Origin of the sequence: Tatumella saanichensis, from assembly GCF_000439375.1 — a bacterium.
Lineage (GTDB): Bacteria > Pseudomonadota > Gammaproteobacteria > Enterobacterales > Enterobacteriaceae > Tatumella > Tatumella saanichensis.
In genome coordinates, this window is record NZ_ATMI01000001.1 from 1 (window position 1) to 57,671 (window position 57,671).

Here is a 57,671-nt window from a genome sequence, read left to right on the forward strand (position 1 = left end):
GAACAGCGGCAAATGTCACCACGGCAGGCAACGCCTGGGGTGTAAAAAAATCAAACGTCCATGCTGTGGGCTCATTGCTCTGTGTGGCGGTGGCAGGTAAAGAGTGTCCCTGACAGGCTGTCAGTACCAGTAACGGCAGCAGCCAGATTACGCGGATTATTTCCATAATATATTCCCATCCATATTAGAAACCGTAGGTTGCCAGTGCTTATCCGGCTGGTCTGTGATGTACCTCTGAGGTTTTCTCGGGAATCAGAAGGTCAGGGGACTTTTAGCAAGCAATAGGATTTACCAGTTCCCATAGGGGTACTTTTTACCTTTAATAAAATCCTTAATGAACGGATCGTATCCATCTGGAATGCTGTAGTTAAATTTAATCCGCGAAGGGAATTTGTTGCAGACCGAGAGTTTATCTCCTGATGTTGTGGTGATTCTGAGCGGGGTAACCGGCAGATTTTCTCTGGCATCGGTGTTCTGCAACCAGATACGGACTTTACCTTCTGGTGCCAGGCCAAATAGCAGGGTGTCATACCAGGCCGTTTCACCTCTGAAGTTTTTGCCGGTCGGTGTCGACATCTGTGTCTGCAGCTCAGCGGAAAAAACAATCATAGTCTGATAGGTTTTTCTGTCGATAATAGAGTCCCAACAGAACAGCATTTGCGCCGGGGCGTGTCGCGCTTTATTAAACTGTATTCCTCCGTTAGCTGTTCTGTTATTCCAAGTACCAATGACATTGGGGTTGTTTCTAGTACTGTCCAGAGTGCGATAGGTATAAACGACTTTCTTGCTGTCAATAATCAGTGCCCTAGTGACGATTGCTGGCAACCCTTTAGGGGTAAAAAATGCAAAACCGATCTCCCCATAGGGCATAGTCCCGGTTTGCTCAGGGGTCTGTAGCTCTCCGGCACGGCAGCCGCTGAGGGTAATAAGTAATAGCAGTAAAATAGGGTTTTTAAGCATCATCCATTCCGTTAAATGTTGCCGTGTGTGGTTTACCAATTTCCGTAGGGGTACTTTTTCCCTTTAATAAAATCTTTTATATCTTGGTCATACCCGTAAGAAAAATCACTCTGTGTGATGCCTTTACAGAGCGAGAGCTTATCCCCTGATGTTGTAGTGATGCTGAGCGGGGTAACCGGCAGATTTTCTCTGGCAGTGCTGTTCTGCAGCCAGATACGGACTTTACCTTCTGGTGCCAAACCAAACAGTAATGTTTTATACCAAGAGGTATTGCCTCTCCGGTCTTTGCCGGTTGGTGTCGACATCTGTGTCTGCAGCTCAGCGGAAAAAACAATCACAGTCTGATAGGTTTTTCTGTCGATAATAGAATCCCAACAGAACAGCATTTGCGCTGGGGCATGTCGAATTTTATTACGCTGAACCATTCTTCTTGCCCTCAAGCTCCAGTTCTTTACAGTTCCTGAGTTTTCCTGAGTACTATCCAATGTCCGATAGGTGTAGACCACTTTTTTACTGTCAATAATCAGTGCCCTGGTGACGATTGCCGGTAACCCTTTGGGGGTGAAAAAAGCAAAACCCGCTTCCCCATAGGGCATAGTTCCGGTTTGCTCAGGGGTCTGCGGCTCTCCGGCATGGCAGCCGCTAAGGGTTATCAGTAACAGCAGTAAAGCAGGGGTTTTTAGCATCATCCATTCCTTTAAATGCTGCCGTGTGTGGTTTACCAATTTCCGTAGGGGTACTTTTTCCCTTTAATAAAATCTTTGATGAACGGATCGTATCCATCAGGAATGCTGTAGTTAAATTTAATCCGTGAAGGGAATTTGTTGCAGACCGAGAGTTTATCCCCTGATGTCGTGGTGATACTGCGCGGGGTAACCGGCAGGTTATCGCTGGCAGTGCTGTTCTGCAGCCAGATACGGACTTTACCTTCTGGTGCCAGACCAAATAGCAGGGTGTCATACCAGGCCGTTTCTCCTCTGAAGTTTTTGCCGGTTGGTGTCGACATCTGTGTCTGCAGCTCAGGGGAAAAAATAATCACAGTCTGATAGGTTTTTCTGTCGATAATAGAGTCCCAACAGAACAGCATTTGCGCCGGGGCATGTCGCGCTTTATTAAACTGTATTCCTCCGTTTCCTGTTCTTTTACTCCAAGTTTCAACGGCATCGGAATCGCTTGCTGTGCTGTCCAGAGTGCGATAGTCATAGATCACTTTCTTGCTGTCGAGCATAAATGCTCTAGTGACGATTGCCGGTAACCCCTTAGGGGTGAAAAAGGTAAAGCCGATCTCCCCATAGGGCATAGTTCCGGTTTGCTCCGGGGTCTGCGGCTCTCCGGCATGGCAGCCGCTAAGGGTTATCAGTAACAGCAGTAAAGCAGGGGTTTTTAGCATCATCCATTCCGTTAAATGTTGCAGTGCGTGATTTACCAATTTCCGTAGGGGTACTTTTTCCCTTTAATAAAATCTTTTATATCTTGGTCATACCCGTAAGAAAAATCACTCTGTGTGATGCCTTTACAGACCGAAAGTTGATCTCCTGATGTCGTGGTGATACTGAGCGGGGTAACCGGCAGGTTATCGCTGGCAGTGCTGTTCTGCAGCCAGATACGGACTTTACCTTCTGGCGCCAGACCAAATAGCAGGGTGTCATACCAGGCCGTTTCTCCTCTGAAGTTTTTGCCGGTTGGTGTCGACATCTGTGTCTGCAGTTCAGGGGAAAAAATAATCACAGTCTGATAGGTTTTTCTGTCGATAATAGAGTCCCAACAGAACAGCATTTGCGCCGGGGCATGTCGCGCTTTATTAAACTGTATTCCTCCGTTTCCTGTTCTTTTACTCCAAGTTTCAACGGCATCGGAATCGCTTGCTGTGCTGTCCAGAGTGCGATAGTCATAGATCACTTTCTTGCTGTCGAGCATAAATGCTCTGGTGACGATTGCCGGTAACCCCTTAGGGGTGAAAAAGGTAAAGCCGATCTCCCCATAGGGCATAGTTCCGGTTTGCTCCGGGGTCTCCGGCTCTCCGGCATGGCAGCCGCTGAGGGTAATAAGTAATAGCAGTAACATAGGCGGGAGCAATTTCATGATTTACGTCCGTGTATACTGTAAACAGTTCGTTGCCAGCGCTCATCTGGGCGGTTGATAAACCCGATCAGTGCTGAAGCTGACACTGCTCCGTAAATCTGGCCCTTACTGTCCAGTTTGATAGCATTCCAGTGAGCGGAACAATGAATATATTTTCCGGCAATGATATCCAGCTCCTGCTGGGTGAAACTCTGCGGAACCCGGCCACTGCGGATAGCACTTCCCATCGCCAGTGCCTTTTCACACAGAGGAAGCAGTTCCTTTGGGAGGCGTAATGTATCGGCTGTTTCACGAATTGGATCAAATATCACCCCAGCCTCCTTTGCTGCTTCCAGCATCAGTCGCAGTACCACCAGTGACCAGCCATTACTGATGATTCGGTTGCGCAGCGTTAGTGCCGCATAGCTCCTTTTCTGCATCTGCCCATATTTGTCCGTGGATAACCGGCTATCAGACCAGGCCTCTACACTAATATTACTGGTTCGTAGCAGGGGAGCCAGGGTCGGGTATTGTTGTAGTAGTGGCAGCTGAGCCATTGTCTGCCGATAGACTTGGGTCTGTTCATCCGGCTGACTCAGAAGAACCGTTTCAGTGGTCGGTCGGGTCAGAAACAGATCTTCACGGGTAACGGGGAGATAGCCTCCACCAATATCAGAGTGTGCGCCGGGTATCATCAGCTCCGGCCATACCGGTTGCACGCTGTACAGCGGAAAATTAAAACGGCACTCATTTGCGGCGGTGATATGAAATACCTGCCGGGCGATGCCGCGGGGCAGGCAAAGTTTTACATCACCGCTATCCGCACTGTGGGGATTAAGGCCGTTTGACGGGGTACCGATAGCCGCTACGGTATCGAAAAGTCCAACAAAGCGGATGCTGCCTGAAGGGGGGCCATTAAACAGAGTGCCTTCCATTCCTTGGTGGATAGCTCTGATAAGCGCAGGGTCCTGATCACTGATACGGTTTGCAAAGTGCCGAGCCGCTGCAGCCCCGCGGCTAAAACCGAAAATATCGAATTTCAATTCTTTGATAATAATGATATTTTCGACTAGGTAGTCTTTAATACGTTGTATATTTAGTCTCAAAGAATCACCCAGTTTGATAATCGCATTATCCGTTTTTGCAATGACCCCTGTATCTGAAATACCAAAACCCTGACCAATAATATCATCAGGTTTACCTGCCTCAGTACCAATACCGTCAATATAGAGGGCTGTTTGTATATCAGAGGTACTTACAGATAAATCACGGAAATACAGCATACTCAACCAGTGAATATTGGTGTAATAGTTGGTATAGCTGGTTGCAGAGGTCCCTGAAACCCCCATTTTATCGCGGGTACATTTTTCCAAAATAGACTCAGCCGCCTGAGTGCTCAGATCATAATAACCTGTCGTACAGGCTTTCAGCATATTCTGCGTATTGATGGCATTATTCCCAGTACCGTCAAAAAATACGCCGATGGTTAGCGTGATCTCACGCGTATGTTTCTTGCGTGCCGCCTGTGCGTACTGGAGAGGAGTCTCTGTCGAAGGGCTGTTCTGCACGGCGGCGTTAGGGGTGTCAGCGTCAGGCAGAGACTGATGGTGAGTGGCGGTCTTCTGCTCATAACTGTCAAATCTAGAGGGAATAAACCGTGCTTGGCAGGGGCAACTACTGACACTGTCCAAGCTACCTGCCAGCATTCGACCGTTGTCCCACATATCCACAATACCGCCACAGATGACATAAGTCCCGGGATGTTTCCCGCAGGATACCAGATCCCCTTGGCGTGCCCCCGCAACACCGAGCCAACTAAATGACTGATCACCTGTCAGTATCTTCCCGCCACAGGTGGTTTGATCTCCAACACATAGAAAATAGCCGATAGCCATACACTGTCCTTAGTGAGTTGCAATCTCCATCAAACACCGTTATTCACTTTTTTTCCGTGACCAGATCGAAATATCCTCTGAATTTATGGATTTTCTCGTAAACAATAACCTCGCATAACCATGAGTCCTACGCGGTATATCAGTTAGGGAGGAGGCAAGGTATTGGTGCTCACCGAGCATACTTAGGAGCTGCCTCCACCCGGTGGGGAGAACGGGTAGCGCCAATTATTCAAATTCTCTGACAAAGATCATCATGGTTATCCGAGTGTAATCTGGGCGGAAAAGCGTATCGTAGAGCGCATATCCTATTAGTACAGTCGATTCCGGAGTGAACTTATGACGGCCTCACGTATGCCGGTGGTGTTTTTGGGGCATGGCAGCCCGATGAACGTATTAGAAGAAAATACCTATACGCAGTGCTGGCGGGAACTGGGCAAGCGTCTGCCGCGCCCTAAAGCCATCTTGGCTGTCTCCGCTCACTGGTATACCCGAGGCACGGCAGTGACTGCCATGGCCGAACCACGGACTATCCACGATTTCGGTGGCTTTCCACAGGCGCTGTTTGATACCCAGTATAATGCACCCGGCGAGCCACAACTGGCTGCGCAGATTGCGGAGCTGCTGGCGCCGGTACCAGTAGTCCTCGACCAGCAATGGGGATTGGATCACGGCTCATGGGGCGTACTGATTAAGATGTACCCTGAGGCCGATATTCCGGTGGTACAGTTGAGCATCGATGGCACTCAACCAGTAGAGTATCACTTTGCGTTAGGACAAAAACTGGCTGCGCTGCGTGAGCAGGGTGTCATGATTGTCGCCAGTGGTAACGTGGTCCATAACCTGCGTAAAGTGCGTTGGGGTGGGGGTGAGGCTTATCCGTGGGCAGAGTCATTTAACGATTTTGTCCGTGACAACCTCGATTGGCAGGGTGAACCGTCACAGCATCCGCTGATTAACTTTATGCAGCATGAAGGGGCGGAGCTGTCTAATCCATCGGTGGAACACTTCCTGCCACTGCTGTATGTGCTGGGTGCCGTATTGCCAGGGGATAAAATCTCGGTGCCGGTGGACGGTATTGAGATGGGCTCACTGAGTATGTTATCGGTGGTCGCCGAGTAAGCCTGGGTTCAGGGGATCGCGAAGATCCCCATAACCGTTATGGAGTGAAGAAGTGCGGATAGAAACGCGAAAGATCCTGAGTGATCAACTGCTTGTCTTCCCGTAAACCGATCCCTGCCGGGGCATCATCGATAAGCCAACTGCCAATCACCGTATAATTGCCGTCAAACTGCGGCAGCGGGTGAAACTGTTGGATGATGGTGCCTTCCTCGCCATAAGGGCCGGCAGCATGAGCAATTTCTTGGTGATTATCGATGATGCGGACATTGGCGCCTTCCCGCGAAAACAGTGGTTTAATCACATAACGCGCCGGTAGTGGAGGCTGATCTTCACTGAACCAGGCGGGTAACAGGTTAGGATGTCCGGGAAACATCTCCCATAACAGCGGCAGGATCGCTTTATTCGAGACAATACTCTTCCATGCTGGTTCCAGCCAGCGCACACCGGCATCGGCTAATTTCATGGAAAACGATTCCCGCAGCATAAATTCCCACGGATAGAGCTTAAACAGGTTGCTGATCACCTGATCTTGCAGGTCGGTAAACTGACCTTTCTCGCCAAGACCGATCTCATCGATAAATAGGAAATCGTTGCTAACCCCGGCTTCTTGGGCGCAATCCTGCAGATACTGTACGGTGGCACGGTCTTCTTCACTGTCACGGCAACAACTGAGGTGCAGAAAATGGAGACCGTGTTGTTGTTGCAGGATTTTAAAGCGATTAATCAGCTTTTCCTGCAGGCTGTTAAACTGATCGCTGTTTGCCGGCAGATGACCTGCGGCAAGCTGATCCTCCAGCCAAATCCATTGAAAGAACGCCGCCTCATACAAGGAAGTCGGGGTATCGGCATTGTTCTCCAGTAATTTGGCATCGCCGCTGCCTCCCCACGCCAGATCCAGACGTGAGTACAGCGACGGCTGTCGGCTTTTCCAAGAATCGGCGACCACATCACGGACATGGGTCGGGATGCGAAATTTCTCCAGCAGTGCTTCGCTGGCGACCACTTTGTCTACCGCCTGCAGGCACATCTGGTGCAGTTCCGCGGTCACATCCTCCAGATACTCAATCTGCTGGGCACTGAAGCGGTAACAGGCTTCCTCACTCCAGTAGGGCTCGCCATACAGGGTATGGAAGTGGAACCCATACTCTTCCGCTTTGCGGCGCCAGTCAGGGCGCTCGCTGATAGGGAGACGTTGCATACTCTGCCTCAGCCTCCGAAGCTTCTGCCAGCGGAGGGACCGCGGCTCAGGTTACTGCGCGGAGCGCTGTTCTGCCGCGCGACAGAGTCACCGAACCCACCGCGGGTGATGGTGCGGGTCGTGGCCGGTTTTGGGGCCAGTGCCGTTTTGGGTACGGTCATGCTGCGGCCAGCCGTTGCCGGACCATAGCTGCGCCCGCTGGCATCGACAAACTGTCCGCGGGCCGGGCTGGCCGGGTTACGGGGGGTAAACAGCGGTTGTGACATGCCGCTCATCATCCGTCCCATCATATAACCGGCCATCAGTGGCATCCATGGACTGCTCTGTTGTGGCTGGACACCGGCCGAGGCGGGCACTTGCTGACACTGGTTTTCACCGAATTCGGCAACACAATCTTCACGGCTGGCGTATTTGGGTGCGGTGCGCGCCGCTTCATTGAGAGCGCTGTTATAGGCATTATGACACTGAGCAGACTGGCCGGGATTCGCCTGGCTACACTGGTCAGCATTCATATACATTGAGACTTTTTCATCTTTCTGCTCGCAACCGCTGACCAAAAAAGCGGCGGAAACCGCGATAGCGAGAGGCGTAACATGGCGCAGGCTGATCCCTTTACGGAAGGCCGCATGATGAATGTTTTTTGTTCTTTTCATTATTGATTCCTGATCCCAGAGCTAAGGAGTCAGGATAAGGGAGCAGCGGTTAAAACAGAAGCAACCAGAGGGCAGCGAAGGGGATCTTTACGTTGTTATACGTTTAGCGGGGACAGAGACGGCCCCCGCTACGGATAATTACTGACTGAATGGATTACCACTGTGGCGCGGTGTCGCAGTATGACGGACCGCCGCAGGTGTTGCACTTGCCCGTGAAGCCTGCATTGGCGCAGAACCATCGGCCTCAGCATCCTGTTGTGGATTTTCAGGGGCAACGGTATCCGGTGCGGTGGGGACATCTTTACCCAACTGTGCATTCAGTGAGGCCAGATCTTGCTCATTAAGGGTGCCCAGTGCATATTTGATATTCAACTGGTTAATCAGATAGCTGTAACGGGCATCCGACAATTGCTGCTTGGCATTATACAGTGTGGTGGTGGCATCCAGCACATCGACAATGGTACGAGTACCGACCTGATAACCGGCTTCCATCGCATCCAAAGAACTCTGTGCAGAGACGACAGCCTGTTTATAGGCGTTAATACTACTGATAGAAGCATTCACGTTATTATACGAGGAGCGAACCGTCTGAACTGCTGAACGGTGGGCGCTTTCCAGTTTTTCGCTGGCGCTGACAAAGCTGTATTCCGCCTGTTTCACTTGGGAGGAGACTGCGCCGCCACTGTACAGTGGGATAGACAGGCTCAGACCCACTTGGGTGGTGCCGGCAATAGAATCTTGAGTGGTGGAGGTAGTATGCGACCGGTAACCGTCATACTTACTGTTAGACATCCCGGTAGAGGCGGTCAGTCCCAAGGTTGGCATATGGCCAGACTCTGCATATTTGATCTGCTGACGGGCCAAATCCTGGGATAAACGCGCTGACAGTAAGGTCAGGTTATGGTTATCTGCCTGTTTAAGTAAGGCTGAAACGGTTTCCGGTTTTTCAGTACTGAAACGGTTGATATTTAAGGATGCCAGTGCGTAGTAGTCGTTACCGGTGATCTGACGCAGCGCTTCCATTTTATTATCAAGATTATTGCGGGCAGTCACTTCGTTGGCCAACACACTGTCATACTGTGCGCGGGCATTCTGTACGTCGGTAATCGCAACCAAGCCGACATTAAAGCGCTGGGTGGTCTGGTCCAACTCGCGATAAATTGACTGCTTCTGCGCTTCGGTATAAGACAGGGTATCAATGGCACTCAGCACATTAAAATAGGCGGTGGCAGTGTTCAGGATTAAATCCTGCTGGGCTACCTGATAGGTGACGTCCTGAATACCTGCGGTTTTTTCCTGTAAGGTCAGGGCGCGCCATTTCGACATATCAAAAATCGTCTGGGTCAATTGCAGTGAGGCACTCCCGATATTAGAACGAATGCCACTGTTATCACGGTAGCCACTATTGAAATCGTAATCACCGCCCAAACCTAACTGGGGTAATAACGGGCTGCGGGACTCATTAATTTTTTCAAAGGCGGCATCGCGATCAGCGGCAGCACTGCGCAGGTCTGGGTTAGAATTACGGGCTTGCTGATAGACCTGCAACAGGTCTTCTGCCTGACTAAGCTGTGTAAAGCTGGCAAGACTCATGCCAATGATGACGGGGAGCAATTTTTTCATTTGCATTCCTTGTTTTGCAGCGAAATTGCATAAATGGTGCTATCGGGTGCCAAAAAATAATCAGCGATTCTATCAGAGTCAGAGGGCATGTTAAGTTGGCTTAACGTGCCATCCGCGGGGGGCTGCGTAAAATAAAAGCCAAACATCGCCTGCAACGGGGTGTAATACTCTCAGTCAGTGACACCGGACGCGGAACCCATTAAACGTTTTCAGGAGTTGCACAATGCCAGAGAATCAACAATCGCCTGCTACTTTCCAGCGTAGAGATGTAGAAATTATTACAAGGGAAAGATTGTATAAAGGTTTTTTTTCATTAATTAAGTACCGCTTTCGCCATCGCCTGTTCTCCGGTGCCTTGAGTAAAGTCATTGAGCGCGAAGTGTTTGAGCGCGGCCACGCGGCGGCGGTGCTGCCGTATGATGCCCAGCGCGATGAGGTGGTGCTGGTGGAACAGATACGTATCCCTGCCTATGATTCAAGTCAAACCCCATGGCTACTGGAGATAGTGGCGGGTATGATAGGGGCAGGTGAAACCGGCGAACAGGTCGCCCGCCGGGAAGCGATGGAAGAGGCGGGACTAACCCTTGGACGGATCAAACCGGTTATCGACTATTTGTCGAGCCCCGGCGGGAGTAGTGAGCGAATTGCGGTCATGGTGGGCGAAACGGATGCCACTCAGGCAAAAGGCTGTCACGGTCTGGACGAAGAGAATGAGGATATTCTGGTGCGGGTGGTAAGCAGGGAACAGGCTTACCAATGGGTTGAACAGGGGATGATTGATAACGCAGCCACTGTGATTGCCCTGCAATGGCTTGAACTGCATCACAGAAGACTGACAGAAGAATGGAAGGCCACATGACACAACGCTACACTCCTGATTTCCCTGAAATGATGCGTCTCAATGAGACCAACTATGCGCAGTTGCGCCGTTTACTGCCCCGCGACGAGCGGGAAGGGGAAATGACCAGTTATCAGATTAACGGTGCTCGCTATCGTCTGACGATAGAGGAATCTACCCGCTACACCACCCGGGTCAATATCAGCCAAGTGGCACCGGCAGTCAGTTATTGGAGTCTACCGGCCATGTCGGTGCGGTTGTATCATGATGCGCGGGTCGCAGAAGTGTGTTCAACACAGCAGATCTTTCGCTTCAAAGGGCGTTATGATTACCCGAATAAAAAGTTACATCAGCGTGACGAGAAACATCAAATCAACCAGTTTCTGGCCGAATGGCTACGCTACTGCTTGTTACAGGGCACGATGGCCGAAGCAGTGTGTTAATTTCCGACCCACGGTGCGCTTACTAAGGATGTCACTTGGACAGTGTATTACAACCCCAGATCGCTGACCCTTCACAGATACGTGTGTTGCAACTCACGGATACTCATCTGTTTCAGGGCCAGCATGAAACCCTGCTGGGGGTTAATACCTGGGCGGGTTTCCAGGCAGTACTTGATGCGATACTTGCCAGTGGTCCGCATTTTGACTTGGTGATCGCCACCGGTGATCTTGCCCAAGACCACAGTCCACAAGCTTACCGACACTTTGCTGAGGGGATTGCCCGTCTACCGGCCCCTTGTGTCTGGCTACCGGGCAACCACGATTTTCAGCCTGCGATGTACGCGACCTTGGCAGAGGCCGGTATTAGCCAAGCCCGACAGGTGCTGTTGGGCGATCACTGGCAAATGCTGCTGCTCGACAGCCAAGTATACGGGGTGCCCCATGGCATGCTCAGTGATTTTCAGCTGGAGTGGCTGGAAAAGACCTTAGCGGTGACACCGGAGCGTGACAGCGTTATTTTGCTGCATCATCATCCTCTGTCCTCTGGTTGTCGCTGGCTGGATCAGCACAGCTTACGCAACTCCCATCAGTTGGATGCGATACTCAGTGACTATCCCCGAGCCCGTACTCTGGTTTGCGGGCATATTCATCAGGAAATGGATGCCTTATGGCAGGGGCGACGGGTGTTGGCGACGCCCTCGACCTGTGTACAGTTCAAACCCCATTGCAGCGGTTTCACTATTGATACCGTCGCCCCCGGTTGGCGGACGTTAACCCTAGCAACGGGAGGGAGGCTAGAGACGCAGGTCGACCGCCTCGACACCCAAGATTTTGCACCCGATTTGGAATCTGAAGGATATTAGTCCGATGTCTGTTTTGCTTTACCTGCATGGTTTTAATAGCTCGCCGCAGTCGGTGAAAGCCACCCTGTTGCAGAAGTGGATGCAACAGCACCATCCGCAGGTCAGGATGATCATTCCGCAATTACCGGATTACCCTGACCAAGCCGCGATGATGCTGGAGGAGCTGGTGATGCAGTATGCCGGTCAGCCGCTGGGCATTGTCGGTTCTTCCCTCGGCGGTTACTATGCCACTTGGCTCTCCCAATGTTTTATGTTGCCAGCAGTGGTGATCAACCCGGCGGTACGGCCATTTGAACTGTTAGAGCACTATCTGGGGCCGAATCGTAACCCGTACACCGGCCAAGAATATGTGTTAGAGTCTCGCCATATTGATGACCTGAAAGTGATGCAGGTCGCACCGCTGGAAGCGCCGGACCTGCTGTGGCTGCTGCTTCAGACCGGTGATGAAGTGCTCGATTACCGGCAAGCGCTGGACTACTACGCCCTTTGTCGACAGAGCGTTGAAGTCGGCGGCGATCACGCCTTCCGTGATGTGCAACGCTACTTTACACCGTTAACAGAGTTTCTGGGCTTAACCTGCGACTGAACCGGCGTGCCCGTCGGATAACCCCATTCAGAAAAACGAAAGAGAACGATGACTCAATCAAGTTATAACGCGGATTCTATTGAAGTATTGACCGGGCTTGAACCTGTCCGCCGACGCCCGGGTATGTATACCGATACCGCGCGTCCCAACCATCTGGGTCAGGAAGTGATCGATAACAGTATCGATGAAGCGCTGGCGGGACATGCAAAACGCGTGGAAGTGGTCCTCCACGCCGATCAGTCATTAGAAGTGATCGATGATGGCCGTGGTATGCCGGTGGATATCCACCCAGAAGAAGGGGTACCGGCCATTGAACTGATTTTCTGCCGCTTACACGCCGGGGGGAAATTTTCCAATAAAAACTACCAATTCTCCGGCGGTCTACATGGCGTCGGGATTTCGGTGGTCAATGCCTTATCGACCCGGGTGGAAGTGACCGTGCGCCGTCAGGGCGAAGTGTACGAAATGGCCTTTGAAAACGGTGAAAAGGTCGAAGATTTACGGGTCACCGGCACAGTAGGCCGCCGTAACAGCGGCAGCCGGGTACGCTTTTGGCCGGATGCCTCGTTCTTTGACAGCCCACGCTTCTCCGTGTCGCGTCTGACACATCTATTGAAAGCCAAAGCGGTGCTCTGTCCGGGCGTCGAGATTATTTTCCGTGATATTGCCGCTAAAACTGAGCAGCGCTGGCATTACGAAGATGGCCTTACTGACTACTTAAAAGAGTCAGTGAATGGTCTGGTGACGCTGCCGGAAAACCCGTTTGTCGGCACCTTTGCCGGCGAGACCGAAGCTGTTGACTGGGCGCTATTGTGGCTGCCGGAAGGGGGGGAGTTACTCACCGAAAGTTACGTCAACTTGATCCCAACCATGCAGGGAGGTACCCACGTTAATGGCCTGCGTCAGGGGCTGCTGGATGCTATCCGTAACTTCTGTGAATACCGCAATATTCTGCCGCGCGGCGTTAAGCTGTCAGCCGAGGATATCTGGGATCGCTGTGCCTATGTCTTGTCGGTAAAAATGCAGGATCCGCAGTTTGCTGGTCAGACCAAAGAGCGTCTCTCTTCCCGTCAGTCCGCCGCGTTTGTCTCAGCGATTGTCAAAGATGCCTTTAGTCTGTGGTTGAACCAGAACGTCCAACTGGCTGAACAACTGGCAGAAATGGCGATTGCCAGCGCACAGCGTCGTCTACGGGCAGCCAAAAAAGTGGTGCGTAAAAAGATCACCAGCGGTCCGGCACTGCCTGGCAAACTGGTAGACTGCACCGCTCAGGATCTGAATAAAACCGAACTGTTCTTGGTAGAAGGGGACTCGGCAGGCGGCTCTGCCAAACAGGCCCGTGACCGTGAGTTCCAGGCGATCATGCCGCTGAAAGGTAAGATCTTGAACACCTGGGAGGTGTCATCTGACGAAGTTTTGGCTTCCCAGGAAGTGCATGACATTTCTGTCGCTATGGGCATCGACCCAGACAGCGATGACCTTAGTATGCTGCGTTACGGCAAAATCTGCATCTTGGCGGATGCGGATTCTGATGGTCTGCACATTGCCACCTTGCTGTGCGCGCTATTCGTTCGTCATTTCCCGGCGCTGGTGCGGGGCGGGCATGTCTATGTGGCGATGCCTCCGTTGTACCGAATCGATCTTGGCAAAGAGGTCTATTATGCCCTCGATGAAGACGAAAAAGCAGGGGTGCTGGAGCAACTGAAACGGAAAAAAGGGAAAGTTAACGTTCAGCGCTTCAAAGGGTTAGGTGAGATGAACCCGATGCAGTTACGGGAAACCACCCTTGATCCGAATACCCGTCGTTTGGTGCAGTTGGCCATCGATGAGCAGGATAACGAAGAGACCCTGAAAATCATGGATATGTTACTGGCGAAGAAACGCTCTGAAGACCGCCGTAACTGGTTACAGGAACGGGGTGATAAAGTGGATATCGAGGTATAATTCGGCGTTCACCGGTTGTCTGCGCCCGGCCTTGTGCCGGGCGTTGTTATTTTGCCCCACCGCCACAACGGATAAACCCGGTAGCAGTGGTGTTTGGTATAACCTGAATCAATCCGGCCATCTTTCAGCGCCGGGAGTAAAACAGGGATCAGGCACAGGCTGTTGCCGATCGCCGGAGCTGTCGATGAAAGTAACCCTTGAAGAGATGCGTATTCTGACGGCAGTGGCCGACAGTGGGTCAATTACTGCCGCAGCAGAAAAGCTGTCGATGACTGTCTCCACCGTCAGCCGAGCCCTCAGCCGCTTAGAGAGCCGCCTGGAAACCACCCTGATGCAGCGCACGACGCGGCGTATGGCGTTGACTCCGGAAGGAGAGCTATTTTTGCAACGGGCGCGAGAGATCCTGATGGCGGTCGAGGCGGCGGAAGATGAACTGGCGCTGCGCCGGGAAACTCCGTCCGGCCGGTTACGTATCAATACTGCTCCCTCTTTTATGCAGCATGTGATCGTGCCGTTGCTGGGGGAATTTATGCGACGTTATCCCCAGATTGAGCCGGAATTGGCTACCGATGACCTGCCGATTGACCTGCTGGAGCAGCAAGCTGATATTGCTATCCGCATGGGTGCGCTGGCGGATTCGGGTATCCATGCTCGTATCCTTGGGTACAGCCCGCTGCGGTTGTTTGCCAGTCCAGACTATTTACGTCGCTATGGCATGCCTTCAGACAGTCGCCAGCTTGGGGAGCATCGTACTTTAGGGTTTACCCGCCCACAGGTGCACAACTTCTGGCCGGTGCGTGACGAGCAGCAGCAATTTATTCAGATAAACCCCGCAATCCGCGCTTCAAGCGGGGAAACGATCCAACAATTAGCCATCGCCGGTCAGGGCATTGCCCGACTCTCCGATTTTGCTTCTGCCACCGCGGTCGCCCAAGGATTACTGGTGCCGGTACTGACCGCAGAAACCCGGCCAATGCTGCTGCCGGTTCATGCGGTCTGGTATCACCATGCTGGCTTAGCGGGTAGGGTGCGTTGTTTTATTGATTACCTGCAACAGGCGGTGATAGAACATGGCCTGTTGCAGCCGCCGTCGCTGGCGGGGGAAATCAGCGAAAAATCTGCTGCAGATGATCGCGATATGCGGCCAGATAGTGATCGACCTGCGGATCTTTGATCACATCATTGCAGATAAAGGTCGGCAGCGGTTCCATTCCTAGGAACTGGCAGGCTTTATGGAAATGCAGATAGACGCCATCGACCCCCACCCCTTCGAAGAACTGCTGTGGATCAGTGAAGGCTTCCAGAGGGGCGTTCCAGGTCAGTGACAGCAGGTATTTCTTGCCTTGGATCAGACCGCCGGAACCGTATTTCTTGGTGCTATCCTCACGGCTACGGCCATCACTGGCGTACAGTCGGCCATGACCATAGGTAAACACCTCATCAATGTATTTCTTTACCGTCCAGGGTTCACCCATCCACCAGCCAGGCATCTGAAAAATCACCACATCATGGCTGACAAACTTCTCAATTTCCGCCTCAATGTCGTAGCCCTGATCAATACGGGTGACGGAGACGTGATGCCCGAGACGGCGCAGTTCTTCCGCCCCAGCGTCAGCCAAGGTGTGGTTTAACTGACCTTTGGAGTGGCCGAAGGTGGTGCCGCCATCAATTAACAAAATCTGACTCATTACACTTTCCTCATCAATGATTTCAGTCATTGTCAGGGCTGGCGCACACAGAAAAAACCCAGCCGGTTGCATAATACCTTTGCGAATAATGCAATAATCTCGGAGGGAGCCTTCTCTCCCTCTGATCAGGAAATGAAAAATGATAAAAAAAACCTTGTTAGCACTGACATTACTGCCTGCGCTAGCCTATGCTGACTCGCATCTCGACACTGTTCTGCAAACCAAAGAACTGAAAATCTGTACCACCGGCGATTACAAGCCTTACAGCTATCTTCGTCCAGACGGACAGTATCAAGGGCTGGACGTTACCATGGCGGAATCACTGGCTAAAAGCCTAGGTGCCAAGCCAGTTTGGGTGGCGACTACATGGAAAACACTGAGCAATGACTTTACGGCTAAGCACTGTGATATCGCGGTGGGCGGTATTTCGGTAACCTTGAAACGTCAACAGAGCGCTTGGTTTGCGGCATCCCTTGGCAGCGACGGTAAAATTCCGCTGGTACGCTGTGCCGATAGTCAGAAATATCAGACCGTGGAGCAGCTTAACCGTCCGCAGGTACGGGTGATTGAACCGGCAGGCGGCACCAACGAAGCCTTTGTCCATCAGTATTTACCTCAAGCTAACCTGACTCTGTTCCACGATAACGTTACAATTTTCCATGAATTACTGGCGCATCGCGCCGACGTGATGATCACCGATGCATCCGAAGCCCTCTACCAGAAAACCCTCAATCCGGGACTCTGTGCACTGGATCCGCAGCAGCCGCTACAGTACGGTGAAAAGGCCTATATGCTGCCGCGAGATGATATCAGCTGGAAGCTGTATGTTGACCAGTGGCTGCACCTCAGCCGTGCTACGGGGGAATATCAGAAAGCTGAACAGCAATGGATGGGCAGCTCCGCGCTGTGACGCTATCAGGGAAGGGACTCCCGCTGATTTTTCACGACCAGCCTCGACACTCAGCGCTGAGCGCATGCGGCTGGATATCGGTGATCTCAACGGTCAGTACCTGTGACTAAGCTCTGGGAATAATGTACTATCCCCGCCAGATAACCGCCGCCGACTGGTGTCCGGCTGGCCGAGAAGTGAGGACTGATTAACATGAGTGACATGACCCGGGACGGTAATGAACGTCTTGCATTGCACAAATTTACCGAAAACGCCTACCTGAACTACTCCATGTACGTGATCATGGACAGGGCATTACCTTACATCGGTGATGGCCTCAAGCCAGTGCAGCGCCGCATTATCTATGCGATGTCGGAACTAGGGCTGAATGCCAGCGCAAAATTTAAAAAATCGGCGCGTACGGTCGGTGATGTCTTAGGGAAATATCATCCTCACGGCGACAGTGCCTGCTATGAAGCGATGGTACTGATGGCGCAGCCCTTCTCTTACCGTTATCCGCTGGTGGATGGTCAGGGGAACTGGGGAGCACCGGATGATCCCAAATCCTTTGCGGCGATGCGTTATACCGAGTCCCGCTTATCTAAATACGCGGAAGTGCTGCTCAGTGAACTGGGGCAGGGCACGGTTGACTATATCCCGAACTTTGACGGCACCTTGCAGGAGCCGAAAATGCTGCCTGCCCGTCTGCCAAATATTCTGCTAAACGGCACCACCGGTATTGCGGTGGGGATGGCAACCGATATTCCACCGCATAACCTACGGGAAGTGGCGGATGCCGCAGTGGCGCTGATCGAAAAGCCGTCAATAAGCCTCGATGAGCTACTGGATATTGTGCAAGGACCGGATTTCCCCACCGAAGCGGAAATTATTACCCCGCGTAGTGATATCCGTAAAATCTACGCCACCGGCCGCGGTAGTGTCCGTCAGCGTGGGGTGTGGAAAAAAGAGGACGGCGAAATCATCATCACGGCGTTGCCGCATCAAGTCTCTGGAGCCCGGGTGCTGGAGCAGATCGCCACCCAGATGCGCAATAAAAAACTGCCAATGGTGGAAGATCTGCGCGATGAGTCCGATCACGAAAACCCTACCCGACTGGTGATTGTACCGCGTTCCAACCGTGTGGATGCAGAGCCGTTGATGAACCATCTGTTTGCCACTACCGACTTGGAAAAGAGCTATCGTATCAACCTGAATATGATCGGCTTGGATAACCGTCCAGCGGTGAAAAACCTGTTGGAAATTATCAGCGAGTGGCTGGTGTATCGTCGCCAGACGGTGCGTAAGCGGATTAATTTCCGCTTGGACAAGATCCTGCACCGCTTAAATGTGCTGCAAGGGCTGTTAATTGCGTTTCTGAATATTGATGAAGTGATCGAGATCATCCGTAATGAAGATGCGCCTAAAACGGTGCTGATGTCACGCTTCTCCCTAAACGACATCCAAGCAGAAGCTATTCTCGAATTAAAACTGCGTCATTTGGCCAAGCTCGAAGAGATGAAAATCACTGCCGAGCGCGATGCGCTGGAAAAAGAGCGTGATGAACTGCAGTTGCTGCTCTCCTCTGAACGGCGGATGAATACCCTGCTGAAGAAAGAGTTACAGGCAGACAGCAAAACCTATGGCGATGACCGCCGTTCGCCGCTGTGTGAGCGTGGAGAAGCGCGGGCGATCAGTGAAACTGAACTGGTACCTTCAGAGCCGATCACCGTTGTTTTGTCGAAAATGGGCTGGGTGCGCAGTGCCCGTGGCCATGATATTGACCCGACCGGCTTGAACTACAAATCTGGGGACAGCTATCTGGCCTCGGCGCGGGGTAAGAGCAACCTGCCGGTATCGTTTATCGATTCCACCGGTCGCAGCTATACCCTTGACCCGACTACGCTGCCGTCCGCCCGTGGTCAGGGTGAGCCGCTGACCGGTAAACTTACGCCACCACCGGGTGCAACCGTCAACCATGTGCTGATGGAAGCAGATGATCAACGCTTGCTGATGGCCTCCGATGCCGGTTACGGGTTTATCTGTAGCTTTAGTGACCTGGTATCACGTAATCGTGCCGGGAAAGCGTTATTATCGCTGCCGAAAAATGCCAGTGTCATGACCCCGCTGGCGGTACATCATGACGACGATATGCTGCTGGCGATCTCCGCGGCAGGGCGTATGCTGATGTTCCCAGTGACCGATTTACCGGCCCTGTCGAAAGGTAAGGGCAATAAGATTATCTCTATCCCTGCCGCCGAGGCCGCAGAGGGTACCGATAAACTGGCGTGGTTGCTGCTGCTGCCACCGGGCAGCGTGGTGACCCTGTATGTCGGTAAGCGAAAACTGACCCTGCGCGAAGATGATCTGAAAAAATTCAGGACTGAGCGCGGACGCCGTGGCACCCTGTTACCACGCGGACTACAGCGTATCGATAAGGTCGAGGTCGATGCACCGGCCCGTGACCGGGCCGATGAGCCGTCCGAAAGCTAATGTAATGAGAAGAGTGCCGGCAGGTTCAGCGCGATAAGAAAAAGCCGTTATACTTGCCGGCGGTTATGTTTATCAGGATGACTACTGACAAGGGTCGGCTGATATGGCTGGAGTATTTTAGCCTGACTTCATGGCAATGAAGCGGGCTGCCATCATGAGGTTGTTATGCTGTTACTTTTGCGCGCCCTGTTTGTGTGTATTTATTCCGTAATTGTCTGTGTCTTCGGCTGTTTATGGTGCTGTCTCACTCCCCGCAACCCGCGTCATGTCGCCACTTTTGCCCATGCTTTTGGCTGGCTGCACAATATTTTCGGGATCCGTGTCGAGTCACGTAAGTTTGACGGTGCGGATAACATCGGTAATGCGATCTATATTGCTAACCATCAGAATAACTATGACATGATTACCGCGGCTAATATGGTTCAGCCGCCGACGGTCACTGTGGGTAAAAAAAGCCTCGTCTGGGTACCGTTTTTCGGTCCGTTATACTGGCTGACCGGTAATCTACTGATTGACCGCAATAACAAAAGCAAAGCCCATGACACCATCAGTGATGTGGTTAATCAGTTTAAGAAGAAAAAAATCTCTTTTTGGATGTTTCCGGAAGGAACCCGCAGCCGTGGTCGGGGCCTGTTACCCTTTAAAACCGGTGCCTTCCATGCCGCTATCGCGGCCGGTGTACCAGTGATCCCGGTGGTTGTATCGGATACCCACGAGCGTATTAAACTCAACCGCTGGCGTAATGGGCTGGTGATTGTTGAAATGCTACCGCCGGTGGACGTCAAACAGTTTGAAGGTCAGTCAGCCCGTAAGTTGGCAACTCACTGTCGTGAACTGATGGCGGCGCGTATCGAAGAGTTAAATGCGGAAGTGGCCCGCCGTGAGCAGGAAAACCGCTAATCACAGCGTATGGGTTAAGTCAGAAAATTGTCGTGTTGTCGGCCGGTGAGGCTATCAGAATAAGGTCATAAGGTTTATGTCTTTCAGCAGGCGTCAGTTTATACAGTTATCCGCGGCCGCGGCCGCAGGCAGTGCTCTGCTTCCCGCCGTGGCACGGGCCTCAGACAGTGGCGAGAACGTGTTACCGGTCCCGCCGTTAGTCGAATCGCGGCGCGGGCAGCCGATTTTTCTGACTATGCAGTCTGCTCACTGGTCCTTCAATGGCAGCAGCAGTGCGCCGGTTTGGGGGTTCAATGGCCGTTATCTCGGGCCGACGGTGCGAGTACGTAACGGTGATGACGTAAAACTGATCTACAGCAACCGTCTGGCGGAACCGGTTTCAATGACCGTCAGCGGCCTGTTAGTGCCGGGCGCACTCAACGGCGGCGCGCCGCGACAGATTTCACCGAATGTCGACTGGTCGCCGGTCCTGCCGATACGCCAGCCTGCCGCCACCCTCTGGTACCATGCGGATACGCCACACCATATGGCCTCTCAGGTGTATAACGGCCTGGCGGGGATGTGGTTGGTGGACGATGACAGCAGTAGCTCATTAGGTATTCCTAAACACTATGGGGTGGATGATTTTCCGCTGATTATTCAAGACAAGCGACTGGATAATTTCGGTTCCCCTGAATACGACAGCGGGGCCGATGAAGGCTTTTATGGCGATATTCTGCTGGTTAACGGTGTTCAGAAACCCTATATCAATGTCTCCCGTGGCTGGGTGCGGCTGCGCTTATTGAATGCGTCCGATGCACGCCGTTATCAACTGCAACTCAGTGATAACCGGCCGTTTACCGTGATTGCCGGTGATCAAGGGTTGCTACCCGCGCCGGTGACGGTGCAGCAGTTGTCGTTGGCCCCTGGAGAGCGCCGTGAAGTGCTGGTGGATCTGTCTCAGGGCAATGAGGTGTCGATCACCGCGGGGACAGCGGCCACCTTGGTAGAACGTATCAAAGGGATTTTCCAGCCTTCCTCAATTTTGACCTCCACCTTGGTACTGACATTGCGTCCCACCGGTTTACTGCCGTTGGTCACCAATAATGTGCCGGGACAGTTGGGTGCTATACCGACTCAAAATACGGTCAACGGCAGTCGTCAGATCCAGTTGCAGACCTCCCCTGCCGGGATCAACGGCAAAGCCTGGGATACTGGGCGTATTGATACCATTGTTAGTCAGGGGATAACCGAGCGTTGGACGGTGCAGGCTGACACGCCGCAGCCGTTCCATATTCAGGGGGCGTTATTTTTGATCCAAAGTATAAACGGCGCACCGCCGATGGCAGAGGACCGAGGTTGGAAAGATACGGTGTGGATAGACGGCAGTGTTGAGTTGCTGGTGACTTTCCCGCAGAGTTCTTCGGAACACTTCCCGTTTGTTTATTACAGCCAGAATCTGGAACTGGCCGACAGCGGAGTCGCCGGCCAGTTGATGGTTCAGCAGGCGATCAACTAAATCGCCTGCCTAACGGCGCGTGGTGGGTGCCGACGCCCACTACGGGCGATTTACTCCTGATTAAAGGTGTCTGGGTCTGGTCCCAGTCGCTTGCCTTCATCCAGCGCGGTCAGCCGAGTCAGTTCGGTTTTATCCAGCCGGAAATCAAAGACATCAAAGTTCTCATCAATGCGCGACGGTGTGACCGATTTCGGAATGACCACTAGGCCGTTATCGATATGCCAGCGGATCACAATCTGTGCGGGCGTTTTCTGATATTTCTCGGCCAGCTCACGGATCAGCGGATGATCAAACACCCCTTCGCCACCCTGGGCCAATGGGCTCCAAGATTCGGTCTGAATATGGTGTAACGCATTCCAAGAATGCATTGGGCGCTGTTGCATCAACGGATGCAGCTCGATCTGGTTGACCACCGGTGTCACACCGGTTTCGGAAATCAGTCGCTCCAGATGGTTCTGCTGGAAGTTACAGACGCCAATGCTTTTGATCAGACCTTCTTGCTGAAGACTGATCATCTGTTTCCACGCCTCCACGTACTGGTCATCTTTCGGACATGGCCAGTGCATCAGGTAGAGATCGACATAATCGAGTTGCAGTTTCTGCAGGCTACTTTCCAGTGCCTGACGTACCTGACCTTGATCGGAGTTCCACAGTTTGGTGGTGATAAAAATCTCATCGCGGGGCAGATCGCTGTGCTGCAAAGCTTGACCGACGCCTTCCTCATTTTTATAGATGGCGGCAGTATCGATTGCCCGGTAACCGGTCTTCAGCGCATGCGTAACCGCATCACGGGTTTGGTCGATACTGGCTTTCCAGACACCTAACCCCAGTTGCGGCATCAGACGGCCATCGTTCAGTTTTACAATCGGTTGTTGAGACATGTTGTTTCCTCCGTGTTGTCCCTGGTAAAGGTACGGTGGGTGAACAATAAGTGTAGCGGGGATTTGGCAATCTGACAGGGTCGCGGACTGCGATTGCACAAAAAAACAGCGATCCCTCAGCATATCCGGCTGTTGTTCACCGCTTATGTTAGGGAAAAAACGCCGGAGGAGACCGGCGGCGGAGATTTATTCTGTGGATTGCTGTTTTTTGCGCCATACCATCATCATGCTACCGAGCAGGCCACCGGCCATCAGCAGTAACGGTACCAGCATTAACACTGTCATCAGCTGACTTTCATGGCGTTGGATCAAGGGCACTTGGCTGATCCCGTAACCGAAACTGACCAGCAGACCGATCCAGATCACTGCGCTGACCCAGTTGAACAGTTGAAAGCGGAGCGTATTAAGCCGCGAGACACCCGCCAGTAACGGCAGCAGGGTGCGAACAAATGCCAAGAAACGGCCAATCAGTAATGCGGCCAGCCCGTGTTGCTCGAACATGTCGCAGGCGCGTTGGTAATAGCGTGCCGGGAGGCGGGTCAGCCAGCGTTGCATCAACGGGGTATTACCCAGCCAACGTCCCTGCAGATAGCCTGCCCAGCATCCTAGGCTCGCGGCACAGGTGAGGATCAGCAGTGCTGGGAAAAAGCCCAATACCCCCTTGGCAACCAGTGCGCCGGTCAGCAGCAGTAAGCTGTCTCCTGGTAGAAAGGCCGCTGGCAGTAAGCTATTTTCTAGAAAAAGTAGCGTAAACAGGACGACATAAACAATTCCTGTCATTTTCGGATTTGCCAAAGTGGCGAAATCCTGATGGCAGAGGGCAACAATGATCTGATGTAAGACGCTCATGGATTTTCCGGTTACACAGTCTCTGTCACAGTAACAGTAACAGAGGGGAAGGCTGCCCGATGATGGGCAGCCCGCATCAGGGAATGACCTCAACGGCGATGGGCGGCCAGACGCTGAAAACCGGCGTCCAAGTCAGCGATTAGGTCATCGACATCTTCTAGGCCGATATGCAGTCTGACCAGCGTGCCTGGTAGCAATGCTTCCCCTTCTGGTCGGATGGCAGCAATCTCTTTGGGCTGATTGGCGAGGATCAATGACTCATAGCCGCCCCAAGAGTAGGCCATGCTGAAGTGATGGAAATTATCCAAGAAATCAGCCAAGGCTTCCGCTGACAGTTCTTCCCGCAGGATAAAAGAGAACAGTCCGCTACAGCCGCTGAAATCACGTTTCCAAAATTCATGGCCGGGACATTCTGGCAGCGCTGGATGGTTCACCCGCCACACCTCGTCACGGGTGGAGAGCCACTGTGCCACCTTGATGCTGCTTTCCTGATGCTGGCGCAAGCGCACTGCTAAGGTACGCAGCCCACGGGAAGCCATATAGGCGGTATCGGCGTCAGCCATTTGCCCCATCAGGTAAGAGTTTTCGCGCAGGGTGGCGTAACAGCGCTCGTTGGCCACCGCGGTACCGATCATCCCGTCAGAGTGCCCGATAATGTATTTGGTCCCCGCTTGAATCGAAATATCGATGCCAAAATCCAAGGCTTTAAACAGCACGCCCGCCGCCCAAGTATTGTCGATCATAATGATCGCCTCTGGGACCTTGCGGCGGACTGCCGCGACGATGGCCGGAATATCCTGAACTTCCATGGTGATAGAGCCGGGTGACTCGAGAAAAACCACTTTGGTTTGCGCACTGAGGTAGTCTTCAATGTTGTTGCCAGTGGTGTGGGGGTACCAGCTAGTGCTGACATTCAGTTTACGCAGAATATGGTTACAGAAGTCGCGGGTCGGTTCATAGACCGAGCCACACATCAGCACCTCATCACCGCTTTCAACAAAGGCGAGGATCGCATTGGTGACCGCTGCCGCACCGCACGGATAGAGCACACAACCGGCACCGTTTTCCAGTTCGGTCATGGCATCCTGTAGGGAAAAGTGAGTCAGGGTGCCGCGGCGGCCATAAAACAGTTCACCGCGGGTACGCCCGGCGGTGGCCCGTTTTTTATCCGCGACACTGTCAAATACCAGTGAAGAGGCGCGCTGGATCACGCTGTTGACCGCCCCTACGCTGTAGCGTTTGTCACGTCCGGCACTGATCAGTGTGGTGTCCAGTTTTTTCTCTGAATGTTTATTTGTCATCTCTCTCAGCTCTGCCAATATAACCCTGAGCCACACGTTAACATGAAACCGTGAGCAGGCTAGGGGCGGTAACTCAAAAACATCTGTTTTATTGACCGGTAACAGAAATTTTTTCAGTCCGTGTAAATAATAATGATAACCACTATCAATTGATTGTTGTTTTGGTATCATCAGCCGCAGCGCGTTATTTAACGGTAATATGAGGTAGCTTACGTGGTAACCAATGAGTTGATGCAAACTGACCTGTCAGTCTGGGGCATGTATCAGCATGCAGATATCGTGGTAAAAATCGTGATGATTGGCCTATTGATGGCATCAGTCGTCACCTGGGGGATCTTCTTCGGCAAATACACGGCACTCAGCAGTGCTAAACGCCGGTTGAACCGTGAACGCAAAGCCCTGCAGGGGACAGCCTCGCTGCAAGACGCGGCGGATATCGCGGCTAGCTTCCCGGCGGACAGCCATAGCCGTTTACTGATTGATGAAGCCCTTGAAGAGCGTCAGCTGTCTGCAGGCAGTGAACAGCCAGAAGGGGTTAAAGAGCGTACCGGTTTCCGTCTGGAACGCTGTGTTGCCGCGATTGGACGTCTGGCGGGCCGGGGTAATGGCTTCTTGGCAACTATCGGTTCGGTCGCCCCGTTTATCGGACTGTTTGGCACTGTCTGGGGCATTATGAATAGCTTTATTGGTATCGCCAAAACCCAGACCACCAACCTGGCGGTGGTGGCACCGGGGATTGCCGAAGCTCTGCTGGCAACCGCCATTGGGCTTATTGCCGCCATCCCAGCGGTGGTTATCTATAACACCTTTGCCCGCATCATTGCCGGTTATAAAGCCTCCCTGAGCGATACTGCCGCCCAGGTACTGCTGTTACAGAGCCGTGATCTTGATCTTCAGCAAACGGTTGAGCAGGCACCCCGTACTCGGAAAGTGGGCTGATACTATGGCAATGCGTCTGAATGAAGAAGCCGACAGCGACGGTGAAATGAGTGAAATCAACGTCACGCCGTTTATCGACGTGATGCTGGTGTTGCTGATCATTTTTATGGTGGCCGCACCGCTGGCGACCACCGATGTGCGGGTCAATCTGCCGGCTTCTACCAGTAAGCCGCAGCCGCGTCCTGAAAAACCGGTTTATCTGAGTATCAAAGCCGATAACCAACTGTTTGTTGGCGAGGAAGCCGTCAGCAGTCCGCAGCTGATTGCGGCGATTGATGCCCTGACTGGCGGTAATAAAGAGACCACTATTTTCTTCCAAGCCGACAAAGAGGTGGATTACGCTAGCTTGATGTCGGTAATGGATCAGTTGCGTGGGGCCGGTTACCTGAAAATTGGGCTGATGGGGCTGGAGTCGACCGCGGCTCACTAAGCGAACCGTGTCTTATCGGGACAGAAAAAGCATATCCAGTGGGGTATGCTTTTTTTTTGAATTTATTCAGGATGGTGGGCTGTGTTTTTCTAAATGTTTATGTTTTGTTACTTGTTTGTATCTCTCCGTTAACCACAGGATGATTGCCGTCACATATTTTGATGGTATTTCAGGGTACATATGGGAGCCAGCACAATAAGAACGACAGGACAAGACAATGAGCACTGCAAACACATCGCCTGACGTGAGCAAGCCCCACGGCGCTAAAGCTATTATCCGAGTTACCAGTGGTAACTTCTTGGAAATGTATGATTTTATGGTGTTTGGCTATTACGCTACAGCCATCGCCGCCACCTTTTTCCCAGGGCAAGATCCTTGGTCATCGCTGATGCTGACCCTGATGACCTTTGGCGCCGGATTCCTGATGCGTCCGTTAGGGGCCATGGTACTCGGTGCCTACATTGACCGGCATGGTCGGCGCAAAGGACTATTACTGACCCTTAGCCTCATGGCAGTCGGTACCTTGACCATTGCCTTTACCCCCGGTTATCAGACCCTCGGTGCAGCGGCACCGGTGATTATTTTGTTAGGTCGTCTGTTGCAGGGCTTCTCGGCGGGCGTAGAGCTGGGTGGGGTATCGGTGTATCTCTCCGAAATTGCCCCCAAAGGTCGGCGCGGCTTTTTCGTCAGTTGGCAGTCCGGTAGCCAGCAAGTGGCTGTGATTTTTGCTGCAATGCTGGGGCTGATGCTCAACCAGTGGCTGAACCATGGGCAAGTAGTGGCCTGGGGCTGGCGTATTCCGTTCTTCATCGGCTGTATGATAGTGCCGTTCCTGTTTTATATCCGCCGTATGTTGGAGGAGACCGAAAGTTTTAAACAGCGCGAACATCGGCCGGGGATCAAAGAAATTTTGCACTCAACGGTCAGTAATTGGCCGCTGGTGCTGGCGGGTATGTTGATGGTGGTCACGACTACTGTGATGTTCTATATGATCACCGCGTTTACCCCAACTTTCGGTAAAACCGTGCTGATGATGAGTGATCGTGAAAGCTTTATCGTCACCTTAGCGGTTGGGCTGTCGAATCTGATTTGGCTGCCAGTGATGGGGGCGCTGTCTGATAAAATTGGCCGCCGTCCGTTGTTGATTGTGTTCACCCTATTGACTATGTGTACCGCTTGGCCGGTATTGAGTTGGTTGGTGGCAGCCCCTTCCTTCAGTCATCTGATGGCGGCTGAACTGTGGCTCTCTTTTTTGTATGCCAGCTATAACGGCGCAATGGTGGTCTACTTGGCGGAAATTATGCCCGCAGAAGTACGCGCCACCGGCTTCTCGCTGGCCTATAGCTTGGCAACTGCTCTGTTTGGCGGCTTTACTCCGGCAGTCTCTAGTTATCTGATCCACGCCACCGGGGATAAAGCCATGCCCGGCGCGTGGCTGACCTTCGCTGGATGTTGCGGGCTGGCCGGAACCTTATGTATTGGTTATCTGGTCAGACGTTATCGCCACCAGCATCCACAACAGAATGCTGCCGTTACCCGGGTGCACAGTCTGTAATGCTCAGCGGCTCAGGGTTCACTATCCTGAGCCGTTTCACCTCAATGGCGAGCCAAATTGTGGCATTTTTCTGGCCTGATTGATAAGCGCACTTTTTGGGGGGAAATTTTAAGTTAGATTTGTTTATATGAGTTATTCTGTCGTACTATTCTTTCCCTTAAATATGTTTGCCAGCTCACTCAGTGAGTGATGGTCGTTGCTCGGAATTTTGTCCCTCTGAACGCTATCTCTAGCACAGGGCAACATAACTTCTCAGAATTGTACAATAACGTTGACCGGCAGGCTTCCGGATGCACGCCGCTGTATGGCGCTTTCCCGCGGGTCAACAGCGTCAATCATTGCAGTAACGGCTGATTAACCTGTGACATAAGGAGTCACCATGCTTGAAGTATCCTGGGATAAGTGGTTGGTGGTTATCTCACTGATGATCGCTTTTATAGCTTCATTTACGGCGCTGGATACTGCCGGGCGGGTGGCAAACTCACAGGGGTGGAAAGCCAAATTATGGCTATTCAGCGGAGGGATCGCCATGGGGATCGGCGTCTGGGCCATGCACTTTATCGGCATGCTGGCGATGATGTTCCCGATGGCGATGCATTACGATATGGGCTTTACCCTTAGCTCGTTAGCGATAGTGGTTGTCGCCTCCATCGGTGCGCTGCAACAGGTGGTTAGTCATGCTCATCTCAGTGGGGCGCGGCTGTTACGCGGTGCCGGATTGCTGGGTAGCGGGGTGGTGGGGATGCACTATCTTGGTATGGCCGCCCTGATGGTCCGACCGGGCATTACGTGGAACCCTTGGCTGGTGACACTGTCAGTGGTGATTGCCTATGCTGCCTCTGGCGTCGCATTATGGTTAGCTTTCCACCTGCGTAAAGGGGAGAGTGGCATGGTGGTCCGTCGCCTACAGGCATCGGTAGTGATGGGGATTGCTATCGCCGGTATGCACTACACCGGTATGGCGGCTGCCGGCTTCCATGACGACAGTCATGTGGTCGGCGCAGGTATCAGCTCGCCGGCACTGGCTATCTGGGTATTCTTATTTACCTTAGCTATCCTCGGTTGCAGTTTGCTGGTGTCGATGATTGATTCGCAAATTAAAGCGACCCGCTTAGCCCGTAAGTTGCACCAGGCAAACCGCGAACTGCATAAGCTGGCGATGCATGATCCTCTTACGTTGTTGCCGAATCGTGCCTATCTGGAACAACAACTGGATAACTATATTCAGGGTGCCTCGGAAGGGACTCAGGTGTTCGCACTGATGTTCCTCGACCTCGATGGCTTCAAAATGATTAATGATGCTTATGGGCACCATGTGGGTGACCGCTTGCTGATTTCTGCGACTGAGCGCCTGAAAAGCTGTATCGAGTCAGAGCATGTGCTCGCCCGCGTCGGCGGCGACGAATTTGTGCTGCTGATCCCAGCGACCTCCAGCGAGATTGCCGAGCGGATTGCCGGACGTATCGTCAAGGCGATTGAAAAGCCGTTCAATATCGCGGAGTACGAACTGATGGTCTCCATCAGTATCGGTATTGCTCTCTATCCGCCACACGGTTCAGATGGTCGCGATATGATGTTCAATGCCGATGTCGCGATGTATCACACTAAAAATAATGGCCGTAATGGCTTCAGTATTTATCGACCGGATATGAATCCGATGGGTAAAAATCAGGTGCAGCTGAAAAATGAGCTGTGGCGTGCGCTGTATAATAACGAGCTACGTCTGTTCTATCAGCCGAAGAATGATGCCCTTAGCGGCCAGATCATTGGCTATGAGGCACTGGTTCGCTGGCAGCACCCAGTACGCGGCTTACTCTCCCCGGACAAGTTCCTGCCAGTGGCCGAGAAGAGCGGTATGATTATTCAGGTCGGTGAGTGGGTGCTGAATGAAGCCTGCCGCCAACTGTCGGTGTGGCATGCGCAAGGCAACAGTGGCCTATCGGTATCCGTTAACCTGTCGGCGTTGCAGTTTGAGCAGAAGATGCTGGGTCAGGTGGTACTCAATGCCCTGACTACCCATAATGTGCCAGCGGATAAACTGATTTTAGAAATTACCGAAACCACGGCGATGCGTTCACCGAAAGAGACCATCCGTATCCTGAATGGCCTGAAAGAGCAGGGTGTGCAGGTGTCTATCGATGACTTCGGGACCGGTTACTCCAGTCTTCTGTATCTGCAAAATATGCCGGCCAGCGAACTGAAAATTGACCGTGCCTTTGTCAGTGAAATCAATAAAAACTGTACTGATACGCGTTTGCTGGCGATGATCATTGAACTGGCGCAAAATATGAACCTGAATATTGTCGCTGAAGGGGTAGAGACCGAAGAGCAGCAACGGCAATTGGCGGCACTGGGGTGTAATATCCTACAGGGCTTTTACTTCAGCCGTCCGGTGCCACCAGAGCAGTTGGTGTTACCAGAAATACCTACACGCCAGCCACGGCAGGTGAAGCTGGATCTGGTGCCTAATACCGGCTCAGACAAAATCAGCGCCTAACTCTGAATAACGGCCCCGCAACGGGGCCGTTTTTGTTTGTCCTCCGTTACCCGCTCCCTGGCAGTATCACTCCCTTCAAAGACAAAACGTGCTATTGGTTAGCGACAGATTATCAATGTTTGACTATATATTTTGTTACTACAAGACAGCACGCACGGCTTGCGACACCACAGGGCATCTGCGGACCGGGCAGCACTTATTAAGGGAATTATCAGGGATAGCTTAGCTAACCCGTTCAGACACAGAGTATTTTTGACCTCACCAATACGGTGCATAGCGGCAAACTAGCACAGCTATCAGTCGTCCTCAAAGAACATTTCGGGAATCTCACCTGAAAGGCTTCGTTCATGCACAAACTTCAGTTTTTTTTGCGACGTTAGCGTTTTTTCTCAGCAATTTCCTGGCATGGAATATGCAGAACCTGAAAAGGTCCTCAGGAATGTGGTGGGTGGAGTATGGAGCATAGCTATCAGATAGCCGCAAAGTTTTACGATGAGATGTTACGCAGTGACGGAAAGGAACACGCCCACTATAAAAATTATTGGGAATGGTTACAACAGGCCGATTCACAAGGTATTGCACGGAAACGGGAAGAGGCTGAACTGTTGTTTCACCGTGTCGGTATCACTTTCAATGTCTATGGCGAAGATGACGGCGCTGACCGTTTGATCCCGTTCGACAGTGTACCAAGGATCATTCCGGCTTCGGAATGGACTATGCTGGATCGCGGTATCCGCCAGCGGGTGCAGGCACTGAACTTATTTCTCCATGATATTTACCATCAGCAGCATATTTTGCGCGATGGGCTTATTCCCGCCGAACAAGTACTGGTCAATGATCAATACCAGCCTTGCATGCAAGGTATCGACTTACACCGCAATATTTATGCCCATATCGTCGGTGTCGATATGGTGCGCAATAACGACGGCGACTATTACGTACTAGAAGATAACCTACGCACCCCTTCCGGCGTCTCCTATATGCTGGAGAACCGTAAGATGATGATGCGCTTATATCCGGAACTGTTTGCACGACAGTCTATTGCGCCAGTGGAGCGCTATCCTTCCCATTTATTACAGACCCTGCGTGAAAGCTCGCCGGTCAATGATCCGGTGGTGGTGCTGCTGACGCCGGGACGTTTTAACAGCGCCTATTTTGAGCACAGTTTCTTGGCCCAACAAATGGGCATTGAGCTGGTGGAAAGTGCTGATCTGTTTGTTAAGGATGGCGCGGTGCTGATGCGCACTACCGAAGGGCCGTGCAAAGTGGATGTGATATACCGACGGGTGGATGACGCCTTCCTTGATCCGCTGGCTTTCCGTGCCGATTCCATGCTCGGCGTTGCCGGACTGCTGTCCGTCTATCGGGCCGGCAATGTGGTACTGGCCAATGCGATTGGGACCGGCGTGGCGGATGATAAATCTATCTATCCATATGTGCCGGAAATGATCCGTTATTACCTGCAAGAAGAACCGATCCTTAACAACGTGCCGACCTGGCAATGCCGCCGACCTCAGGATCTCAGCTATGTGTTGGCCAACCTCGACAAGATGGTGGTCAAAGAAGTTCATGGGGCGGGGGGCTACGGGATGTTGATTGGCCCGGTGGCCAGTTATGCGGAAATTGAAGAGTTCCGCAGCCGCTTAAAGGCACGCCCAGCTAACTATATTGCTCAGGATACGCTGTCGCTGTCCACCTGTCCGACCTTTACCGAGCAAGGACTGGCACCGCGGCATATCGACCTGCGTCCGTTTGCACTGTGCGGCGCGGATATCCGTTTAGTGCCCGGCGGGTTAACACGAGTGGCATTAACGGAAGGCTCTCTGGTGGTCAACTCCTCTCAGGGAGGCGGCACCAAGGATACGTGGGTATTGGAGGATGATTCATCATGTTAAGCCGTACAGCCAGTGGATTATATTGGATGGCCCGCTATCTTGAGCGTGCCGAGCAGTTGGCGCGGGTGCTGGATGTGACCCACCGCTTATCAATGATGCCGGTGCAGCAGGATCCTGGTGAGGAGTTATTACTGCCGCTCAACCTGACCGGCACCCATCAGCTTTTTACCGTGTTAAATGGGCGGTTGACCATGCCGCAGTTGTTTAACTTTTTTGTGCTGGACGAACGCAATCCCGGCAGTATTTTCAGTTGCTGGCAGTCGGCATGGAATAACGCCCATGCGGTGCGCGGCACACTCTCGTCAGAGGTCTGGGAAAGTATCAACAGCACCTGGATTGAGCTGCGCAATATGCGCCGCCGCGGGATTTCGATCACCAATGCCGACAGTTTTTTTGACTGGGTTAAAGAGCGCTCTCACCTGTTCCGTGGTGCGTTACTCGGCACCCTGTTACGCGGTGATGCCCTCAGTTTCATTCGTATCGGCACTTTATTAGAACGTTGTGACGGTACTGCCCGCTTGCTGAGTATCAATCAAGATATGCCAGGGATGCAGGAAAACTCGGTTCGTGAATATTACTTTCTCGATACCCTGCTGCGCGCGGTGTCGGCTAAAGAGGGGTATCACACTATTTTCCATCAGCAGGTGATGCTGGATAACGTCAATCAGATGCTGATCCTGCGTAACGAAAGCCCGCGTTCACTGCACTCCTGTGTAGAAGCCATTGCGGGGCAATTGAAACTGATCAACCGTCAAGGGGAAAACCGCCCACGGCTGCTGGCAACCTCAATGTTGGCTGAGATGCAGTTTAATACTTGGGAAAGTTTGATCCCAGATGGCGTAGCGGCTTGGTTGACCGGTTTTTCTCAACGGGTGGATGCATTGGCAGAGAGCATTCAGCACACTTATCTGGAGGCGCAATGAAACTGAATATCGATCATAAAACCCGTTATCACTACGATGATCAGGTCAAACTGAGCACTCAGTACCTGCGTCTGACGCCGCAAAATACCCCTTACCAGCGTATTGTTCGCTGGGAGCTGACCTTGCCGGGTGAGGCGACTAAAACCGTTGATACCTATGGCAATGTGATGCATGTACTGACACTGGATTCGCCGCATCAAATCTTGGAAATTCAAGCTCACGGCGAGGTGGATATTCATGAGGTGGCTGAAGACTGTGAGTTGCAGGAGTGTGGGTTGTCGCCACTGGTATTCTTACGTACCACACCGCTGACCCGTCCAGACCGTAACATTAAAGCCTTTGCCCTCAATTACTGGCAGCCAGATGCCCCCGAGGCGAGCCTGGAAGCGATGATGGCGGCTTTGTTGGCCAAAATGCCGTACCGCCCCGGCAGTACCACGGTTGCCGATACCGCCAGTGAAGTGTTTGCCCGCGGCACCGGTGTCTGCCAAGATCACAGCCATGTGTTCTTAGCTTGTTGCCGTAGCCTGGGGATCCCAGCCCGCTACGTCAGTGGCTATTTGTACACCGATAACCGCGAGCACGTTGCTACCCATGCGTGGGTTGAAGCTTGGCTGGAAGAGCGCTGGCAGAGTTTTGATATTACCAATAATACCCGTGATACCCGCCAGCACCTTAAACTGGCGGTCGGTATCGATTATCTGGATGCCTGTCCGGTGCGCGGCATGCGCCTCGGCGGCGGCGGTGAAGATATGCAGGCGGTTGCCGCCGTGCAGAAAGTGACTCCGCAACAATAAAATCTGACAGGTTAGGACCTTCGCTATGACTTATTGTGTCGCAATGCGTTTATCCTCAGGCATGGTGTTTGTGTCTGATTCACGGACGAATGCCGGGGTTGACCATATCTCCACCTTTCGGAAACTGCATGTGTTCCAGGTGGATAACGAAAGAACGCTGGTGCTGCAGAGTGCCGGTAATCTGGCTACCACCCAGAGCGTGCTCAGCCTGCTGAAGCGGGCGATGCAACAGGGCGGCGAAACAGCGGGGATTTTAAAGGCGGCCTCGATGTATGAGATTGCCTTACTGATCGGCGAGACCTTACGTGAAGTGATTAAACGTGACGGCGAAGAGTTCAGTGGCACGCTACTGCTCGGTGGCCAGATCCGCGGTGAAGCGCCGCGGCTGTTTCAGATCTATTCGCAGGGTAATTTCATCGAAGCTGGTGTGGATACGCCGTATTTTCAGATCGGTGAGAGTAAGTACGGCAAGCCGATCATTGATCGGGTACTGCGTTATGAAACGCCGCTCGATCAGGCGATGCAGTGCGCCCTGATTTCGATGGATTCGACCTTAGCCAGTAATATTTCTGTCGGCTTACCGCTGGATGTGATGATTTACCGCAGTGACAGTTTTAGTGATGCGGAACAGTATCATCTGACCGACACCCACCCTTATTTTTCGCAGATCCGCCAATTATGGAGTAAAGGCCTACTGAGTGTCTTTTCCCGTTTACCACCTCTCTCTTTATAAGCGGAAAACCGCCCACTAGGGCGGTTCACTTCGATCAGTCGAACTCGACCACCATCTCGATTTCGACGGCCATACCTAGCGGTAATTCGGTGGCGGACACGGCGCTACGGGCATGGCGGCCTTTATCACCGAATACCTCCACTATCAGGTCGGAAGCACCGTTAATCACCAAGTGTTGCTGATCGAAGCCGGGAGCACTGCGCACCCACGCCAGCAGCTTAACGAAGCGGGTAATACGATCTAGGGAACCCAGTTCTTTATTCAGTACGCTTAGGGCGTTGATCACCGTCATTCGGGCTGCTTGGTAGCCTTCCTCAAGGGTAAGATCATTGCCAACGACCCCTTTTACTGCCACGACACCGTCCTTAATCGGGCCCTGTCCGGAGACAAACGCCAGCTTGCCGGTGGTCACAACGGGCACGAAGTTGGCCGGAGGCGCTTTAAGTTCTGGCAGGGTGATCCCCAGTTCGGTCAATTTCTGTTGCGGAGTTAACATGGTTTTTCCTGGTCAGGTTAGGCGAAGCGAGGTACGCGGGAAAAAAGCGTTTTTATTTTTTTGTGAGGGTGACTGTCCTGTTTGGAAACCGCCAAACAGCCGCACAAAAATAACACTATTCAACATCATTCCATGGAGATCAATATAAAATGGCACTTATGGCGCAACCCTCGGCGCAGTGACCCAAAATGAGGCGTTTTTGTCGGTAACTTACTGGTTTTGCACCAAAATAAGGCGCTTTAATCAGGTTGGTATTTTCGTCTCAGGCAGCGTATTTTAGGGGGGAAGTATCGCTTTCATCGCAGTTTGTACACGCACCATCGTGGCGTTATTCAGGCTGCGAAGATTACCGCCGGGTGCAGTCCGGCTGGCCACGATTATTGGCCGGTACTTCGCCTTTTTTTGTAGACGCAATCGTGACAGGATCAGGTTATGACATTTGATGTACTGGTTTTAGGCTCAGGAATGGTCGGGGCAGGCTGTACCTTGTATTTACAAGAAGCCGGTAAGTCGGTGGCGCTGGTGGACAAAGGACAGCCAGGGATGCAAACCTCCCACGGCAATGCCGGTATTATCCAGCGCGAAGCGATCCATCCCTATGCGTTTCCCCGTGAACTGAAGGTCATTATGGGGACGGCACTTAACCGCCGTACCGATATTCAGTATCACCTTAATGCTCTCGCCGGATTAGTTCGTCCGCTCAGCCAGTACTACCGCTACTCGGCGCCTAAGCCTTATGCGCCCATTGCCCGAGAATATGCCTCACTGATTTCATTGTCACTGGAAACGCACCAGCATCTGATCCAGCGCGCCGGGGCCGAGGCATTATTGGGGAACCACCACTGGCTGGCGATCTCCCGCACAGATCAGCATCTGCGGCAGAGCTATCGGCAGGCCGATCTTTTCGCTGAACTTGGGGTCAGCCATCAGAAACTGGATGCGCAGCAACTAAAACAACTGGAGCCGGATCTTAGCACCGCGTTTCCCGGGGCGGTGATGTGGACTTCGCCACAAACCATCCGCCATCCGTCAAAACTGGTGCAGGCCTACGTTGATCTATTTTGTGCGGCGGGCGGGCAGTTTATCACCGCGGATGTCAGCAATCTGACCCGCACGGCGGGGCTGTGGCAAATTCGCGATGCACAGGGGCAACTGATCCAAGCCAAAGAAGTCGTGGTCGCCCTTGGCCCTTGGAGCACCGAACTAACAGCCCGCTTTGGCTACCGACCACCGCTCTTTTCCAAGCGGGGTTATCATCGCCACTATCGGCCACTGCTTGGAAAAACCTTGAATAACTGGGTGATGGATGCGGAAAAAGGCTATCTGCTAGCGCCGATGGAGCAGGGCATCCGCCTGACCACCGGTGCAGAGCTGGCGAAACCGGATGCGCCGCAAACCCCACGCCAACTGAGTATGCTGGAACCCATCGCCCGTCAGAGTTTCCCGGTCGGCGAGAGGGTGGATAACGAAACCTGGTCAGGGCAGCGCCCTTGTTTGCCGGATATGAAACCGGTGATCGGTAAAGTTCCTAGCACTGACGGGATGTGGTGCGCCTTTGGACACGGCCATCAGGGCTTTACCTTAGGCCCGGCCACCGGTATGTTACTGGCTCAGATGATGACCGGACAGGCTACCCGTATTGATACCCAGCCGTTTAGCCCGGCCCGTTGGGCATAGCAGACCCGCGGACGATCTATAACACAGGCTACGCCCTGACATACCGTAATTGCCGGAAATAAGGTAGACTACGCGCCCGGAGAGTTACAGCTGCGTGCTCTCTGCCGAGAACAACGTGAAGCTGCCTGACGCCGGTCAATGATCCCGGATGGGGCAGCCGTTAAAGCCGCCGGTAATTTGTCTACCGGTCAGCGTGATTTTCCCGGAGAAGGCCAGGCAGGTCTTTTCCGCCAACAATGAAGAATCTGTTGATGTCTACAGCACCCTTTTTAGACGAAGTGGCTCGTCGCCGCACGTTTGCGATTATCTCGCACCCCGATGCCGGTAAAACCACCATTACTGAAAAAGTCTTACTTTTCGGACAGGCGCTCCAGACCGCCGGATCAGTGAAAGGCCGCGGCTCCAGCCAGCACGCCAAATCTGACTGGATGGATATGGAGAAACAGCGTGGGATCTCGATCACTACTTCAGTGATGCAGTTCCCGTATCGCGATAAGCTGGTCAATCTGCTGGATACCCCGGGGCACGAAGACTTCTCCGAAGATACTTACCGTACCCTGACCGCCGTTGACTGCTGTCTGATGGTCATCGACGCCGCCAAAGGTGTTGAGGATCGTACCCGTAAGCTGATGGAAGTCACCCGGTTACGCGATACGCCGATCCTGACCTTTATGAACAAACTCGACCGTGATATCCGTGATCCGATGGAAGTTATGGATGAAGTTGAGAATGAACTGAAGATCGCTTGTGCGCCGATCACCTGGCCGATTGGTTGCGGTAAACTGTTTAAAGGGGTTTATCACCTCTATAACAACGAAACTATCCTCTATCAGAGCGGCCAGGGGCACACCATCCAAGAAGTCCGTACCATCAAAGGTCTGGATAACCCGGAACTGGATCAGGCTATCGGCGAAGAGTTGGCGGCCCAGTTACGTGATGAGCTGGAGCTGGTACAGGGGGCTTCCCATGAATTTGACCAGCAGGCTTTCTTAGAAGGGAAACTGACGCCGGTATTCTTCGGTACTGCACTAGGTAACTTCGGGGTCGATCATATGCTGGACGGTCTGGTGAGCTGGGCACCTGCGCCGATGCCGCGTATGGCCGATAGCCGTGAAGTGGTCTCTTCTGAAGATAAATTTAGCGGCTTCGTGTTTAAGATCCAGGCCAACATGGATCCTAAACACCGCGACCGTGTGGCATTTATGCGTGTCGTGTCTGGTAAGTACGAAAAAGGCATGAAGATGCACCAGGTGCGCACCGGTAAAGACGTGGTGATTTCCGATGCGCTGACCTTTATGGCCGGTGACCGTGCCCATGTCGAAGAAGCCTATCCGGGCGACATTATCGGGCTGCATAACCACGGTACTATCCAGATTGGTGACTCCTTTACGCAGGGCGAGAAAATGAAGTTCACCGGTATCCCGAACTTTGCGCCAGAACTGTTTCGTCGTATTCGTCTGCGTGATCCACTGAAACAGAAACAGCTGCTGAAAGGCCTGGTTCAGTTATCAGAAGAGGGGGCCGTGCAGGTATTCCGTCCGGTCGCCAACAATGACCTAATTGTTGGGGCGGTGGGGGTGCTGCAGTTTGATGTGGTAGTAGCCCGTCTGAAAAGCGAATATAACGTCGAGGCGATTTATGAATCGGTAAACGTCTCTACCGCTCGTTGGGTCGAGTGTAATGACGTGAAAAAATTCGATGAGTTCCAACGTAAAAATGAAGTGAACTTAGCGCTGGATGGCGGTGATAACCTGACCTATATCGCACCGACCATGGTTAACCTGAACATTACCCAGGAACGTTATCCTGATGTGGTGTTCCGTAAAACCCGCGAACACTGATCGGACCTGTGCCGACAGAACCGGCCACTCGGCCGGTTCTGATAATGTTCTGGAAACGCCCGTTTCCGGATTTTTACCGCTTTTTCTGTGATGATGATCGCTTATCATCGCCGTTACACGCAGATTTATCACTGCCGACACTCTGACCGGAAGTTCAGTAGATTCTTAAAAATCTGCACAGTCGTTAAACTCAACTATGATTAATCTATGTGATGTGGCCAAGCTGCCCGCCAGCCTAATAGGCTAACCGCTATGCTGAAGGCCATGTCCATACAGGACACTTTAGACATGAATATTGCACGCGACATTAAGACACTGTTGCTGATCCCGGCGCTGTTAAGCCTGAACGCTTTCGTCACAGTGCCTGCGGCGCAAGCCGCTGGTACTCAGGGACATTCTGTATTACACAGTGTCAACAATTTTATGGACGACAGTGCGGTCACCGCCAAAGTGAAGACCGCACTGATTGATGACAAAGAGATTAACAGCACTAATCTCTCGTTATCCACCACCCGCGGGGTAGTGACAGTTGACGGTTTTGTCAGCTCTGCCGGACAGGTTGCTCGCGTTGAGCGACTGATCCGTAAAACCCCAGGGGTAACAGGCTTGGTGAATCATTTGCATATTAAATCAGACCAGCAAACCAATCTGAAGAGCTATGCCAGTGATACCGCCACTACCAGTGAGATCATGGCGCGGTTGATGGCCAGTAAACAGGTCGAAGCGCGGCACATCTCAGTGACTACCACCCACGGTAATGTGGTACTCAGTGGTAAGGTCGATGACCACCGCCAGAAACAAGCGGCCGCAGAGATTGTGAAGAAAGTATCCGGTGTCAGTGCGGTTAAGAACGAACTTTCTGTCAGCCACTGACAAGGTTTTGCTGACGGGCGTAAGACGATGGAGAGTTGCTTTTCGCTAAGCAGAGCAACATAAAAATGAGTCTGTTAACGATGGTAAGGAGATAACTATGTTTCGTTGGGGAATTATCTTTTTAGTGATCGCACTGATTGCCGCAGCTCTGGGCTTTGGTGGACTGGCAGGTACGGCTGCATGGGCGGCGAAAATTGTGTTTATCGTCGGTATCATCTTGTTCCTGATCAGTCTGTTCACTGGCCGTAAAAGATTATAACGCTGCCCGTCAACACCGACGTCATCTGCCGGCAGGGATGCTGGCAGTATCACTCCTCTGTTACACTCCTTGTAATCACACTTCTCACCGACACTTATGCTGTTGTCTGCACCGATCAGACGGTTACGTCAGGAGACCTCTGTGTCCTTTATTGATACCCATTGTCACTTTGATTTCCCGCCGTTTAGCGAGGATGCACGCCAGGCTCTGGGCCGTGCCCGCCTAGCAGGGGTGAGCGATATTATTATTCCGTCGGTCAGTGCGGATCGGATTGATGGGATCGCCGAGCTGAGTCAACAGTATCGCGGACTGTGGTTTGCTGTCGGTTTGCATCCACTGTGGATCAATGAACATCAGCCCCAGGATATTGACCGGCTACAGCAGTGGCTGGCACAACCCGCGCAACAGCTGGTGGCCATCGGAGAGACCGGGTTGGACCTGTATACCCCATCGGGAGTGGCGTCCAGCGAGCGTCAGCAGTCACTGTTACAGCAACAGCTGCAATTGGCCCGCCGCTATGATCTGCCGCTGATCCTCCATTCCAGACGATCCCACGACCTGTTGGCCTCCATGCTGCGTAAAGCCTCGGTACCGGCCAGTGGGGTGATCCACGGTTTCTCCGGCAGCTTGCAACAGGCACAGGCCTTTGTCCGCCTCGGCTACTTTATCGGCATTGGTGGCACCATCACCTATCCGCGTGCCCGAAAAACCCGTGATACCGTGGCTGCGCTGCCGTTGAGCTCGTTGGTGCTGGAAACTGATGCTCCGGATATGCCACTTAACGGTTTCCAGGGGCAGCCTAACCGTCCAGAGCAGGTGGTACAGGTCTGTAACGCACTGGCAGAGTTACGCAGTGAACCCTTTGAGTTGATTTGTCAGACCCTATTGGCTAATAGCCTACGTCTGTTTCCACGATTACGGTTGTCCGTATGATGAAATCATCGATCTGTTATTTTTTTAACACTTTTAATGTGACTAAAGTCACTCAAAAGTGACCAATAATGGTATTTTTTCAGGGTTTTTTTGATCACCGCCCGATAACGCCGCATTATATTTTGTTACTGTAATAACATAATCCGGCAGCCAGATTGTTGCTGCTTTTATTGAGGAACACACTGTGACTGATATGACAGCTATTGCCCGTCGGGCTATTGGCCTGATGGATCTGACCACTCTGAACGATGATGATACCGATGCCAAAGTGACTGCCTTATGTCAGCAGGCGAACTCTGCCGCCGGGATGACGGCAGCAATCTGTATCTATCCACGCTTTATTCCCCATGCCCGTAAAGTGCTGCATGAGCAGGGCACTCCACAGATCCGTATCGCCACGGTCACTAATTTTCCCCATGGCAACGAGGATATTGATATCGCCGTCGCGGAAACACGCGCCGCTATCGCTTACGGTGCCGATGAAGTGGATGTGGTGTTTCCATGGCGTACTTTAAAAGCTGGCGATACCGATACCGGCTTCAAGCTAGTGAGTGCCTGTAAAGCCTGCTGCCAAGAGGCGGGAGTACTGCTAAAAGTGATTATCGAAAGTGGTGAACTGCAGCAGCCGACACTGATCCGTCAGGCTTCGGAGATCGCCATTGATGCTGGCGCTGATTTTATCAAAACCTCCACCGGCAAAGTAGCGGTGAACGCGACCCCAGAGACCGCACGCATTATGTTACAAGTGATCCGTGACAAAGGCGTGGCGCAACAGGTTGGCTTTAAACCGGCGGGTGGCGTGCGTACCACCGCTGATGCCGTGCTGTATCTGGCACTGGCGGCGGAAATACTCGGTGATGACTGGGCCGATGCGCGTCATTTTCGCTTTGGGGCATCCGGCTTACTGAATAGCTTACTGGCGGACTGTGGCGCTGCTCCGCAAGCTCCTGCAGGCAGCGGTTACTGATCGACGCTTATCGGGGAGGATGCCATGTTACTGCCTCAAGAAATTATCCGTAAAAAACGTGACGGACAACGGCTGACAGAGGCGGAGCTCCGCCACTTTGTCGCTGGGATCACCGACGGCTCAGTGTCAGAAGGGCAGATTGCCGGGCTTGCGATGGCGGTATGGTTCCGTGATATGGATCTGGATGAGCGGGTGGCGTTGACCATGGCGATGCGCGATTCGGGAACCGTACTCTCTTGGCAGGGACTGGGTCTTAACGGACCGGTGCTGGATAAGCATTCCACTGGCGGTGTCGGCGATGTGACTTCGTTAATGCTCGGGCCGATGGTGGCCGCCTGTGGTGGCTATGTGCCGATGATCTCCGGCCGCGGGCTAGGCCACACCGGCGGTACCCTCGATAAGTTGGAAGCTATCCCTGGGTTTAACATTTTCCCCGATAATGACCGCTTCCGACAGATCGTCAGCCAGGTCGGAGTGGCGATTATTGGCCAGACGCGCTCGTTGGCACCAGCGGATCAACGTTTTTACGCCACCCGCGATATCAGTGCTACCGTCGATTCGATTGCCTTGATCACTGCCTCGATCCTCTCTAAAAAACTGGCGGAGGGGCTGGACGCGCTGGTGATGGATGTTAAAGCAGGCAGCGGTGCCTTTATGCCGGATTATGCCGGCTCACAGGCACTTGCAGAGGCTATCGTGGGTGTCGCCAATGGTGCTGGTTGTCGTACCACTGCACTGATCACCGATATGAGTCAGATGTTGGCTTGTTCGGCGGGCAATGTCACCGAAGTCCGAGAAGCGGTGGCCTTTCTCACTGGCGAATACCGTAATCCGCGATTACAGGCGGTGACAATGGCCCTGTGTAGTGAAATGCTGCAAAGTGGCGGCTTGGCGGACAGTGATAGTCGGGCACAGGAGATGTTGCAACAGGCCCTTGATAGTGGTCGAGCCGCAGAGGTGTTTGCGCGCATGGTCGCGGCGCAAGGTGGTCCGGCCGATTTTATCGATGACCCCGATGGTTATCTGCGGGCTGCTCCGGTGGTCAGGCCGGTGTACCCTGATAAGCCCGGTTATCTGGCCAGTACCGATACCCGTGAACTGGGGATGACCGTAGTACGACTGGGCGGAGGCCGTCAGACAGCCGGTGAAGCGATCGATCATCGGGTAGGGATCACCGCAATGGCCGCCCTTGGCGACTACCTAGACGATCATCAACCACTGGCGATGCTTCACGCGGCAGATGAAGCCAGCTGGCAGCAGGCAGCCAACAGTCTCAGGGGCGCAATTTGTGTAACCTCACAAAAGCCGAAAGAAATCCCTTTAATCTATCGCAGAATAAACTGATTGGTTGCATACTGTTCTGATCAGTTTTTTTCCTCACTGCATGAACGCACAGGAGGCGAGCATGAAACGTGCATTTATTATGGTACTGGATTCCTTCGGGATCGGTGCCAGCCACGATGCAGAAAAATTTGGCGATGCCGGTTCCGATACCTTGGGCCATATCGCCCAAGCCTGCTATGAAGCGCGGGCCGACCAAGGCAGAAAAGGGCCGTTACAGTTACCAAACCTGACTTCATTAGGGCTTGCTAAAGCAGCTGAACTCTCAACCGGTAAAATTCCTGCCGGTATGGACGCCGCAGCACCGGTGATCGGTGCGTACGCCAGCGCGGCAGAGCTTTCCTCCGGGAAAGATACCCCTTCCGGGCACTGGGAAATCGCTGGGGTACCTGTACTGTTTGACTGGGGGTACTTCCCAAAAACTGAAAACAGCTTCCCGCAGCCATTGCTGGATAAACTGGTGGCACAGGCGGGTCTGAAAGGCTACCTCGGTAACTGCCACTCGTCTGGGACGGTGATCCTCGATAAGCTCGGCGAGGAACACATGCGCAGCGGTAAGCCGATTTTCTACACCTCGGCGGATTCGGTTTTTCAGATAGCCTGTCATGAAGAGACCTTTGGCCTCGAAGCATTGTATGAACTCTGTGAAATTACCCGCAAAATTCTTACTGAAGACGGCTACAATATCGGCCGTGTGATTGCCAGACCCTTTATCGGTGCCAAAGCCGGTGAGTTTGTTCGGACCGGTAATCGACACGATTTGGCGGTAGAACCACCGTCCGCCACCATTCTGCAGAAGCTGGTGGAAGAAAAAAACGGCCAGGTGATTTCGGTGGGTAAAATTGCCGATATTTATGCGCAGCAGGGCATCACCAAAAAAGTCAAAGCGACCGGTCTGGATGCACTGTTTGATGCGACTTTACAGGAAATGCAGCAGGCGCCGGATCAGTCTATCGTCTTTACTAACTTTGTAGATTTCGACTCCAGCTGGGGCCATCGTCGTGATGTCGCCGGTTATGCGGCCGGACTGGAGCTGTTTGACCGTCGTCTGCCGGAACTGATGGCTCAGGTGAAAGACGGTGATATTCTGATCCTCACTGCCGACCACGGTTGCGACCCAACCTGGCAGGGCACCGATCACACCCGTGAGCATATTCCGGTATTGATCTACGGGCCGCAGGTGACTCCTGGTTCTCTTGGCCAGCGTGACACTTTTGCCGATATCGGCCAGACTGTCGCACAGTATTTCGGGCTATCAGCTATGGATTACGGACGTAACATGCTGTAAAAAGCCCCCCTTGTTTCTCATTGCTGGCAGTTCGTGCGGGCAATGACACATTTAAAAGGAAAACTAACATGGCAACTCCTCACATTAATGCAGAAGCCGGTGATTTCGCTGACGTCGTCCTGATGCCGGGTGATCCGCTGCGTGCAAAATATATCGCTGAAACTTTCCTGCAGGATGCCCGTGAAGTGAACAATGTTCGTGGCATGCTGGGTTATACTGGTACTTATAAAGGCCGCCGTATCTCGGTTATGGGGCATGGTATGGGCATCCCATCCTGCTCTATCTATGCGAAAGAACTGATCACCGAGTACGGCGTCAAAACCATTATCCGTGTCGGCTCATGTGGTGCGGTACGCCCGGACGTTCAACTGCGTGATGTGGTGATCGGTATGGGGGCTTGCACCGATTCCAAAGTCAACCGTATGCGCTTCAAAGATCATGACTTTGCAGCGATCGCGGACTTTGATCTGGTGCGTAACGCGGTGGATGCGGCGAAATCTTTGGGTATCACTGCCCGTGTTGGTAACCTGTTCTCTGCTGATTTGTTCTACACTCCCGATCCGCAGATGTTTGATGTGATGGAAAAATACGGCATCCTCGGCGTAGAAATGGAAGCGGCTGGGATCTACGGCGTTGCCGCCGAGTTCGGTGCAAAAGCCCTAGCGATCTGTACCGTTTCCGATCATATCCGTTCAGGTGAGCAGACCACTGCCGAAGAGCGTCAGTTGACGTTTAACGATATGATCAATATCGCTCTGGAATCTGTGCTGGCTGGCGACAAAGCCTAATCTGTTGCAGGTTTTGCATTGATAACACGGAGGTCCCGACGGACTTCCGTGTTATTTTCATTTCTTTACATTCTTCAATAAATGACACACTTTACTCTCCTCGGGAGCAACTTGTGACTGGCACTGGCTGACTTTCTCTCTATGATAGGCGCCAGGCGATACCTTTCTCTGCAAACTATGTTGTGTAATGAATCTGCGTAATTTCGAAATCGAAGAAAAACTCTTTATCCGTCGTGCTGTTACGGCATTCGGTCTAGTCGCTGTCTGCTTCGGCATCCTGGCGTATAACCTCTATCGCTTGCAGATCAAGGAACACAGCTACTATCAGACCCGTTCCAACGATAATGACATCAAAATGATCCCTATCGCACCTACCCGCGGGATCATTTACGATCGTAACGGCACACCGTTGGTACGTAACATCACTCAGTATGATCTGACGGTGATCCCCTATAAAGAGACCAACCTGAAAGCCACTATTCAGGCACTTACGCCGCTGATCGGCCTAACGCCGGATGAGGTTGCAGATTTCTGGCACCGTTTGAAACAGACCAGCCGCTATAAGCCGATCATTATCAAAGATGAACTGAGCGAAGAGCAGATTGCTCGCTTTGCGGTGGATGAATACCGTTTCCCTGGGGTCAGTGTCGACTCTTATGAGGATCGCCAGTATCCTTATGGCGCTGACTTGGCCCATGTGGTGGGCTATGTTTCAAAAATTAATGACAATGACTTTAAGCGCCTGAATGCCGAAGGGATCTCCGAGAACTACGCGGCAGACCACAATATCGGTAAGCAGGGTATTGAAGGTTATTATGAATCGGTACTGCACGGCCAAACCGGCTATCAGGAAGTGGAAGTGGATAACCACGGCCGGGTAGTTCGGGTCCTCAGCGAGCAGCCACCTGTCGCCGGAAAAAATGTCTGGCTGACCCTCGACCTGCCGTTACAACAGTATATTGAGAGTTTGTTGGTGGGCCAGCGTGCCGCCGTACTGGTCGAAGATCCCCATGACGGTTCGGTACTGGCTATGGTGTCAGCCCCGAGCTATGATCCGAACCCGTTTGTGAAAGGCATCAGTTATCAAGCCTATAAGCAATTACTGCAGAATAAAGACCTGCCGCTGATCAACCGAGTGACCCAAGGGCTGTATCCGCCGGCCTCGACGGTTAAGCCCTATATGGCGATGTCGGCATTACTGAATGGGGTGATCACCCCGCAGACTACGTTCTTTGGTGCACCGACCTGGACCCTGCCTGGCACGGACCGCCGCTACCGAGACTGGAAAAAAACCGGTCACGGCATGCTCAATGTCACCAAAGCTATCGAAGAATCAGCAGATACCTTCTTCTATCAGGTCGCCTATATGATGGGGATCGATCGCATTCACCATATGCTCAGCCAGTTCGGTTACGGAAAGTTAACTGGCATTGACCTCAATGAAGAGTATAGAGGTCTATTGCCGAGCCGTGAATGGAAAGAGAAGGTACATAAGAAAGCTTGGTTCCAAGGGGATACCATTTCGGTGGGGATCGGCCAAGGCTACTGGATTGCGACCCCTATCCAAATGGTGAAAGCGCTGGTGGCATTGCTGAACAATGGCCGAGTCATCACGCCGCATCTGTTGATGAAAGAGCAGCAGGGCAGTACGGTGATCCCGTATGTGGCTAAAGAGCCGCAACCGCAGATCGGTGAACCGAATTCACCTTACTGGGCGCTGGTACGCCGCGCAATGTTTGGTATGGCCAATGCGCCGAATGGGACTGGTTATCGCTATTTCCATACTGCGCCTTATGGTATTGCGGCGAAAAGTGGTACCTCACAGGTGTTCAGCTTGAAACAGAACCAAGTGTATAACGCTAAGATGATCCCAGTGCGCTTGCGTGATCATATTTTCTATACTGCTTTCGCTCCTTTTAAGGACCCGAAAGTGGCAGTCGCACTGATTCTGGAAAACGGTGGGGTCAACGGTGTTACCGCTGCGCCGCTGATGCGTAAGATCCTCGACCATATTATGTTGCCTGAGGGAGCGTCTGCCACAACGGTTACCCCCCAAAAAGGCGCACTGCCGGCTGATATACCGGGTATGGGCGAGGTGGCACCAGGATCGGTAACCACTGATCAGTAAGCACTCAATAGGCAGCATTTATGGCAAATCATCGCCTGAATGCTGCAAATTCCTGCGGTTTGCTGTAAAAATCGGCGGTCAGTCAGCCTAGGCGCAAAAGTCGTTGACGGAGAAGCAGGATTACGGTTTAATGCGCCCCGTTAGCCCGAATAGCTCAGTCGGTAGAGCAGGGGATTGAAAATCCCCGTGTCCCTGGTTCGATTCCGGGTTCGGGCACCAAGTTTAAAGAAACCCGCCTCTGGCGGGTTTTTTGCTTTCTGAGTCAGCGAACCCTCCATCGAACTCCGTTCGATGACTCGTCTCATGGCTGAGACTCGCCCTGCGGGCTGGCGCTAACCGGAGTTATGCCAACCGCGTAGAGCAAGATCACTCCCCGCCGCTCTGCTGCTGATGCCACTCCGCAATTGCACCGGGGGTGGTCAGCCAGAAATGCTGCTTCTGCGCCGCCAATGCTGTGAGGGCTTTTTTCAGATGATAAAAGCGGAAAGGCTGACCGACGATATAAGGATGTAGGGCGATACCCATCACCAGTGTCTGCTGTTCACTTCGTTCCAGTAACTCGGTAAACTGATCGAGGATCATCTGACTGAATTGCTCTGCGGAAGCGCCGTTAGGAATGATGGTCGGAATATCATTAATTTCTTGCGGGTAGGGCACCGACAGCAGTGGGCCTTGAGCGGTACGGAAATCCATCGGCTGGTCGTCCTGCGCCCAGTTCAGCGTGTAACGGAAACCATTCTGCCGTAATAACTCTGGGGTTTCACGGCTCTCGGAAATCCACGGTGACAACCAACCGTTCACCGGTTTCCCAGCGTAGTCACTCAGACGTTGCTGGCATTGAGCGATCATGGCATTTTCCGCCTCTTGGGTCAGGTTTCCCTGACGTTCGGAATTGGTATGCCCATGACCGATCAGTTCACTGCCTGGAAGACTCATCCAGCGATCCAGCAATTGCGGGCAGTAGTCGAGGATCGAGGTATTAGCGATCACCGCTGGCGGCAATGCCAGCTTTTCAAATAGGTCCGCTAGGTGCCAGCCACCGACACGGTTACCGTAATCTCGCCATGAATAGTTCAGGATATCCAGATTATTGGCTGCCTGTGACAGCTTTGCGCCTTCAGAACAGCCAAACGAAAAATGTTCCAAGTTCATGGCAACATAGACCGCCAGCCGTTTTCCTCCCGGCCAGCGATAATCCGCCCGCTCAGCGGGGCCGTGGTAGTCGTAGCGATGATGATGTTCAAGCTGATGCATCCAGTCAGAGGCTGCCATTAATGTCTCCTTTGGCCGTTGGCACCGATTCAGGGATAACCGTCAGCGCCACCACCGCAAACAAAAATGCGGAGACAATCGAGATAACGGCAACAGAGTATTGCGGGGCGTAGTGAGCGCAGAGACTGCTGCAAATCACCGAAAAGCCCCATGCTAGTAGCAGACGCAAGGGCGTAAAACGTCGCTGACCGGCAAGGATCCAACCAATCATAGCACCACCAATCCCCGGTACCACAATACCCAGCAGACTCAGCCAGTTAACCAGCCAGTTAGTGATCCCCGCTAATGCCAGTAACGTGCCGATGATCCCGAGGATCACCACCAGTTGGCAAAAGCTCAGCGGGATCACTGCACTCCATCCCGCAGCAGCGTTATACAATCCATGCATCGCGACTGAGGCGCAGTTAATCACAAAAAAGAGTGCCGCGAACAGACCAAACACCGGGCCGAGCGGTAACAGCAAATGGGCAAAATCGCCGTCAGCTGCTTCGCCGCTGGCAGCCACTAATCCCCCTGCCAGCATTGGTAGAATATTGGCACAGGGAAAGGCGGCTAATGAGGCGATCACCGCTTGGCCTGGTGTCTTTGACCAACGGGTGAAATCAGCGGTCAATGTGCCGGAGTCGACAAACACCGAAATCGCCATGGTGATCCCAATCCCCAATGCTAGGCTGTGACCAGCGGTCGGCTGATAGTTAACCATTTCATGCCAGTGATGATGCTGAAAGTTCAGCACGATACTGATCACCGCGGTAATGATAAACAGGGTAATCGAGATAATACTGACAGGTTTCAGCATTTTGATGCCAGCAATCGATAGCAATGTAAACACGCCGCCGATAATGGCGATTGACCAGTTTAGTGGCAGTCCCAGCAAGGTATTGAGGCCATGTCCAGCGAGGCCAGTCTGTACGGCAAACCAGCCGACCACCAATCCTGCCAGAAACACCGCAATCACTTTGGCACCGATTTTTCCAAAGATCTTCTGGCAACTTAGGGCAAAGGTTTGGCCATCTCTGGCCGCGAGCGCACTCAGACAAGCGACATACAGTGCCAGCACCAGATTACCCAGCAGGATTGCCAGCATCCCTTTACGAAATCCAAGGCTAGTAATGATCTGCGCGCCGACAAAGGCCCCGACCATCACCATCGGAAATCCGGCCCAGACTATCGCCACAGAAAAAAGACTTTTCCGTGCCGTGACCGGTACCGGCTGATGTTCATATTCATTATTATTCGCGGACATAACGCTCTCTTTATCAGCAGGTGTTCCCCCGATAGAAGCAAACTTTATGCCAGTAGCTGCCTCGTGGCAGGGGCCTTTAATACCATGTTTTCAGTGACGAATGGCCTGCTAGGGGCACAGTGATGCACCCTAAAGAGGCAGATATTGATGAGGGAGCAGGCCCGAACCCTAAGAGGGAGGGGCCGATGTTTGCAAGATAGCTAACGCAGCGACAGTCACCCGCGTTAGCGGTGGCTGGAGTTATTTAAAGATAACGGTTTTTTTGGGCTGTTCGTCAACGCTTAAAGAGAATACATCTGGACGAGCGTAGTGACCGACAACATCGAAGTCATAGCGTGCACCTGGCAGGATATCGGTATCAATATCTCCAGTCAGTAGGCCTTCCTGATTTTTCATCGGTCCGGCAATCACTTCACCCAGCGGGCCGACAATCACGCTGCCTCCCTGGATCAGCGGGCGATCTGCATCCCAGCCAGGGACGTCAATACCGTATTCTTTCGGTGAGGCCTGGACCTGACAAGCGCTGACCACAAAGCAACGCCCTTCATGGGCAATATGGCGCATTGAGGCTTGCCAAACATCGCGTTCATCCACGGTCGGTGCGCACCAAATTTCCACATTCTTGGCGTACATGGCGGTTCTGAGTAGCGGCATATGGTTTTCCCAGCAGATCGCGGTGCCCGCACGGCCGGCAGGGGTGTTGACCACCGGCAGGGTAGAACCATCCCCCTGACCCCAGATCAGACGTTCGGTACCGGTCGGCATCAGCTTACGGTGTTTACCGATATAGCCTTTTTCAGGGTCGATAAACGCCACGCTGCAATACAGGGTACTGCCTTCCCGTTCAATCACCCCGACCACCAGGCTGGCACCGGTACGGGCAGACAGGCCTGCTAACTGGTCGGTCTCTTCACCAGGCAAGGTAATGGCATTATGGTAATAAGCAGAAAACGCGTCACGGCCTTCCGGCATCCGATAGCCGAGATAGGTCCCAAAGGTTTCCCCTTTCGGGTAGCCGCCGAGGATCGCTTCCGGCATCACCACCAATTTGGCACCGCTGGCTTTAATCTGCTGTTCGTACTGCATAATGTTTTCGAGGGTTTTTGCTTTCCCCTCCGGTGACGATCCGATCTGTAGTGCGGCGACTTTGGTCAATGCCATAACGGTTACCTATTGAAGTTGAATTTTTATCACTGTATACCTCGCTACTGATATTCATCAACGTCCTTATAACGAATTACGATATGAATACTATTAATATCGAGCAGATGGACCTTAACCTGTTTAAGGTGTTTGAAGCCTTGTATGAAGAAGGCAGTGCCAGCCGCGCGGCGCTGCGCCTTGGGGTGACACAGTCAGCAGTCAGTGCCTCATTGGCAAAGTTGCGTAAGATTTTTAACGACCATCTGTTCACCCGTACCGGACGCGGGCTTAGCCCGACCCGTCGGGCAGAAGAGATGAAGCCGGTGGTCAGCGATGCCCTGCAATCTTGTCGGCAGAGTCTGTCGTTGGCGCGTTTTGCTGGCAATGCCAGCCAGGAGAGAACCTTGGCGATTGGCTGGTCGGATGATTATGAAATAGCACTTGGTCGGAGGGTGATTGATCAGGTGCATCAGGCTCTTCCGGGAGTCAGGCTCCTGTTTAGGCAGTCACACAGTAAAATCGCCGCGGAAATGCTGCGTAACCGGGAAGTGGATCTGGTGGTTTCCGCTCCCCCGGAAGCCTCATTGGCATTGAAATATGAAACCCTGGGGCAGGGCGGATATGCCTGTTTGAGCGCCACCCCGTCGGCGACACTGAGTATAGAGGAATATATTGCCCGACCGCACCTGCTGGTCTCTTCTGGGGGGATTGTCGGCATCGTTGATGAGGCATTATCTGCGTTGTCACTGAAACGACAGATTGAGGCCTCGACGACGCACTTTTCCGCATTGCCCTTTCTGCTGACCGGTACTGATGCGCTGGCAACCTTACCACGACATGCCGCCCGTCGTTTAGCGACAGTATCCGGGTTGACCCTGCATACCTGTCCACTGGCACTACCGGCCTACAGTGGTGGGATGGGATATCGTGCCGAAAGCCTACGCGACCCGGTGATAGCCGCGGTAGTGACGATTGTCCGTGATCAACTGCTAACTCTACTGAATGAGTAAACGATAGGTTCTTCTGACATTACGCCGTGGGGATAGTTTCTGTACATTGACGGCAGCCACTTGATCTCTGATAACTCTTAAATTACTGTATGGATGAACAGTATTTTTTGGGGCGTAATGGTACTAGTGATGCGTGAGTCCGAGCTTGTATACCGGCAACTGCGGGCTATTTGCCTGAGTGTCATCTTGTCTTCCGTTTCTGTCTGGCATTGGCAGCGGAATGGTTCAGAGACGATGGTGAGTGACGATGTTTGCGCTCTGTGATGTGAATTCGTTTTATGCGTCTTGTGAGACGGTATTTCGCCCTGATCTGCGTGGCAGGCCGGTGGTGGTGCTGTCTAATAACGATGGCTGTGTGATTGCCCGTTCGGCCGAAGCCAAACCGCTGGTCAAAATGGGGGAGCCTTATTTTAAGCAAAAAGAGCAGTTCCGGCGTCATGGCGTTACCTGTTTTAGCAGCAATTATGAACTCTACGCTGATATGTCTGAACGGGTGATGACCACCATCGAAGAACTGGCACCTCGCTGTGAACGCTACTCCATCGATGAAATTTTTTGTGATTTAAGTGGCGTCCGTAACTGCCGTGATCTGACTGAATTTGGACGTGAAATCCGTGCAACTGTGCTGCAACAAACTCATCTCACCGTCGGCGTGGGGATTGCACAGACCAAGACCTTGGCAAAACTGGCCAACCATGCGGCGAAAAAGTGGCAACGACAAACCGGTGGTGTGGTTGATCTGTCAAACAGCAGTCGGCAGCGTAAGCTGATGGCGATTGTCCCAGCAGAAGAGGTATGGGGAATTGGCCGGCGGCTGGCAAAGCGACTGGAAGCCATGGGGATCACCACGGCATTACAGCTGGCGGAGACAGATATTCGTTTTATCCGTAAGCATTTTAATGTGGTGCTGGAGCGTACCGTTCGCGAGTTACGGGGTGAACCTTGTCTGGATCTGGAAGAGTTTGCGCCGGTGAAACAGGAGATTGTCTGCTCCCGATCATTCGGCGGTTATATCTCTGATTATGACGAAGTGCGTCAGGCAATCTGCAGCTATGCGGCACGGGCCGCAGAAAAATTACGTGGTGAACATCAGCATTGCCGGTTTGTGTCGGTGTTTATCAAAACGTCCCCCTTCGCCAGTGAAGCCTATTACGGCAATAGTGCTTCGGTGAAGCTATTAACACCGACCCGCGACAGTAGAGATATTATTGCGGCGGCGATCCGTTGTCTGGAAGCGGTGTGGCGGGAAGGACACCGCTATCAGAAAGCCGGTGTGATGCTGGGGGATTTTTACAGCCAAGGGGTGGCTCAGCTTAATCTGTTTGATGACAATGCGCCGCGGGAAAATAGCCAGCGGCTGATGGAAGTCCTCGATAGCCTCAACAGCAAAGCAGGGCGCGGCACCCTGTACTTTGCCGGTCAGGGGATCCAGCAACCGTGGCAGATGAAGCGGCAGATGCTATCACCACGCTACACCACGCGTTACAGTGATCTGCTGACGGTGAGGTGACAAAGGATAACCACCGCTTGCCAGTGTGACCTTTTTATTCGCCTTAACGCCTTGTGTCCCAGCACGGTTAGCTATAACTTAAGTTTTTCTTAATAAATAACACCCGGTAGAGGTGTGTTGTGGGTTAAGAAACTTAATAAGGACAGCGTCCGCTTTCAGGAGCATAGGGTTTTATAATGAAAAAAATTTATACAGTCGCCTTACTGGCGTTTATGGCAACCGGTTGTGCTCAGCAATCTTTTAATATCAAACATACGGTGGTCGGAGAACCTCAGAAAGTCTCTACGCACAACTTCTTTCTCAGCGGCATCGGTCAGCAGAAAACCGTTGATGCAGCCAAAGTCTGTGGTGGCGCAGACCGCGTAGTCAGAACAGAAGTGCAACAGACGTTTGTTAACGTTGCACTGGCAGTGGTGACCTTCGGAATCTATACCCCGAGAGAAGCACGCGTATACTGCTCTGAGTAACGGCTACACTGGAGTGAGCAGGGACCCGCGGGTCCTCTGCTATCACCTTCTACCGTTTTCCTACCTGAGCGATCACTGCTCTAATGTTTTCACGACATGTCTGACAAAGCCGAAGATCTCTAACTGATCGGCATCCGGCACCGAGATACACTGATAAGCAGAATTCATCGGTTTTAGATGCAGTGTCGGCTTCATCATCAATTGTTTGACGGTAAACTCTCCATTGATCGCTGCCACGATAATATCGCCATGCTGGGGTGTCACTGAGCTATCAACGATCAACAGATCCCCATCACTGATCCCACCTTCGATCATTGAGTCGCCGCTGACCCGGATCAGATAGGTTGCAGAAGGGCGTTTGATCAGTAGCTGATTCAAGTCGATCCGTTGCTCAACGTAATCCTGGGCCGGGGAAGGGAAGCCACAGGGCACTTGACTGAGAAAAAAAGGGAGTTCAGCAAGCGACGGAATTTCGGCCAGCAGATAACACTCCATGATTCAATCCTATTCATTACATAACTGTATATTTATACAGTATCGGTGTTTTATCTTAGGGATCAAGGGCGAAATAAAGAATTTTTCAAAGTCATTGTGAGGTAAGGAAATTTTCTGTTTAACACAACGCGTCGATAAACCACTGGAGAGGAAAGTCCTCGTAAGGTGGCAGGGGCAGAAAGGGGGATTGGTTATGGCTGTAAGGCTTTACTGGTGTTATCTTTCATTTTATAGAGCGCCAGCAGGCCGAAGATAGCACCGCTAATCAGATAAAAGGCCGAGCAGTGAGATCGACACCTTGTAATAGGGGACAACGCAATAGTGGTTGCATTACTTTAAATTCCGAGGGCTTATCGACCCGCAAAGCAATAATAACCGCCACCCTCTCCACGGCACTGGCAAGACCACTGAACACCAAACCGCGGGTAAAACCTCCGGCGCTATGTGTCTCGTTTGCCTCAAGGGCTAATCAGACGGCTGATATCACGGAAAAAGTTACGGTCAGTGCGGGCTTTTTTCAGGGCACCTTCACGATAGAAATAGACTTTCCTCAGATTACAATTCAGCAGTTCGGCAATATTGCGAGTATTCAGATTAAACAGATAACCACGCAGCAGTGAAACTTGCTCTTTGTTGAGGTTAAGCCGGTTATGGAAAATAATACTGTAATTACGTTGGCAATTTTCCTGCGGGTGTCGGCACAGAATACGAATAAAGAAACTCAAATCATCCAACGGGATACGTTTATCTAACTCAAAATCGGCATTTCTGATCAGCATAAACTGGTGCAGCACTGACAGTAGGCAGACTTTACAGCGGCGGTTAGTGGCTTTAATCCGTGATATATCTCTCTCTGGATCAATGACAATTTCTGGAACCGTTAGTGTGTCATAAAATATAAAATCAAAATGTTCTACTGACGGATGGAGCAGTAACTCATTTATCGTCGAAAAACTACAGACCCTGATCTTATCTGAGATATGCCGGCAGATAGTGGTGATGGCCAGCCGAGTATAGTTACAGGTATCAACAATAGCGATTGACCGAATGACTTCCGTGTTATTCATAGGACACCATAGTTCTCTGTCAGAATGACGTTAAGGGGGCGTTTCCTTTATAGCTATTCTGTAAAGATGTGATCGACAGTATTAGTGATTGGCGGAGATTCCCTGGCCGCCAGTTATTAATACCCATGATCCTTTATTTTTCGAATTATGTCAGCCTTTAACGGCTTGTTCCAGCGCTATCACTGCATGGAAGCAACGATGAGAATATTACAACTGAGAGCTCTAATAATGTTGTAGCAGAATATATCTGTTGTTTTTTTAGGGGGGGGATCATAACCTGATAGCAGGTTATTGATAATGTTTTTATTTTTAGATATAAGAAGTTCAGGAAAATGGAAAAAATTCTTATTATCCGTGTCGGTATTTTTTTATTTTCCCGTTTCGTTTGCGTATATTTAAGAAAATTACATTTTAATTGTATTCATCCTATCTAAATAACCTGTAATGTAAATTATATCTGATGAAGCTCACAAATATGTAAAAAACACCCTAGCCTGACTGGAAAAGGATTTATCCGCTGGTCACGAAAGGGTAAAGTTACGCGTAACAGTTAACAGGCGGGGAAAAATGATGAGTAATCTGTTTGATTTGACCGGCAAACGGGCACTGATTACCGGTTCGACCCAGGGATTGGGTTTGCTGATGGCCACCGGGCTTGCAGAACAAGGTGCAGAAGTGATCATTAACGGCCGCAGTGCAGAACGTTGTGAGCAGGCCGTCCGTTCGCTGCAACAGGCAGGTTTACGGGCGACAGGCTGTGCTTTTGATGTCACGGACCCGCAGGCAGTGGCAGAGGCGATTGAGATGCTGGAAGCCACCCATGGGCCGTTGGATATTCTGGTCAACAATGCCGGAGTGCAACACCGTCACCCGTTTACCGAATTTCCACTGACGGAGTGGGATAACATTGTCAATGTTAACCAGAAGTCGGTGTTCCTGGTCTCACAACAGGTAGCCAAACGGATGATCACTCGCCGTCGCGGTAAAATCATTAATCTCTGTTCAATGCAGAGTGAACTGGGGCGAGAGAATATTACCCCTTATGCTGCTTCAAAAGGGGCGGTCAAAATGTTAACCAAAGGCATGTGCGTCGAGCTGGCACGCTATAACATCCAGGTCAACGGTATTGCCCCAGGCTATTTTGATTCGGAAATGACGGCGGCGCTGGTCAATGATAAAGGCTTTAGCGAATGGTTATGCAAGCGTACGCCAGCTGCTCGCTGGGGGAAACCGGAAGAGTTGAAAGGGGCGGCGGTGTTTCTTTCGGCGAAAGCATCTGACTTCGTCAACGGCCATATCCTGTTTGTCGACGGTGGGATGTTAGCATCGGTGTAAGGATTACGGTATAAAGACCGGTCCTGTGCAGGATGCGCCCGGGGTACCACCGTTCCCTGGGCGTTTTTTTCTTTGCCAGGCAGACAGGAGCAGACTGCTCAGCCAACAGGATAACAACAGGAAACGTCATGAAACGAAACCGTATGTCGCTTCAAGATATTGCCAGCCTCGCCGGGCTGACAAAGATGACGGTAAGTCGCTATATGCGTGATCCGCAAAGCGTGTCTGAGCGAAGCCGACTGGCCATCGATAAGGTGATGAGCCAGCATAACTATATCCCTAACCGGTTACCGGAAATTTTATCAGGGGCGGGCAGTAAAACTCTTGGCGTGATCATCCCGTCGTTCCGCAACCAGATTTTTGCCGATGTGTTGGAAGGGATCCAACAACAGGCAGAAGCCAGCGGCTATCAGACGCTTATTGCTGCCAACAACTATGATCCCCAGCGCGAAGAAGAGAAGATCCGCACGCTACTCTCCTACCATATCGACGGTATTATCCTGACTGGCAGCCAGCACAGCCATGGGACACTCGACTATCTGCGTACCTCCGGCGTGCCGGTGGCTGAGCTGATGGAAATCAGTCCAGCACCGTTAGATATTCAGGTTGGCTTTGATAACCGCAGTGCCGCCAGAGAAATGACCAGTGAACTGATTAAGCGTGGCAAACGCCATATCAGCTATATCGGAGCAATGGATGATCCTCGGGATATCAGTCGTTATCAGGGAGTGGTTGAGGCGATGGCCCAGCATGGCTTGCAAGGTCAGCATTGCCAGCCGAAAGAGATCTCCTCTCTGGCATTGGGGCGAAAAATATTCAGCCAGTTGTTGGCTGAACATCCGCATACTGATGCCGTGTTCTGTACCAATGATGACTTGGCAATGGGCGTATTGCTGGAGTGTCAGGAGCGGGGCATCTCGGTGCCGACCCAGATGGCTATTACCGGTTTTCATGGACTGGATATCGGTACTGCCAATCCGCAGCGATTGGCGACGATTGTCACGCCACGACTGGAGATTGGCCGCACCGCCACCCGCTTACTGATCGACCGGCTTAGCGGAAGCGAAGTGCCGAACAATCACTCAGT

52 protein-coding genes and 1 tRNA gene (1 of these 53 running past the window's edge) are annotated in these 57,671 nt (G+C 52.3%); 35 read left to right on the top strand and 18 right to left on the bottom strand.

The window, feature by feature from the left end; all coding sequences use genetic code 11:
• Nucleotides 1-288: 288 nt before the first annotated feature.
• The 5 genes from DW47_RS0100010 to DW47_RS0100030 are packed head-to-tail and all read right to left on the bottom strand — an operon-like array spanning nt 289 to nt 4,916.
• Complete coding sequence (locus tag DW47_RS0100010) at nt 289-960, bottom strand: DUF2931 family protein (RefSeq protein WP_029684256.1); 672 nt, start codon at nt 958-960, stop codon at nt 289-291.
• 32 nt (nt 961-992) lie between these two features.
• On the bottom strand, nt 993-1,646 hold the full coding sequence (locus DW47_RS0100015) for a DUF2931 family protein (RefSeq protein ID WP_029684257.1): 654 nt from the start codon (nt 1,644-1,646) through the stop codon (nt 993-995).
• Between the two features lie 32 nt (nt 1,647-1,678).
• The gene (locus DW47_RS0100020; RefSeq protein ID WP_029684258.1) at nt 1,679-2,350 is read right to left on the bottom strand and encodes a DUF2931 family protein; all 672 of its coding nucleotides are present in this window, start codon (nt 2,348-2,350) and stop codon (nt 1,679-1,681) included.
• Between the two features lie 32 nt (nt 2,351-2,382).
• Nucleotides 2,383-3,042 carry a DUF2931 family protein gene (locus DW47_RS0100025; protein ID WP_029684259.1) on the bottom strand — a complete coding sequence of 220 codons (660 nt, stop codon included), beginning with the start codon at nt 3,040-3,042 and terminating at the stop codon, nt 2,383-2,385.
• Complete coding sequence (locus DW47_RS0100030) at nt 3,039-4,916, bottom strand: PAAR domain-containing protein (RefSeq protein ID WP_029684260.1); 1,878 nt, start codon at nt 4,914-4,916, stop codon at nt 3,039-3,041. The genes DW47_RS0100025 and DW47_RS0100030 overlap by 4 nt, the downstream gene beginning before the upstream one ends.
• Nucleotides 4,917-5,252: 336 nt before the next feature.
• Here DW47_RS0100030 and ygiD point away from each other — a divergent pair, with 336 nt between their 5' ends.
• The gene (ygiD, locus tag DW47_RS0100035) at nt 5,253-6,035 is read left to right on the top strand and encodes a 4,5-DOPA-extradiol-dioxygenase (RefSeq protein WP_029684261.1); all 783 of its coding nucleotides are present in this window, start codon (nt 5,253-5,255) and stop codon (nt 6,033-6,035) included.
• A 37-nt stretch (nt 6,036-6,072) separates the two neighbouring features.
• Here the strand turns inward: ygiD and DW47_RS0100040 are convergent, their stop codons facing one another.
• The 3 genes from DW47_RS0100040 to tolC all read right to left on the bottom strand — a co-directional run bounded on the left by DW47_RS0100040 (nt 6,073) and on the right by tolC (nt 9,509).
• Nucleotides 6,073-7,233 (bottom strand): glutathionylspermidine synthase family protein, encoded by a 1,161-nt coding sequence (locus DW47_RS0100040; RefSeq protein ID WP_029684262.1) that lies wholly within the window; start codon nt 7,231-7,233, stop codon nt 6,073-6,075.
• A gap of 8 nt (nt 7,234-7,241) precedes the next feature.
• Nucleotides 7,242-7,886 (bottom strand): DUF1190 family protein, encoded by a 645-nt coding sequence (locus tag DW47_RS0100045; RefSeq protein WP_029684263.1) that lies wholly within the window; start codon nt 7,884-7,886, stop codon nt 7,242-7,244.
• A gap of 138 nt (nt 7,887-8,024) precedes the next feature.
• The gene (gene tolC, locus DW47_RS0100050) at nt 8,025-9,509 is read right to left on the bottom strand and encodes an outer membrane channel protein TolC (RefSeq protein WP_029684264.1); all 1,485 of its coding nucleotides are present in this window, start codon (nt 9,507-9,509) and stop codon (nt 8,025-8,027) included.
• Nucleotides 9,510-9,732: 223 nt separating this feature from the next.
• Here tolC and nudF point away from each other — a divergent pair, with 223 nt between their 5' ends.
• The 6 genes from nudF to DW47_RS0100080 all read left to right on the top strand — a co-directional run bounded on the left by nudF (nt 9,733) and on the right by DW47_RS0100080 (nt 15,357).
• Nucleotides 9,733-10,368 (top strand): ADP-ribose diphosphatase, encoded by a 636-nt coding sequence (nudF, locus tag DW47_RS0100055; RefSeq protein ID WP_029684265.1) that lies wholly within the window; start codon nt 9,733-9,735, stop codon nt 10,366-10,368.
• Entirely contained in the window at nt 10,365-10,790 is a 426-nt protein-coding gene (locus DW47_RS0100060; protein WP_029684266.1) for a DUF1249 family protein, read from the top strand. The genes nudF and DW47_RS0100060 overlap by 4 nt, the downstream gene beginning before the upstream one ends.
• A 35-nt stretch (nt 10,791-10,825) precedes the next feature.
• The gene (gene cpdA, locus DW47_RS0100065; RefSeq protein ID WP_029684267.1) at nt 10,826-11,653 is read left to right on the top strand and encodes a 3',5'-cyclic-AMP phosphodiesterase; all 828 of its coding nucleotides are present in this window, start codon (nt 10,826-10,828) and stop codon (nt 11,651-11,653) included.
• 4 nt (nt 11,654-11,657) lie between these two features.
• On the top strand, nt 11,658-12,239 hold the full coding sequence (gene yqiA / locus DW47_RS0100070) for an esterase YqiA (protein ID WP_029684268.1): 582 nt from the start codon (nt 11,658-11,660) through the stop codon (nt 12,237-12,239).
• 48 nt (nt 12,240-12,287) lie between these two features.
• A complete protein-coding gene (gene parE, locus DW47_RS0100075) occupies nt 12,288-14,183 on the top strand; it encodes a DNA topoisomerase IV subunit B (protein ID WP_029684269.1) in 1,896 nt (631 codons plus the stop codon).
• A 184-nt stretch (nt 14,184-14,367) separates the two neighbouring features.
• The gene (locus tag DW47_RS0100080) at nt 14,368-15,357 is read left to right on the top strand and encodes a LysR family transcriptional regulator (RefSeq protein ID WP_071846594.1); all 990 of its coding nucleotides are present in this window, start codon (nt 14,368-14,370) and stop codon (nt 15,355-15,357) included.
• On the opposite strand, the gene DW47_RS0100085 is transcribed toward DW47_RS0100080, so the two are convergent.
• Nucleotides 15,290-15,871 carry an NAD(P)H-dependent oxidoreductase gene (locus DW47_RS0100085; RefSeq protein WP_029684271.1) on the bottom strand — a complete coding sequence of 194 codons (582 nt, stop codon included), beginning with the start codon at nt 15,869-15,871 and terminating at the stop codon, nt 15,290-15,292. The two genes, DW47_RS0100080 and DW47_RS0100085, sit on opposite strands and share 68 nt — an antisense overlap.
• Before the next feature lie 139 nt (nt 15,872-16,010).
• Here DW47_RS0100085 and DW47_RS0100090 point away from each other — a divergent pair, with 139 nt between their 5' ends.
• The 4 genes from DW47_RS0100090 to ftsP all read left to right on the top strand — a co-directional run bounded on the left by DW47_RS0100090 (nt 16,011) and on the right by ftsP (nt 21,648).
• Nucleotides 16,011-16,781 carry a transporter substrate-binding domain-containing protein gene (locus DW47_RS0100090; RefSeq protein WP_029684272.1) on the top strand — a complete coding sequence of 257 codons (771 nt, stop codon included), beginning with the start codon at nt 16,011-16,013 and terminating at the stop codon, nt 16,779-16,781.
• Nucleotides 16,782-16,973: 192 nt separating this feature from the next.
• Nucleotides 16,974-19,250, top strand: a complete 2,277-nt coding sequence (parC, locus tag DW47_RS0100095; protein ID WP_029684273.1) for a DNA topoisomerase IV subunit A — start codon at nt 16,974-16,976, stop codon at nt 19,248-19,250.
• A gap of 165 nt (nt 19,251-19,415) precedes the next feature.
• Nucleotides 19,416-20,150, top strand: a complete 735-nt coding sequence (locus DW47_RS0100100; protein WP_029684274.1) for a 1-acylglycerol-3-phosphate O-acyltransferase — start codon at nt 19,416-19,418, stop codon at nt 20,148-20,150.
• A gap of 76 nt (nt 20,151-20,226) precedes the next feature.
• Nucleotides 20,227-21,648 carry a cell division protein FtsP gene (gene ftsP, locus DW47_RS0100105; protein WP_029684275.1) on the top strand — a complete coding sequence of 474 codons (1,422 nt, stop codon included), beginning with the start codon at nt 20,227-20,229 and terminating at the stop codon, nt 21,646-21,648.
• Nucleotides 21,649-21,698: 50 nt separating this feature from the next.
• Here the strand turns inward: ftsP and dkgA are convergent, their stop codons facing one another.
• The 3 genes from dkgA to metC form a co-directional block, all read right to left on the bottom strand.
• Entirely contained in the window at nt 21,699-22,529 is an 831-nt protein-coding gene (gene dkgA / locus DW47_RS0100110; RefSeq protein ID WP_029684276.1) for a 2,5-didehydrogluconate reductase DkgA, read from the bottom strand.
• A 186-nt stretch (nt 22,530-22,715) separates the two neighbouring features.
• Entirely contained in the window at nt 22,716-23,378 is a 663-nt protein-coding gene (locus DW47_RS0100115; protein ID WP_029684277.1) for a DedA family protein, read from the bottom strand.
• A gap of 89 nt (nt 23,379-23,467) precedes the next feature.
• Complete coding sequence (gene metC / locus DW47_RS0100120) at nt 23,468-24,679, bottom strand: cystathionine beta-lyase (protein ID WP_029684278.1); 1,212 nt, start codon at nt 24,677-24,679, stop codon at nt 23,468-23,470.
• A 231-nt stretch (nt 24,680-24,910) separates the two neighbouring features.
• Between metC and exbB the strand changes: the two genes are divergently transcribed.
• The 8 genes from exbB (at nt 24,911) to DW47_RS0100160 (ending at nt 34,448) form a co-directional block, all read left to right on the top strand.
• On the top strand, nt 24,911-25,618 hold the full coding sequence (gene exbB / locus DW47_RS0100125) for a tonB-system energizer ExbB (protein ID WP_029684279.1): 708 nt from the start codon (nt 24,911-24,913) through the stop codon (nt 25,616-25,618).
• A 4-nt stretch (nt 25,619-25,622) separates the two neighbouring features.
• Nucleotides 25,623-26,048: a TonB system transport protein ExbD gene (gene exbD, locus DW47_RS0100130; RefSeq protein ID WP_029684280.1), complete on the top strand. Its 426-nt coding sequence runs from the start codon at nt 25,623-25,625 to the stop codon at nt 26,046-26,048.
• 217 nt (nt 26,049-26,265) lie between these two features.
• Nucleotides 26,266-27,603 carry an MFS transporter gene (gene tcuC / locus DW47_RS0100135; protein ID WP_029684281.1) on the top strand — a complete coding sequence of 446 codons (1,338 nt, stop codon included), beginning with the start codon at nt 26,266-26,268 and terminating at the stop codon, nt 27,601-27,603.
• A gap of 379 nt (nt 27,604-27,982) precedes the next feature.
• Nucleotides 27,983-30,100, top strand: a complete 2,118-nt coding sequence (locus tag DW47_RS0100140; protein ID WP_029684282.1) for a putative bifunctional diguanylate cyclase/phosphodiesterase — start codon at nt 27,983-27,985, stop codon at nt 30,098-30,100.
• Nucleotides 30,101-30,555: 455 nt separating this feature from the next.
• Nucleotides 30,556-31,995, top strand: coding sequence for a circularly permuted type 2 ATP-grasp protein (locus tag DW47_RS0100145; protein WP_029684283.1), 1,440 nt, complete (start codon nt 30,556-30,558; stop codon nt 31,993-31,995).
• Complete coding sequence (locus DW47_RS0100150) at nt 31,989-32,918, top strand: alpha-E domain-containing protein (protein WP_029684284.1); 930 nt, start codon at nt 31,989-31,991, stop codon at nt 32,916-32,918. Before DW47_RS0100145 ends, DW47_RS0100150 begins: the two co-directional genes overlap by 7 nt.
• Nucleotides 32,915-33,715, top strand: coding sequence for a transglutaminase family protein (locus DW47_RS0100155; RefSeq protein ID WP_029684285.1), 801 nt, complete (start codon nt 32,915-32,917; stop codon nt 33,713-33,715). The genes DW47_RS0100150 and DW47_RS0100155 overlap by 4 nt, the downstream gene beginning before the upstream one ends.
• Before the next feature lie 25 nt (nt 33,716-33,740).
• Entirely contained in the window at nt 33,741-34,448 is a 708-nt protein-coding gene (locus DW47_RS0100160; RefSeq protein WP_029684287.1) for a proteasome-type protease, read from the top strand.
• 34 nt (nt 34,449-34,482) lie between these two features.
• Here the strand turns inward: DW47_RS0100160 and DW47_RS0100165 are convergent, their stop codons facing one another.
• Nucleotides 34,483-34,944 carry a RidA family protein gene (locus DW47_RS0100165; protein ID WP_029684288.1) on the bottom strand — a complete coding sequence of 154 codons (462 nt, stop codon included), beginning with the start codon at nt 34,942-34,944 and terminating at the stop codon, nt 34,483-34,485.
• Nucleotides 34,945-35,376: 432 nt separating this feature from the next.
• On the opposite strand from DW47_RS0100165, the gene DW47_RS0100170 reads away from it, so the two are divergent.
• From DW47_RS0100170 to DW47_RS0100225, 11 genes are all read left to right on the top strand, one after another.
• Complete coding sequence (locus DW47_RS0100170) at nt 35,377-36,621, top strand: NAD(P)/FAD-dependent oxidoreductase (RefSeq protein WP_029684289.1); 1,245 nt, start codon at nt 35,377-35,379, stop codon at nt 36,619-36,621.
• Nucleotides 36,622-36,872: 251 nt separating this feature from the next.
• Nucleotides 36,873-38,462 (top strand): peptide chain release factor 3, encoded by a 1,590-nt coding sequence (prfC, locus tag DW47_RS0100180; RefSeq protein ID WP_029684290.1) that lies wholly within the window; start codon nt 36,873-36,875, stop codon nt 38,460-38,462.
• A gap of 288 nt (nt 38,463-38,750) precedes the next feature.
• A complete protein-coding gene (locus DW47_RS0100185; protein ID WP_029684291.1) occupies nt 38,751-39,335 on the top strand; it encodes a BON domain-containing protein in 585 nt (194 codons plus the stop codon).
• 97 nt (nt 39,336-39,432) lie between these two features.
• Nucleotides 39,433-39,594, top strand: coding sequence for a DUF1328 domain-containing protein (locus tag DW47_RS16755; RefSeq protein ID WP_071846595.1), 162 nt, complete (start codon nt 39,433-39,435; stop codon nt 39,592-39,594).
• A 96-nt stretch (nt 39,595-39,690) separates the two neighbouring features.
• Entirely contained in the window at nt 39,691-40,527 is an 837-nt protein-coding gene (locus tag DW47_RS0100195) for a TatD family hydrolase (protein WP_051150776.1), read from the top strand.
• Nucleotides 40,528-40,711: 184 nt separating this feature from the next.
• Nucleotides 40,712-41,494, top strand: coding sequence for a deoxyribose-phosphate aldolase (gene deoC, locus DW47_RS0100200; protein ID WP_029684293.1), 783 nt, complete (start codon nt 40,712-40,714; stop codon nt 41,492-41,494).
• Between the two features lie 24 nt (nt 41,495-41,518).
• Entirely contained in the window at nt 41,519-42,838 is a 1,320-nt protein-coding gene (gene deoA / locus DW47_RS0100205) for a thymidine phosphorylase (RefSeq protein ID WP_029684294.1), read from the top strand.
• Nucleotides 42,839-42,899: 61 nt separating this feature from the next.
• A complete protein-coding gene (gene deoB / locus DW47_RS0100210; RefSeq protein ID WP_029684295.1) occupies nt 42,900-44,123 on the top strand; it encodes a phosphopentomutase in 1,224 nt (407 codons plus the stop codon).
• Nucleotides 44,124-44,191: 68 nt separating this feature from the next.
• Nucleotides 44,192-44,911 (top strand): purine-nucleoside phosphorylase, encoded by a 720-nt coding sequence (gene deoD / locus DW47_RS0100215; RefSeq protein WP_029684296.1) that lies wholly within the window; start codon nt 44,192-44,194, stop codon nt 44,909-44,911.
• Nucleotides 44,912-45,098: 187 nt separating this feature from the next.
• Nucleotides 45,099-47,039: a penicillin-binding protein 2 gene (mrdA, locus tag DW47_RS0100220; RefSeq protein ID WP_084689007.1), complete on the top strand. Its 1,941-nt coding sequence runs from the start codon at nt 45,099-45,101 to the stop codon at nt 47,037-47,039.
• 143 nt (nt 47,040-47,182) lie between these two features.
• Nucleotides 47,183-47,258, top strand: a tRNA-Phe gene (locus tag DW47_RS0100225).
• Between the two features lie 147 nt (nt 47,259-47,405).
• Here DW47_RS0100225 and DW47_RS0100230 read toward each other — a convergent pair.
• The 3 genes from DW47_RS0100230 to DW47_RS0100240 all read right to left on the bottom strand — a co-directional run bounded on the left by DW47_RS0100230 (nt 47,406) and on the right by DW47_RS0100240 (nt 50,718).
• On the bottom strand, nt 47,406-48,311 hold the full coding sequence (locus DW47_RS0100230; protein ID WP_029684298.1) for a polysaccharide deacetylase family protein: 906 nt from the start codon (nt 48,309-48,311) through the stop codon (nt 47,406-47,408).
• Nucleotides 48,298-49,557, bottom strand: coding sequence for a purine-cytosine permease family protein (locus DW47_RS0100235; RefSeq protein ID WP_051150777.1), 1,260 nt, complete (start codon nt 49,555-49,557; stop codon nt 48,298-48,300). The genes DW47_RS0100230 and DW47_RS0100235 overlap by 14 nt, the downstream gene beginning before the upstream one ends.
• A 240-nt stretch (nt 49,558-49,797) precedes the next feature.
• Nucleotides 49,798-50,718 (bottom strand): carbon-nitrogen hydrolase family protein, encoded by a 921-nt coding sequence (locus DW47_RS0100240; protein WP_029684300.1) that lies wholly within the window; start codon nt 50,716-50,718, stop codon nt 49,798-49,800.
• A gap of 83 nt (nt 50,719-50,801) precedes the next feature.
• Here DW47_RS0100240 and DW47_RS0100245 point away from each other — a divergent pair, with 83 nt between their 5' ends.
• The 3 genes from DW47_RS0100245 (at nt 50,802) to DW47_RS0100255 (ending at nt 53,687) form a co-directional block, all read left to right on the top strand.
• Nucleotides 50,802-51,710 carry a LysR family transcriptional regulator gene (locus DW47_RS0100245; RefSeq protein ID WP_029684301.1) on the top strand — a complete coding sequence of 303 codons (909 nt, stop codon included), beginning with the start codon at nt 50,802-50,804 and terminating at the stop codon, nt 51,708-51,710.
• A gap of 247 nt (nt 51,711-51,957) precedes the next feature.
• Nucleotides 51,958-53,220 (top strand): Y-family DNA polymerase, encoded by a 1,263-nt coding sequence (locus tag DW47_RS0100250; RefSeq protein ID WP_029684302.1) that lies wholly within the window; start codon nt 51,958-51,960, stop codon nt 53,218-53,220.
• Nucleotides 53,221-53,396: 176 nt separating this feature from the next.
• Nucleotides 53,397-53,687: a Bor family protein gene (locus DW47_RS0100255; RefSeq protein ID WP_029684303.1), complete on the top strand. Its 291-nt coding sequence runs from the start codon at nt 53,397-53,399 to the stop codon at nt 53,685-53,687.
• Nucleotides 53,688-53,759: 72 nt separating this feature from the next.
• Here DW47_RS0100255 and umuD read toward each other — a convergent pair whose 3' ends face one another.
• Complete coding sequence (gene umuD, locus DW47_RS0100260) at nt 53,760-54,182, bottom strand: translesion error-prone DNA polymerase V autoproteolytic subunit (RefSeq protein ID WP_029684304.1); 423 nt, start codon at nt 54,180-54,182, stop codon at nt 53,760-53,762.
• A gap of 458 nt (nt 54,183-54,640) precedes the next feature.
• Complete coding sequence (locus tag DW47_RS0100265) at nt 54,641-55,249, bottom strand: hypothetical protein (protein WP_029684305.1); 609 nt, start codon at nt 55,247-55,249, stop codon at nt 54,641-54,643.
• A gap of 570 nt (nt 55,250-55,819) precedes the next feature.
• Between DW47_RS0100265 and idnO the strand changes: the two genes are divergently transcribed.
• The gene (gene idnO / locus DW47_RS0100270) at nt 55,820-56,584 is read left to right on the top strand and encodes a gluconate 5-dehydrogenase (RefSeq protein WP_029684306.1); all 765 of its coding nucleotides are present in this window, start codon (nt 55,820-55,822) and stop codon (nt 56,582-56,584) included.
• Nucleotides 56,585-56,712: 128 nt separating this feature from the next.
• Nucleotides 56,713-57,671: the 5' portion of a LacI family DNA-binding transcriptional regulator gene (locus tag DW47_RS0100275; RefSeq protein WP_029684307.1), read on the top strand. Its footprint extends 40 nt past the window's final position; 959 of the gene's 999 nt are visible here — the first part of the coding sequence; it begins with the start codon at nt 56,713-56,715; its stop codon lies beyond the right edge, outside the window.

Excerpts from the sequence above, each read along its gene's own strand:
- DW47_RS0100115 (WP_029684277.1), bottom strand. The coding sequence starts at position 23,378 with ATGAGCGTCTTACATCAGATCATTGTTGCCCTCTGCCATCAGGATTTC.
- DW47_RS0100195 (WP_051150776.1), top strand. The coding sequence starts at position 39,691 with ATGCTGTTGTCTGCACCGATCAGACGGTTACGTCAGGAGACCTCTGTG.
- DW47_RS0100235 (WP_051150777.1), bottom strand. The coding sequence starts at position 49,557 with ATGTCCGCGAATAATAATGAATATGAACATCAGCCGGTACCGGTCACG.
- DW47_RS0100150 (WP_029684284.1), top strand. The coding sequence starts at position 31,989 with ATGTTAAGCCGTACAGCCAGTGGATTATATTGGATGGCCCGCTATCTT.
- tcuC (WP_029684281.1), top strand. The coding sequence starts at position 26,266 with ATGAGCACTGCAAACACATCGCCTGACGTGAGCAAGCCCCACGGCGCT.
- prfC (WP_029684290.1), top strand. The coding sequence starts at position 36,873 with ATGTCTACAGCACCCTTTTTAGACGAAGTGGCTCGTCGCCGCACGTTT.
- metC (WP_029684278.1), bottom strand. The coding sequence starts at position 24,679 with ATGACAAATAAACATTCAGAGAAAAAACTGGACACCACACTGATCAGT.
- DW47_RS0100245 (WP_029684301.1), top strand. The coding sequence starts at position 50,802 with ATGAATACTATTAATATCGAGCAGATGGACCTTAACCTGTTTAAGGTG.
- parC (WP_029684273.1), top strand. The coding sequence starts at position 16,974 with ATGAGTGACATGACCCGGGACGGTAATGAACGTCTTGCATTGCACAAA.
- DW47_RS0100240 (WP_029684300.1), bottom strand. The coding sequence starts at position 50,718 with ATGGCATTGACCAAAGTCGCCGCACTACAGATCGGATCGTCACCGGAG.
- parE (WP_029684269.1), top strand. The coding sequence starts at position 12,288 with ATGACTCAATCAAGTTATAACGCGGATTCTATTGAAGTATTGACCGGG.
- DW47_RS0100140 (WP_029684282.1), top strand. The coding sequence starts at position 27,983 with ATGCTTGAAGTATCCTGGGATAAGTGGTTGGTGGTTATCTCACTGATG.
- DW47_RS0100170 (WP_029684289.1), top strand. The coding sequence starts at position 35,377 with ATGACATTTGATGTACTGGTTTTAGGCTCAGGAATGGTCGGGGCAGGC.
- nudF (WP_029684265.1), top strand. The coding sequence starts at position 9,733 with ATGCCAGAGAATCAACAATCGCCTGCTACTTTCCAGCGTAGAGATGTA.
- DW47_RS0100030 (WP_029684260.1), bottom strand. The coding sequence starts at position 4,916 with ATGGCTATCGGCTATTTTCTATGTGTTGGAGATCAAACCACCTGTGGC.
- exbB (WP_029684279.1), top strand. The coding sequence starts at position 24,911 with ATGCAAACTGACCTGTCAGTCTGGGGCATGTATCAGCATGCAGATATC.
- DW47_RS0100010 (WP_029684256.1), bottom strand. The coding sequence starts at position 960 with ATGCTTAAAAACCCTATTTTACTGCTATTACTTATTACCCTCAGCGGC.
- DW47_RS0100100 (WP_029684274.1), top strand. The coding sequence starts at position 19,416 with ATGCTGTTACTTTTGCGCGCCCTGTTTGTGTGTATTTATTCCGTAATT.
- idnO (WP_029684306.1), top strand. The coding sequence starts at position 55,820 with ATGAGTAATCTGTTTGATTTGACCGGCAAACGGGCACTGATTACCGGT.
- deoA (WP_029684294.1), top strand. The coding sequence starts at position 41,519 with ATGTTACTGCCTCAAGAAATTATCCGTAAAAAACGTGACGGACAACGG.
- DW47_RS0100185 (WP_029684291.1), top strand. The coding sequence starts at position 38,751 with ATGAATATTGCACGCGACATTAAGACACTGTTGCTGATCCCGGCGCTG.
- deoD (WP_029684296.1), top strand. The coding sequence starts at position 44,192 with ATGGCAACTCCTCACATTAATGCAGAAGCCGGTGATTTCGCTGACGTC.
- DW47_RS0100165 (WP_029684288.1), bottom strand. The coding sequence starts at position 34,944 with ATGTTAACTCCGCAACAGAAATTGACCGAACTGGGGATCACCCTGCCA.
- tolC (WP_029684264.1), bottom strand. The coding sequence starts at position 9,509 with ATGAAAAAATTGCTCCCCGTCATCATTGGCATGAGTCTTGCCAGCTTT.
- DW47_RS0100090 (WP_029684272.1), top strand. The coding sequence starts at position 16,011 with ATGATAAAAAAAACCTTGTTAGCACTGACATTACTGCCTGCGCTAGCC.
- DW47_RS16755 (WP_071846595.1), top strand. The coding sequence starts at position 39,433 with ATGTTTCGTTGGGGAATTATCTTTTTAGTGATCGCACTGATTGCCGCA.
- DW47_RS0100080 (WP_071846594.1), top strand. The coding sequence starts at position 14,368 with ATGAAAGTAACCCTTGAAGAGATGCGTATTCTGACGGCAGTGGCCGAC.
- DW47_RS0100025 (WP_029684259.1), bottom strand. The coding sequence starts at position 3,042 with ATGAAATTGCTCCCGCCTATGTTACTGCTATTACTTATTACCCTCAGC.
- DW47_RS0100060 (WP_029684266.1), top strand. The coding sequence starts at position 10,365 with ATGACACAACGCTACACTCCTGATTTCCCTGAAATGATGCGTCTCAAT.
- umuD (WP_029684304.1), bottom strand. The coding sequence starts at position 54,182 with ATGGAGTGTTATCTGCTGGCCGAAATTCCGTCGCTTGCTGAACTCCCT.
- ftsP (WP_029684275.1), top strand. The coding sequence starts at position 20,227 with ATGTCTTTCAGCAGGCGTCAGTTTATACAGTTATCCGCGGCCGCGGCC.
- deoB (WP_029684295.1), top strand. The coding sequence starts at position 42,900 with ATGAAACGTGCATTTATTATGGTACTGGATTCCTTCGGGATCGGTGCC.
- DW47_RS0100160 (WP_029684287.1), top strand. The coding sequence starts at position 33,741 with ATGACTTATTGTGTCGCAATGCGTTTATCCTCAGGCATGGTGTTTGTG.
- dkgA (WP_029684276.1), bottom strand. The coding sequence starts at position 22,529 with ATGTCTCAACAACCGATTGTAAAACTGAACGATGGCCGTCTGATGCCG.
- DW47_RS0100155 (WP_029684285.1), top strand. The coding sequence starts at position 32,915 with ATGAAACTGAATATCGATCATAAAACCCGTTATCACTACGATGATCAG.
- DW47_RS0100045 (WP_029684263.1), bottom strand. The coding sequence starts at position 7,886 with ATGAAAAGAACAAAAAACATTCATCATGCGGCCTTCCGTAAAGGGATC.
- exbD (WP_029684280.1), top strand. The coding sequence starts at position 25,623 with ATGGCAATGCGTCTGAATGAAGAAGCCGACAGCGACGGTGAAATGAGT.
- DW47_RS0100265 (WP_029684305.1), bottom strand. The coding sequence starts at position 55,249 with ATGAATAACACGGAAGTCATTCGGTCAATCGCTATTGTTGATACCTGT.
- DW47_RS0100020 (WP_029684258.1), bottom strand. The coding sequence starts at position 2,350 with ATGCTAAAAACCCCTGCTTTACTGCTGTTACTGATAACCCTTAGCGGC.
- mrdA (WP_084689007.1), top strand. The coding sequence starts at position 45,099 with ATGAATCTGCGTAATTTCGAAATCGAAGAAAAACTCTTTATCCGTCGT.
- DW47_RS0100040 (WP_029684262.1), bottom strand. The coding sequence starts at position 7,233 with ATGCAACGTCTCCCTATCAGCGAGCGCCCTGACTGGCGCCGCAAAGCG.
- DW47_RS0100145 (WP_029684283.1), top strand. The coding sequence starts at position 30,556 with ATGGAGCATAGCTATCAGATAGCCGCAAAGTTTTACGATGAGATGTTA.
- DW47_RS0100015 (WP_029684257.1), bottom strand. The coding sequence starts at position 1,646 with ATGCTAAAAACCCCTGCTTTACTGCTGTTACTGATAACCCTTAGCGGC.
- DW47_RS0100255 (WP_029684303.1), top strand. The coding sequence starts at position 53,397 with ATGAAAAAAATTTATACAGTCGCCTTACTGGCGTTTATGGCAACCGGT.
- DW47_RS0100230 (WP_029684298.1), bottom strand. The coding sequence starts at position 48,311 with ATGGCAGCCTCTGACTGGATGCATCAGCTTGAACATCATCATCGCTAC.
- DW47_RS0100085 (WP_029684271.1), bottom strand. The coding sequence starts at position 15,871 with ATGAGTCAGATTTTGTTAATTGATGGCGGCACCACCTTCGGCCACTCC.
- ygiD (WP_029684261.1), top strand. The coding sequence starts at position 5,253 with ATGACGGCCTCACGTATGCCGGTGGTGTTTTTGGGGCATGGCAGCCCG.
- DW47_RS0100250 (WP_029684302.1), top strand. The coding sequence starts at position 51,958 with ATGTTTGCGCTCTGTGATGTGAATTCGTTTTATGCGTCTTGTGAGACG.
- yqiA (WP_029684268.1), top strand. The coding sequence starts at position 11,658 with ATGTCTGTTTTGCTTTACCTGCATGGTTTTAATAGCTCGCCGCAGTCG.